This window comes from Pseudomonas sp. GW821-FHT03C07, assembly GCF_059420925.1.
This window is the reverse complement of the sequence record NZ_JBWKUQ010000001.1, coordinates 1-57,671: the sequence shown is the minus strand read 5'-3', so window position 1 is coordinate 57,671 and position 57,671 is coordinate 1. Positions and strand designations below refer to the sequence as shown.

Annotated in this window: 44 protein-coding genes and 3 pseudogenes (1 of these 47 running past the window's edge); 20 read left to right on the top strand and 27 right to left on the bottom strand. The window is 55.6% G+C overall.

The window, feature by feature from the left end; genetic code table 11:
- The 6 genes from AC07VG_RS00235 to AC07VG_RS00210 form a co-directional block, all read right to left on the bottom strand.
- On the bottom strand, positions 1-1,754 hold the 5' portion of the coding sequence (locus AC07VG_RS00235; RefSeq protein ID WP_495020239.1) for a peptidase U32 family protein. 247 nt of this gene lie to the left of the window's left edge; only the first 1,754 of its 2,001 coding nucleotides appear in the window; it begins with the start codon at positions 1,752-1,754; its stop codon lies off the left edge, out of view.
- A 121-nt stretch (positions 1,755-1,875) separates the two neighbouring features.
- Complete coding sequence (locus AC07VG_RS00230) at positions 1,876-2,256, bottom strand: RidA family protein (protein WP_495000831.1); 381 nt, start codon at positions 2,254-2,256, stop codon at positions 1,876-1,878.
- 72 nt (positions 2,257-2,328) lie between these two features.
- The gene (locus AC07VG_RS00225; protein ID WP_495000830.1) at positions 2,329-3,384 is read right to left on the bottom strand and encodes a sulfotransferase family protein; all 1,056 of its coding nucleotides are present in this window, start codon (positions 3,382-3,384) and stop codon (positions 2,329-2,331) included.
- A gap of 71 nt (positions 3,385-3,455) precedes the next feature.
- Positions 3,456-5,132: a bifunctional sulfate adenylyltransferase/adenylylsulfate kinase gene (locus tag AC07VG_RS00220; RefSeq protein ID WP_495000829.1), complete on the bottom strand. Its 1,677-nt coding sequence runs from the start codon at positions 5,130-5,132 to the stop codon at positions 3,456-3,458.
- Between the two features lie 312 nt (positions 5,133-5,444).
- Entirely contained in the window at positions 5,445-6,722 is a 1,278-nt protein-coding gene (locus AC07VG_RS00215; RefSeq protein WP_495000828.1) for an MFS transporter, read from the bottom strand.
- 104 nt (positions 6,723-6,826) lie between these two features.
- Positions 6,827-7,981: an acyl-CoA dehydrogenase family protein gene (locus AC07VG_RS00210; RefSeq protein ID WP_495020238.1), complete on the bottom strand. Its 1,155-nt coding sequence runs from the start codon at positions 7,979-7,981 to the stop codon at positions 6,827-6,829.
- 337 nt (positions 7,982-8,318) lie between these two features.
- Between AC07VG_RS00210 and AC07VG_RS00205 the strand changes: the two genes are divergently transcribed.
- The 7 genes and pseudogenes from AC07VG_RS00205 (at position 8,319) to AC07VG_RS00175 (ending at position 15,936) form a co-directional block, all read left to right on the top strand.
- Entirely contained in the window at positions 8,319-9,104 is a 786-nt protein-coding gene (locus tag AC07VG_RS00205) for an enoyl-CoA hydratase (protein WP_495000826.1), read from the top strand.
- Positions 9,105-9,106: 2 nt separating this feature from the next.
- On the top strand, positions 9,107-10,636 hold the full coding sequence (locus AC07VG_RS00200) for a 3-hydroxyacyl-CoA dehydrogenase (RefSeq protein WP_495000825.1): 1,530 nt from the start codon (positions 9,107-9,109) through the stop codon (positions 10,634-10,636).
- A gap of 33 nt (positions 10,637-10,669) precedes the next feature.
- Positions 10,670-11,935, top strand: coding sequence for a CaiB/BaiF CoA transferase family protein (locus AC07VG_RS00195; protein WP_495000824.1), 1,266 nt, complete (start codon positions 10,670-10,672; stop codon positions 11,933-11,935).
- Positions 11,936-11,994: 59 nt separating this feature from the next.
- On the top strand, positions 11,995-12,843 hold the full coding sequence (locus AC07VG_RS00190; protein ID WP_495000823.1) for an IclR family transcriptional regulator: 849 nt from the start codon (positions 11,995-11,997) through the stop codon (positions 12,841-12,843).
- A 169-nt stretch (positions 12,844-13,012) separates the two neighbouring features.
- Positions 13,013-14,140, top strand: a pseudogene (locus AC07VG_RS00185) (HAMP domain-containing protein); the annotation flags it as partial.
- A gap of 144 nt (positions 14,141-14,284) precedes the next feature.
- Positions 14,285-14,998, top strand: coding sequence for a methyl-accepting chemotaxis protein (locus AC07VG_RS00180; RefSeq protein WP_495020454.1), 714 nt, complete (start codon positions 14,285-14,287; stop codon positions 14,996-14,998).
- 17 nt (positions 14,999-15,015) lie between these two features.
- Positions 15,016-15,936: a substrate-binding domain-containing protein gene (locus tag AC07VG_RS00175; protein WP_495000821.1), complete on the top strand. Its 921-nt coding sequence runs from the start codon at positions 15,016-15,018 to the stop codon at positions 15,934-15,936.
- A 177-nt stretch (positions 15,937-16,113) separates the two neighbouring features.
- Here the strand turns inward: AC07VG_RS00175 and AC07VG_RS00170 are convergent, their stop codons facing one another.
- From AC07VG_RS00170 to AC07VG_RS00125, 10 genes and pseudogenes are all read right to left on the bottom strand, one after another.
- The gene (locus AC07VG_RS00170) at positions 16,114-17,301 is read right to left on the bottom strand and encodes an acyl-CoA dehydrogenase family protein (RefSeq protein ID WP_495000820.1); all 1,188 of its coding nucleotides are present in this window, start codon (positions 17,299-17,301) and stop codon (positions 16,114-16,116) included.
- A 13-nt stretch (positions 17,302-17,314) separates the two neighbouring features.
- Positions 17,315-17,785: a YbaK/EbsC family protein gene (locus AC07VG_RS00165; RefSeq protein WP_495000819.1), complete on the bottom strand. Its 471-nt coding sequence runs from the start codon at positions 17,783-17,785 to the stop codon at positions 17,315-17,317.
- Positions 17,772-19,367, bottom strand: a complete 1,596-nt coding sequence (locus AC07VG_RS00160) for an amino acid adenylation domain-containing protein (protein ID WP_495020237.1) — start codon at positions 19,365-19,367, stop codon at positions 17,772-17,774. The genes AC07VG_RS00165 and AC07VG_RS00160 overlap by 14 nt, the downstream gene beginning before the upstream one ends.
- Complete coding sequence (locus tag AC07VG_RS00155) at positions 19,354-20,121, bottom strand: thioesterase II family protein (RefSeq protein ID WP_495000817.1); 768 nt, start codon at positions 20,119-20,121, stop codon at positions 19,354-19,356. Before AC07VG_RS00155 ends, AC07VG_RS00160 begins: the two co-directional genes overlap by 14 nt.
- A gap of 4 nt (positions 20,122-20,125) precedes the next feature.
- Positions 20,126-20,395, bottom strand: a complete 270-nt coding sequence (locus AC07VG_RS00150) for a phosphopantetheine-binding protein (RefSeq protein WP_495000816.1) — start codon at positions 20,393-20,395, stop codon at positions 20,126-20,128.
- Between the two features lie 24 nt (positions 20,396-20,419).
- On the bottom strand, positions 20,420-21,379 hold the full coding sequence (locus AC07VG_RS00145; RefSeq protein WP_495000815.1) for a chlorinating enzyme: 960 nt from the start codon (positions 21,377-21,379) through the stop codon (positions 20,420-20,422).
- Positions 21,380-21,512: 133 nt separating this feature from the next.
- Complete coding sequence (locus AC07VG_RS00140) at positions 21,513-22,799, bottom strand: cation:proton antiporter (RefSeq protein ID WP_495020236.1); 1,287 nt, start codon at positions 22,797-22,799, stop codon at positions 21,513-21,515.
- A 415-nt stretch (positions 22,800-23,214) separates the two neighbouring features.
- Positions 23,215-24,111 carry an HTH-type transcriptional regulator ArgP gene (argP, locus tag AC07VG_RS00135; protein ID WP_495000813.1) on the bottom strand — a complete coding sequence of 299 codons (897 nt, stop codon included), beginning with the start codon at positions 24,109-24,111 and terminating at the stop codon, positions 23,215-23,217.
- 723 nt (positions 24,112-24,834) lie between these two features.
- Positions 24,835-25,911 (bottom strand): DNA/RNA non-specific endonuclease, encoded by a 1,077-nt coding sequence (locus AC07VG_RS00130; protein ID WP_495000812.1) that lies wholly within the window; start codon positions 25,909-25,911, stop codon positions 24,835-24,837.
- Positions 25,912-26,172: 261 nt separating this feature from the next.
- Positions 26,173-26,352, bottom strand: a pseudogene (locus tag AC07VG_RS00125) (IS21 family transposase); the annotation flags it as partial.
- A 451-nt stretch (positions 26,353-26,803) separates the two neighbouring features.
- Here AC07VG_RS00125 and AC07VG_RS00120 point away from each other — a divergent pair.
- Both AC07VG_RS00120 and AC07VG_RS00115 read left to right on the top strand, forming a co-directional pair.
- The gene (locus AC07VG_RS00120) at positions 26,804-28,168 is read left to right on the top strand and encodes a pentapeptide repeat-containing protein (protein WP_495020235.1); all 1,365 of its coding nucleotides are present in this window, start codon (positions 26,804-26,806) and stop codon (positions 28,166-28,168) included.
- 174 nt (positions 28,169-28,342) lie between these two features.
- Positions 28,343-28,471, top strand: a pseudogene (locus tag AC07VG_RS00115) (hypothetical protein); the annotation flags it as partial.
- A 173-nt stretch (positions 28,472-28,644) separates the two neighbouring features.
- Here AC07VG_RS00115 and AC07VG_RS00110 read toward each other — a convergent pair.
- From AC07VG_RS00110 to AC07VG_RS00090, 5 genes are all read right to left on the bottom strand, one after another.
- Positions 28,645-28,989: a hypothetical protein gene (locus AC07VG_RS00110; protein WP_495020234.1), complete on the bottom strand. Its 345-nt coding sequence runs from the start codon at positions 28,987-28,989 to the stop codon at positions 28,645-28,647.
- A 289-nt stretch (positions 28,990-29,278) separates the two neighbouring features.
- Positions 29,279-30,649 carry a hypothetical protein gene (locus AC07VG_RS00105; protein WP_495020233.1) on the bottom strand — a complete coding sequence of 457 codons (1,371 nt, stop codon included), beginning with the start codon at positions 30,647-30,649 and terminating at the stop codon, positions 29,279-29,281.
- A 782-nt stretch (positions 30,650-31,431) separates the two neighbouring features.
- Positions 31,432-34,440 (bottom strand): AAA family ATPase, encoded by a 3,009-nt coding sequence (locus tag AC07VG_RS00100; protein WP_495020232.1) that lies wholly within the window; start codon positions 34,438-34,440, stop codon positions 31,432-31,434.
- On the bottom strand, positions 34,437-35,036 hold the full coding sequence (locus AC07VG_RS00095; protein ID WP_495020231.1) for an ABC-three component system middle component 1: 600 nt from the start codon (positions 35,034-35,036) through the stop codon (positions 34,437-34,439). The genes AC07VG_RS00100 and AC07VG_RS00095 overlap by 4 nt, the downstream gene beginning before the upstream one ends.
- Before the next feature lies 1 nt (position 35,037).
- A complete protein-coding gene (locus AC07VG_RS00090; protein WP_495020230.1) occupies positions 35,038-36,948 on the bottom strand; it encodes an ABC-three component system protein in 1,911 nt (636 codons plus the stop codon).
- Positions 36,949-37,532: 584 nt separating this feature from the next.
- On the opposite strand from AC07VG_RS00090, the gene AC07VG_RS00085 reads away from it, so the two are divergent.
- The 4 genes from AC07VG_RS00085 (at position 37,533) to AC07VG_RS00070 (ending at position 40,674) form a co-directional block, all read left to right on the top strand.
- A complete protein-coding gene (locus AC07VG_RS00085; RefSeq protein WP_495020229.1) occupies positions 37,533-37,922 on the top strand; it encodes a TauD/TfdA family dioxygenase in 390 nt (129 codons plus the stop codon).
- Entirely contained in the window at positions 37,915-38,892 is a 978-nt protein-coding gene (locus tag AC07VG_RS00080) for a hypothetical protein (RefSeq protein WP_495020228.1), read from the top strand. Before AC07VG_RS00085 ends, AC07VG_RS00080 begins: the two co-directional genes overlap by 8 nt.
- A 180-nt stretch (positions 38,893-39,072) precedes the next feature.
- A complete protein-coding gene (locus tag AC07VG_RS00075; RefSeq protein ID WP_495020227.1) occupies positions 39,073-40,041 on the top strand; it encodes a hypothetical protein in 969 nt (322 codons plus the stop codon).
- Between the two features lie 258 nt (positions 40,042-40,299).
- On the top strand, positions 40,300-40,674 hold the full coding sequence (locus AC07VG_RS00070) for a helix-turn-helix domain-containing protein (protein ID WP_495020226.1): 375 nt from the start codon (positions 40,300-40,302) through the stop codon (positions 40,672-40,674).
- Between the two features lie 441 nt (positions 40,675-41,115).
- Here AC07VG_RS00070 and AC07VG_RS00065 read toward each other — a convergent pair whose 3' ends face one another.
- The 5 genes from AC07VG_RS00065 to AC07VG_RS00045 all read right to left on the bottom strand — a co-directional run bounded on the left by AC07VG_RS00065 (position 41,116) and on the right by AC07VG_RS00045 (position 47,114).
- Positions 41,116-43,230 carry a hypothetical protein gene (locus tag AC07VG_RS00065; protein ID WP_495020225.1) on the bottom strand — a complete coding sequence of 705 codons (2,115 nt, stop codon included), beginning with the start codon at positions 43,228-43,230 and terminating at the stop codon, positions 41,116-41,118.
- Positions 43,217-44,734, bottom strand: a complete 1,518-nt coding sequence (locus AC07VG_RS00060; RefSeq protein WP_495020224.1) for a tyrosine-type recombinase/integrase — start codon at positions 44,732-44,734, stop codon at positions 43,217-43,219. The genes AC07VG_RS00065 and AC07VG_RS00060 overlap by 14 nt, the downstream gene beginning before the upstream one ends.
- Before the next feature lie 11 nt (positions 44,735-44,745).
- Positions 44,746-45,999: a tyrosine-type recombinase/integrase gene (locus AC07VG_RS00055; protein WP_495020223.1), complete on the bottom strand. Its 1,254-nt coding sequence runs from the start codon at positions 45,997-45,999 to the stop codon at positions 44,746-44,748.
- A gap of 394 nt (positions 46,000-46,393) precedes the next feature.
- On the bottom strand, positions 46,394-46,753 hold the full coding sequence (locus AC07VG_RS00050) for a hypothetical protein (protein ID WP_495020222.1): 360 nt from the start codon (positions 46,751-46,753) through the stop codon (positions 46,394-46,396).
- A 133-nt stretch (positions 46,754-46,886) separates the two neighbouring features.
- Positions 46,887-47,114: a phage/plasmid replication domain-containing protein gene (locus AC07VG_RS00045; RefSeq protein ID WP_495020221.1), complete on the bottom strand. Its 228-nt coding sequence runs from the start codon at positions 47,112-47,114 to the stop codon at positions 46,887-46,889.
- Between the two features lie 1,954 nt (positions 47,115-49,068).
- Between AC07VG_RS00045 and AC07VG_RS00040 the strand changes: the two genes are divergently transcribed.
- The 7 genes from AC07VG_RS00040 (at position 49,069) to AC07VG_RS00010 (ending at position 57,188) form a co-directional block, all read left to right on the top strand.
- Positions 49,069-50,139: an alkene reductase gene (locus AC07VG_RS00040; protein ID WP_495020220.1), complete on the top strand. Its 1,071-nt coding sequence runs from the start codon at positions 49,069-49,071 to the stop codon at positions 50,137-50,139.
- 11 nt (positions 50,140-50,150) lie between these two features.
- Positions 50,151-50,987, top strand: coding sequence for a pirin family protein (locus AC07VG_RS00035; RefSeq protein WP_495020219.1), 837 nt, complete (start codon positions 50,151-50,153; stop codon positions 50,985-50,987).
- Positions 50,988-51,050: 63 nt separating this feature from the next.
- On the top strand, positions 51,051-51,635 hold the full coding sequence (locus tag AC07VG_RS00030) for an isochorismatase family protein (RefSeq protein WP_495020218.1): 585 nt from the start codon (positions 51,051-51,053) through the stop codon (positions 51,633-51,635).
- A 159-nt stretch (positions 51,636-51,794) separates the two neighbouring features.
- Positions 51,795-53,300, top strand: a complete 1,506-nt coding sequence (locus AC07VG_RS00025; protein ID WP_495020217.1) for an efflux transporter outer membrane subunit — start codon at positions 51,795-51,797, stop codon at positions 53,298-53,300.
- Between the two features lie 4 nt (positions 53,301-53,304).
- Positions 53,305-54,492, top strand: coding sequence for an HlyD family secretion protein (locus AC07VG_RS00020; protein ID WP_495020216.1), 1,188 nt, complete (start codon positions 53,305-53,307; stop codon positions 54,490-54,492).
- A 10-nt stretch (positions 54,493-54,502) separates the two neighbouring features.
- Complete coding sequence (locus tag AC07VG_RS00015) at positions 54,503-56,023, top strand: MFS transporter (RefSeq protein ID WP_495020215.1); 1,521 nt, start codon at positions 54,503-54,505, stop codon at positions 56,021-56,023.
- Positions 56,024-56,069: 46 nt separating this feature from the next.
- Positions 56,070-57,188 (top strand): FAD-dependent monooxygenase, encoded by a 1,119-nt coding sequence (locus AC07VG_RS00010; protein ID WP_495020214.1) that lies wholly within the window; start codon positions 56,070-56,072, stop codon positions 57,186-57,188.
- A 63-nt stretch (positions 57,189-57,251) separates the two neighbouring features.
- Here AC07VG_RS00010 and AC07VG_RS00005 read toward each other — a convergent pair.
- On the bottom strand, positions 57,252-57,671 hold a 420-nt coding region (locus AC07VG_RS00005), incomplete at its 5' end, for an isochorismatase family protein (protein ID WP_495020213.1).

The following is a 57,671-nucleotide window of genomic DNA, read 5'->3' as shown; positions in this document are numbered from 1 at the left end:
AAGGAGAAGCGCAGGCAGTGCTTGGTGATCATCACCGGCACTTCGCCGGTCTCCTCGTGCGCCTCGAAGGCCGCATCGATCAGCTTGACGCCATGGCGGTGATAAAAGTCGCGGGCCTTCTGGTTGTAGACGTTGGCCAGGAACGACAGGTGCGAGTCCGGGTACACCGGCGGCGGCGTGGTCTCGGCCTTGCGGCCGCCGCGTGGGTGCGCGGCAATACGAGCCACGGTCAGCGCTTCGATCACTTCGCGGCGCAAGGTCTTGAGCTGCGAATTAGGGATGAAATACGCCTGCGGCGCATCCAGCTTGACACTCGTGGCGTGGTACTGAGTGGTGCCCAGTTGACCGAGCAGATCCTGCAGTTGCTCCAGGGCCTGTTCCGGTTTGTTGGCCAGGCCGAACGGACCGTCCAGGGCGACGCTGGCACTGATGCCTTCTTCGCTGCTAGCGGTCAGTTCCAGGCAATCCTCGCGCAGACGGGCGACCCAGGAAAGACCAATCCGGCGCTCAGCGGAGGTCTTGAGCAGGGCCTGTTGCCAGTTGTGGTCCAGGTTACGGTTCAGCGGGTGGTTCGGCCGCAGGCTGTGCAACCCTGCGGGCATTTCATTGGGCTCGACGCGGTAGCGGTAGCGTTTCTCGCCGTCGACCTCAAACTCGCCCTTGGCCTCGGCGATATTGGCGCGGAAGCCCACCACCTCGCGTTTGACCTGCACATTGAGCCCGTCGCCATTGGACAGCGGCTCATGGGTCAGCACCAGCATATCGCGCTTGCCGACTTTCTCTACCGTACCCACCGGCAAGCCGGTGAAGGTTGGCGTGTCGAAGGCGCCAATATCGATCTTGCGGTCGCTGACAAAGTAGTCGGTGCTGCCGCGATGGAAGGTTTTTTCCGGATCGGGGAGGAAGAAGTGCGCGGTACGGCCGCTGGAAGCACGAGCCAGGTCCGGGCGGTCTTCGAGGACATCGTCCAGGCGTTGGCGGTAGTAGGCCGTGATGTTCTTCACATAGCCCATGTCCTTGTAGCGCCCCTCGATCTTGAACGAGCGTACGCCGGCCTCCACCAGGGCGCGAATATTGGCGCTCTGGTTGTTGTCTTTCATCGACAGCAGGTGTTTTTCAAAGGCAACCACACGGCCCTGATCATCTTTCAGGGTGTAGGGCAGGCGGCACGCCTGGGAACAGTCGCCACGGTTGGCGCTACGGCCATTCTGCGCGTGGGAGATATTGCACTGGCCGGAGAACGCCACGCATAGCGCGCCGTGGATAAAGAACTCGATTGCCGCATCGGTCTCATCGGCGATGGCGCGGATCTCTTGCAGGTTCAGCTCACGGGCCAGTACCAGTTGCGAGAAGCCGGCCTGGTCAAGGAACTTCGCCCGCGCCAGGGTACGGATATCGGTCTGGGTGCTGGCATGCAGCTCGATCGGCGGGATATCCAGCTCCATCACGCCCAGGTCCTGGACGATCAGCGCGTCGACGCCGGCATCGTAGAGCTGATGGATCAGCTTGCGCGCCGGCTCCAGCTCGTTGTCGTGCAGGATCGTATTGAGGGTGGTGAACACCCGCGCATGGTAACGCCGGGCGAACTCCACCAATTCGGCGATATCGCTCACCTCGTTGCAGGCGTTGTGGCGCGCGCCGAAGCTTGGGCCACCGATATACACCGCATCCGCACCATGCAGGATGGCTTCGCGGGCAATGGCCACGTCGCGGGCGGGGCTGAGCAATTCCAGGTGATGCTTGGGTAGGGACATGTTTTTTAGTCAGGCTTCACGGTCAAGGCGTGCATTGTAGCGGCGAAATGCCTGACCGGCACTCGTATACTGCCGATCGGCGACCGCGCGCGGAGCGGGATCGCCAGCCAGGGCCGCGGACTCAGCCCTTGGCGGCCATCGCGGTGACTTCCACGCGCATGCCTTCAACCGCCAGGGCGGCCACGCCTACGGCGGCGCGCACTGGCCAGGGCTTGGCGAAGAAGCGTTTGTAGACTTCGTTGAAAGCAGGGCGGTCGGCGATATCGGTGAGGTAGATGGTCAGGTGCAGAACCCGGTCCATGGAACTGCCGGCGCGCTCCAGCGCCACCTTGAGCGCCTGCAGGGTGCATTCGCTCTGCAGGGTGATGTCGCCCAGCTCCAGGCTGCCGTCGGCGTGGGTGGGGATCTGAGTGGAGACCAGCAGGCCGCCGAAACCGGCAACGTCGGAGGAGATGGAGTCCGCGTCGGGATCGGGGAGGAAGGCGATGTCGTGATTGGCCATGAAGATCTCTTGCTTGAGGTGGGATAGGCGGATTATGCCGACTTGCTCGGCCACTCCGCCATCCGCCTGGCGTTATCGACTTCGTTCAAGCCGGCTGCGCACCGAGGTCAGGTAGTCCACACGGTATTGGCGCAAAATGTAGTCTTGGAAATTCTCCTGTTCCAAGTCTTTCCAGGCAAATTTCTTGGCGTCACCCGAGCGTTCGGTGGCGTCCACCAACATGTGCGTGTCAAAGGCGAAATTGGCCTCGGTCATGGGTTCATAGCCATATCGCAACATGAACTCCTTCGCCAGGGTCTCGATAATTTCGATCTCCCGGGTTTTCAGTTGCCCTTTGAATTTATCAATATTTGTGGTGATCGGCGAAAAGCAGTTGGATGACCAAAGCGCCGACATTTTTGAAATCTGCCTGGCCTCCTGCGACTCGGAGATATCGAGCATTTTATCGAGAAATTCAATGTCGAAAAAATTGCAGATCTGCCTGAGCGTAGTTTCTTCATCCAGCAGAAAGTCTTCATAGCGGATGGTCAATACGCGCTCTGGGTAGCGCTCGATCAAGGATTGCGCCGCGCGATGCGCCGCCACCCATGTTTGTGCATTGATCAAGGTATCAAAGTCATGAATGATCGCGCGATTCATCGAGGCGACCTGAGCCCGCGGGTCTCGTACAACATTGAGCAGCAGCATCTGCGGGAAAAGCTCCATGAGCTCATGGGCGTAGTGCACATCGTCGAGAGATTTGTCCATCACCACGCTGGCTTCATGCTGTTCAGCGGCGCATAGCAGCAGCTCCCAGGCAATTCGATGCACGCTGCGCGGCTCGTGGCGGACTCTCTCGAAAATATCGACCGGATCGAAGGCGCTACCCGGCCATTTGACAACGCTTGCTGCCTGCAGGCCGACAACATCGACCACCATGCGAAAATAAGCATTGTCATCGGCAATATCACCGTACAGGGGGACAATCGGCATGAAGTCAGCGAGGTGCAGTGGATAAGGTGAATAGAACTGTGGATTAAGATTGAGCCGTAGCCGCAATGCGTGACTGCCGCAGCGCCGCAACGGGATCATCAATACGGGCCGCGGACGCGCGTTACCTTGGGTCACAGGTTTTTGAGTGACGTTCACATGGTTCTCCTTTGAACACGGCAAGCTCAACAGACGGGGAAGGTATTGAACTGACACAACACTTTTGCGGTTCAGGATTCATGAAGGAGAGAGGCGGGGACATAGCCTAGCTCGACCAAGGTGGAAATGATCAACTCCACTGCCTGGGCCGCACTGAAGCAGGCGGTATCAATACGTAAGTCAGGACACAGTGGTGCTTCGTAGGGCGCGTCAATACCGGTCATTCCCGGTAGCTTCCCGGCCCGCGCTTTGGCATACAACCCCTTTCGGTCACGCTTCTCACAGACGTCCAAATCCGCAGCTATGTAGATCTCGAAAAAGGCCGTCTTGTGTGACATGGCCAACTCTCGACAGACCTGGCGTGTGCTCGCATAGGGGGAAATACACGCGCATATTGCAACACCACCGGCTCGGGCGATTTCGGTCGCCACAAAACCAATGCGCTCGATATTGGCCTCACGGTCCTCTTTTGAAAATCCGAGTCCCCTGGAAAGGCTATGCCGGACAACATCGCCATCCAGCAAGCTGATGGTTCGTCTACCGTCTTCGCGCAAGCGCACGGCAACGCCATTGGCAATCGTCGATTTGCCGGCGCCAGACAGTCCTGTAAAGAACAGCACAAAACCTTGTTGTTGTTTCGGACGATATGACTGACGCAGTTCGGCGACGATATCGGGGGTACTGAACCAGTCGGGAATTTCGGCGCCGCTGGCCAGTTTTTCTCTCACGGCGGTTCCCGACAAGCTCAGCACGGTGGCGCCCGCTGGCACCTCTGAGGCAGCGACATAACGCCGCTCCTCTTTGAGATATAACATTTCCTCAAAGGCAAGAATGTTCAGGCCGATTTCTTGCGCATGGGCCAACGCCAGCTCCTGGGCCGCATAAGGGGAGTAAAACGCGTTGCCGTGCTTGTCGTTGCCGGGGCCGGCGTGATCACGCCCAACGATAAAATGCGTCGCACCGAAGTTCTTGCGAATCAGGGCGTGCCAAACGGCTTCGCGGGGACCGCCCATGCGCATGGCCAGCGGCAGTAATGACAGCAAGACGGCATCGGCGGCATAAGACTTCAAGGCATGTTTGTAACACCTGACACGGGTGTAATAATCGATGTCATCCGGTTTGGTCAGCCCTACCACCGGCTGTAGCAACAACGCCGCATTGGCCTGTTTCATGGCGCGAAGGGTCAATTCGACATGGGCACAATGCATCGGATTACGTGTTTGAAAGGCAACGACTGCCTCCCAGCCACGACGAGCTATTTCATGTTTGACTTGCTTGGGGGACAAGCGCAAATCAGCAAAATCGTAATGCGTCACCGATTCAATTTTTTTAATGACGCCGCCGACATTAAACGCATGTTGACGATACAAGGCTGCCACACCGGGATGGCCCTGGTCCTGGGTGCCGAAAACCTGCAGCGCCTCGATGTGATGGTCCGGTTGATAGATTGAGTCAATGGCCAGCACGGCCAATGTGACGCCTTCCGGATCACGTAGCGCCAGCTCTCCACCGGGTGCTAGCTGATCAGCCAATGCTTGCGGGATGTCCAAGGTGATGGGCATTGGCCAAAGGGCACCCGAGCTCAGTCTCATGTGGTGAACAACGCTGAGATAATCTTCTACGCCGAGGAAACCCGTCAGTGGCGAAAAGGCCTCGTTAGCCAGCAGCTCCAGGTCACAGAGTTGTCTTGCGGATAGCACCCAGAAAGGCAGGGAGGACACGTTATGTTTTTCTGTGTAGTTCTCCACAATAAAGCGCCCCTCTGTATTCGATTCGACCCAGTTTAGAGCGCACCAAAATCAGGATGCGCGCACAATAAAATCAAAGAGTTGAATGCGAATTAACGGCGCTTTTCGAAAAATTCTTGGGGGTGAGCAAGCTCGATTGCTTCAGCGTCCTTGCGCATGCTTTCATTTCCTTATATGGATATAGCGTTATGTATGCCGAAGTAAAGAATGATATCAAAGCGCTGTCAATGCCGGGTATAGAACAAAACGGACTTGATGTTTTTTATTCTGGGTATTAACACCGGCTGGACGCGACTGACTGATCGCCGGCCCTCACTCATTCTGTGGATCGAACAGCTTGTCCTTGATAAGCAGGGCGGGAATCACTCCGCAGATAAAATACGCGGCGCCCATCACCAGGAAGCCCATCCCGATGGATACCTGAGTCGCCAGGAAACCGATCGCCGCCGGGGCGATGGCCGCGCCGATCCGGCCAATATTGTAGGCACCGCCTACGGCGCTTCCACGGTACTTCGCTTCAAAACTCTCAGTCATGTAGGTGGCGTTGACGCCGTAGGGAATGCCATACAGGAAGCCAAAGACAACCAGCATCCAGAGGATCTGATCGGGGCTGTGATAGATAACGATCACCGGAAGGAAGACCGCGGTTCCCAGTGCACCGAATGAAAATACGCAGCGCCGGCCCAACCAGTCGGAGGCCACGCCGGCAAGGACTTTACCGAAAATCATGGCCGCGTATGTCCCGACCAGGTAAGCGGTCATGGCTTTGAAGTTCAGGCCCATTTCCGTTTCGAGGTAGGAGGGCAGCCAGTTGTTGACGCCGTAGTAGCCAAATTGCAGGAAACCCGCCGTCAGTGCCCAGAGTGTGAACATCCTGCGCGCCTTGGCGTCGGCAAGGATTTGCTTGAAGACACCTTGCGCCGGGACACGTTTACCGGGGCCGGATACGCCATGATCGCGGCTCGACTTACTGGCCCTGGCCGCAACCCACGCCGCCGGTTCAGGGACCAGCCGCTGCATCAGGATCGCCAGGATCACTGGAACGATTGCCACGTAGAACAGGCATCTCCAGCCATAGTCAGGTAACAGCCATCCAGCCAACAAGGTCGCAACGATGTAGCCCACCGACCAACCGGCTTGCAGCGTTCCCAGCACGGTGGTGCGATAACGTGTGGGAACGTATTCGGCCATCAGCGTATTACACGCGACGTACAGCGCGCCCAGCCCAAGGGAGGCGACAAATCGGGCAATGGCGAATTGCGCATAGCTGTGGGTGAGCCCCAGCAGCGCCGTACCCAGCGAGAACAGGGTGATGGTCCAGACCACCGTACGCACACGTCCGAACTTGTCACAGGCCCAGCCGCCGTAAATACCGCCCAATGCCATGCCCGCCAGTGTCACGCTACCCAGGCTGCCGGCCTGGACGTTGGTCAGGCCGAACTCGGCTTTCAGACTGGTCAGGCTATAGGACAGCAGCATCAGGTCGGCGCCATCGATCAGCAGGCCGAGAAAACAGAATACGAAAACGATGATCCAGGTATTACTACGCTCAAGCGCTGCCGCACGCGCCGGGTATGCCGTGTTGTCCATTCGGGGTGACCTATTGTAGTTATTTGAAAGGCACTCTCGCGGCCTGGACCAGGCGAGAGCTAAACGAATGAGTGTGCTCGGTGCCTATCCTTGACTCGCTCGGGTCAGGAAGATGCCTCGCGGATCATGTTGCGGGCGATGACGATCTGCTGGATTTGCGTGGTGCCTTCATAGATGCGGAACAAGCGTACATCCCGGTAGAAACGCTCGATCGCGTACTCACTGACATACCCCGCGCCGCCATGGATTTGCACGCAGCGGTCGGCGACCCGGCCGCACATTTCAGTGGCAAACATCTTCGAACAGGAAGCCTCGGTGCTGACGTTAAGGCCTTCGTCACGCTTGCGAGCGGCATCAAGCACCATGCATTTCGCCGCGTAAATCTCCGCCTTGCTGTCGGCCAGCATCGCCTGAATCAACTGGAACTCAGCGATGGGTTGACCAAACTGTTTGCGCTCAAGGGCGTATTGCAGCGCATCGGCGAGCATTCGTTCCGCGGCGCCAACGCTTAAAGCCGCAATATGAAGCCGCCCCTTATCCAAGACCTTCATGGCGGTCTTGAAGCCGACGCCCTCTACACCACCTATCAGTTGGCTGGCTGGAACCCGCACATCTTCGAAGATCACATCGCAGGTATGGGCGCCTTTCTGGCCCATCTTGTGATCGGGTTTACCCAACGACAGCCCCGCTGTTTCCCGCTCGACAATAAAGGCGCTGATACCGCCGGCGCCTTTGATTTCCGCGCTGGTCCTGGCCATCACCGTGTAGATACCGGCTTCCGGGGCATTGGTGATAAAACGCTTGGTGCCACGGATCACGTAATGATCGCCGTCGCGTACCGCGAAGGTCTTCAGCGAAGCGGCATCCGATCCTGCATCCGGCTCAGTGAGACAGAAGGAGGAAAGCAGTTCACCGCTGGCAAGCCTTGGCAGATAGTCATTTTTCTGCTCGTCGGTACCGTCGAGCAGAATGCCAATCGAGCCAATCCCATTGTTGGTTCCGATGTAGGAACGAAATGCTGGAGAGGTGCGTCCCAGCTCGAAGGCAATGGAGACTTCTTCCTCCATGGTTACTCCCAGGCCACCGTACTCCTCAGGAATGGTCAGGCCGAAAAGCCCCATCTCACGCATCTGATCGACGATATCGGCCGGTATGGAATCCGTTTCTTCAACCTCGGTTTCTCGTGGAATCAACTCCCCGCTGACAAAAGCGCTGATCGAGTCCAGCAGGATTTGAAGGGTTTCCGCATCGCGGATCATATGCACTCCTCGGGCTCTGGGGCCCGCTTGCCCAACCATTGTGGTTTTGTCCAGAAATGACCCGCGTAACCGCAGTGCCAACCATTGGCCCCGGCTCGCGTCGCTCACCTGTTGCTCAAAAGGTTAAGGCTGAAGCGCGAAGAAAATCAACATAATAAAATTAGATTCCGCACAGCGGTATTTTACAATCATGTAAACGCTCCGGCACGGACGCTGTTCGTTGCTTCGACGCGGCCGTTTTTCCAGTTCCAGGTTTACACGATGGAGTTTTTCGCCCTATTATTTTATCAATCAGTATTAAATACCGCACTGCGAAATAAATTCAATAGGAGCAGGCATGAACACACCAGAGGACGCTCTCGTCCAGGTTGAACGGACACAAAACGGCGTCGCCGTTGTGCGGATCCATCGGCCGGAGTCAAAAAATGCGCTGAATGGGGCGGTTCGCGAGCAGTTGGCGTTGCACTTCAGCGAGTTGGGGCGCGATACCGAGGTTCGCGTCATTGTCCTCACCGGAAGCCCCAGCTGTTTCGTTGCCGGGGCGGATATTCGGGAGTTTGCATCGGCGGGCCCGATCGACATGTATCTGCGCCACACGGAGCGTTTGTGGGAAGCCATCAGCCGTTGTCCCAAGCCTGTGATCGCCGCGGTGAACGGCTTTGCGCTTGGCGGCGGATGTGAGCTTGCCATGCACTGCGACATCATCGTCGCCGGTGAGTCCGCCAGTTTTGCCCAGCCAGAGGTAAAACTCGGCTTGATGCCCGGGGCGGGTGGTACGCAGCGCTTGATTCGCGCCGTTGGAAAATTCCAGGCCATGCGCATCGCCTTGACCGGTTGCCTGGTGAAGGCACCTGAGGCCTTGGCCATGGGCCTGATCAGCGAGCTGGTGAGCGACGAACAAACGCTTCCTCGGGCGATGGAACTGGCGACACAGATCGCCGCGCTGCCACCGTTGGCGGTGGCTCAAATCAAGGAAGTCATGTTGGCCGGCGCCGACCTGTCCCTGGAGAGCGCGCTGACCCTGGAGCGCAAGGCCTTTCAATTGCTGTTTGCGTCCAGGGATCAAAAAGAAGGCGCCTCGGCGTTCCTGGAAAAACGCAAAGCTGAGTTTGTTGGAGCATGAGCATGACGCAAACCCTTCAATCAATGGCCGTCGTCGGCACCGGCGTGATGGGGGCGGGGATTGCCCAGATCGCCGTGCAAGCCGGCCTGCAAGTCGCGCTCTTCGATGCTCGCTCCGGTGCGGCCGCTGCCGCACGCGTGCAACTGGGTGAAACCTTTGAGCAGTTGGTCGGCAAGGGCAAGATCAGTCAGGCGGATGCGACTGCGGCAATGAGCCGGCTGCGTGTCGAGACGGAACTGGTCGCACTCGCCGACTGCGACCTGGTGATTGAAGCCATTATCGAGAAGCTCGACGCCAAGCAAAATCTGCTCAGAGAGCTGGAGACGGTCGTGACGGCAAAGTGCATCCTCGCGACCAACACCTCGTCGTTATCGGTCACCCGTATTGCCAGTGCCTGCCAGCATCCGGAGCGGGTGGCTGGCTTCCACTTCTTCAATCCGGTCCCCTTGATGAAAGTGGTCGAGGTCATCGACGGCCTGGCAACCGACCCGCATATCGGCGACAGGTTGCAGGCACTGGCCACACAGATGGGGCATCGCGGCATTCGTGCCAAGGACACACCTGGCTTCATCATCAACCATGCCGGTCGTGCGTACGGTACCGAGGCGTTGCAGATGCTGAAGGAGGGTGTCGCGGCGCCCGCTGATATCGATCGCATCCTGCGCGAGGGCATGGGCTTTCGAATGGGGCCGTTCGAGCTGTTCGACCTGACCGCCCTGGATGTGTCCCACCCGGTCATTGAGTCGATCTACGGCCAGTTTTATGAGGATCCTCGCTATCGTCCTTCGGCGCAGATGCAGCGGATGCTCGAGGCTGGCTTTGTCGGACGAAAAGTCGGCCGTGGCTTCTATCGTTATGCAAACGGCCAGCTTGCCCAGCCGCGGCCCCGTCAAGAGGTTCCCGCCGTACAGACCATCCCGCCCATTTGGCTGGGGACAGAAACAGAAGAGGACAGAGTCGCGTTGGTGAGCCTGCTGAATCAGCTGGGCGCCGAGGTTGAGTTCGCGGTTCGGCCGTCAGCCCATGCGCTCTGCCTGCTCGCGCCTTACGGTATTGATGCGGCCCAGGCTTCGCTGCAGTTCGATACCGATCCCACTCGCACGTTATGCATCGACCTGTTGGTCGACCTGAAACGACACAGGACGCTGATGCCAACGACCGCAACGGCACCCAGCGTCCTGGCCGCCGGGCACTCATTGTTGGCCAGAGACGGGGTAGGGGTGACAGTCATTCAAGACAGTGTCGGCTTCGTGGCACAGCGGGTCATGGCCATGATCGTCAACCTGGCGGGGGAAATTGTTCAACAGCAAATCACCACGGTCGACGACCTGGAGGAGGGTGTTCGTCGCGGTCTGGGCTATCCACTGGGCCCTTTGACCTGGGGTGATGAGCTGGGCGCCAAGCGAGTGCTACATATCCTCAAGCGGATGGCCGATCTCACCGCGGACCCGCGTTACCGCCCAGGGCTCTGGCTGCGTCGACGAGCCGGGCTTGGTCTGTCTTTGCGGACTCCCGAGCCATCGGTTGGTTGATACTCGATTAAAAATAATTAAAGGGTGAGTGAAATGGGTGCTTTGACGGGTTATCGGGTTCTAGATTTAAGCCGGGTCCTGGCCGGCCCCTGGTGCGGCCAGGTCCTGGCTGATCTGGGCGCCGAGGTCATCAAGATAGAACGGCCGAGGGTCGGCGACGACACCAGAGGCTGGGGACCGCCCTGGATGCCGGATGAAGCGGGGGAGTCGACCCAGGAGTCGTCCTATTATCAATCGACCAACCGCGGCAAGCTTTCAGTGGCCCTCGACCTGTCTTCCGCTGAAGGGCAGGCATTGATTCGAGCGCTGGTCACTGACTGCGATGTGTTGATCGAGAACTACAAGGCCGGCTCGCTGGCCAAATACGGGCTTGATTACCAGACCTTGTCCGAGATCAATCCGCGCCTTGTCTACTGTTCGGTCACCGGTTTTGGCCAGACCGGGCCGCGGGCCAGCGAGCCGGGCTATGACTTCATTATCCAGGGGCTGGGTGGGCTGATGAGTATCACCGGCGAACGTGATGACCTGCCGGGTGGCGGGGCCCAAAAGGTTGGCGTGGCCTTTTCCGATCTGATGACCGGGCTTTACTCCACTGTCGCCATCCAGGCTGCCCTGTTGAGCCGGCATCAAACCGGGCTGGGCCAGTACATCGACATGGCGTTGCTGGACGTGCAGATCGCCACGCTGTGCAATCAAAGCCAGAACTACCTGGCCTCGGGCAAACCGCCAGGCCGGTACGGCAATGCCCACGCCAATATCGTTCCGTACCAGGTCTTCAAGGCCAGCGATGGCGACTTCATCATCGCCTGCGGTAATGACACCCAGTTCGTTGACCTGTGCAACGCCATTGGCTTGCCGGAGTTGCCCGAGGATCCTCGGTTTACCCGCAATTCAAGCCGCGTAAACAACCGACAGGCCATCGTTGGCATGCTTTCCGAGCACTTCCTGCAAGGCACGGCACAAGGCTGGGTGACCCGGATTCACGCCAAGGGGGTGCCCGTCGGGGCAATCAACGACATTGCAACGGCGTTGGCCGAACCACAGGTCAAGGCCCGCGATATGCTGGTGACCATCCCTCATCCGCGCAAGGCCGATTTCGTTACCGTGGGCAGCCCCATGAAGTTCTCCCGCACACCGGTTGAATACCTGCGCCCGGCGCCGATGCTCGGCGAGCACACGGACAGTGTCTTGAGCCAGCGCTTGGGGTTGAGCGCCGCGCAGCTCGCGGAACTCAAGGGCCTCGGCGTTATCGAGCAGTTAAGCGGCCAGGGCATTGAAGAGTTGACGGCCTCGTGCTGACATTGCTTATTTCCGCACTGCGGAATATATTTTCGCAATATTATTTAAGGCGTTAGTCCATGAAAAAGCCCTCGGAATCGGTCGATCAAATTGATCGTCAGCGCACAAACGAGGCCAGCCATGGCGTCTCGCTCGATTTCGTCGAGGAGGAGGGCAAGGATCGTAATTTCATTACCGCGTTGGCCCGAGGCATTGAGGTCCTACGCTGTTTTGGCCCGGGCGCGCATGTGCTGGGCAACCAGGACCTGGCGGCTCGAACAGGGCTGCCCAAACCCACTGTGACGCGGCTGACCCACACCCTGTGCAAGCTGGGCTGCCTGAAGCCGGTTCCCCACTCGACGAAATTCCAGCTGGATATTGGCGTCCTGGCGCTGGGCTATGGAATGTTGTCGAACCTGTCTATCCGGGCAGTGGCTCATCCTTTGATGCAGAGCCTGGCCAATTATGCGGGTGCCGCCGTGGCAATGGCAGCTCGTGACCGGATGCAGATGGTTTACCTGGACGTGGTGCAGGGCGAAGCCAACCTGACCATGCGCCGGCAAATCGGTAGTTACCTTCCACTGCATTTGAGCTCGGCGGGGAGGGCATGCCTGGCGGCCATGCCGGACAGCGAACGTGACTTCATCCTCGATCATATTCGTGAACGCAACAGCGCCGAATGGCTGACGATCCGCCGTGGCCTGGAGCAATGCTTCAAGGATTACGCCGATTACGGCTACTGCCTGTCACTGGGTGAGTGGACAAAGGATGTCAACTCCGTCGCCGTGCCGCTGATACATAGCGAGTACGGCATCCTGGCGTTCAACTGTGGCGGCCCGAGCTTTATTTTGCCGCGGGACAAGCTGGAGGATGATATTGGGCCTAGGCTCAAGCACATGGTCAGTAATATCCAGGCTGCGACTCTCTAAGCCTGGCAGGGTGCCGCCGTACTTCCTGTTGCCGTACTCAGCGTCAACAGGCGGAGCCTAAAGTTGACCATTGCCACGCCGATAAGATTTCAGGTCACCAAGAAACCGCCAAGATTCGTGCTCTCCGCCACTCGTGCTTGAGTCCGTACTAAAAATAAAGAGGATAGCCATGACCATTCTTCAGCGAGTGATTGGCGGATTCGCCCTGTTGTTGGTGGTGTTGCTCACCATGGTAGGCATCAGCTATCAAAGTACCCATTCGATCAGCGAACGCTTGACTATCATCACCGGCCAATCCGCGCCGTTGAGCCGGGCGGCCAGCGAGCTTTACGTTCATATCCTCAGGGCCAATCAGGCACTGTTGGCGATTCTTATCAGCAACGACCCCAAGCAGATCAACGACGGCAGGCAGCCGTTCAACGACAGCCTGGTGCGCTTTACTCAATTGCTCGAGAGTATTCCGACCTACATCGGCGATCACCCGCGGCTACGCGACAACCTTGCTCAACAACGCCAACTCAGTTCGGCTTATGTCGAACAGGCACAGAACCTGATGGAGACCCATCGCCAATATGTGGCGCAAGTTGCCCAGACCCACGAGTTGCAAGGTTACAGCAGCAGCCAGGGAGTCCAACTGACCAGCTATCTGCGCGATTATATCGCCCGTGAGCGCAGTGCCGGTGCCGATGAACACCTGGCCGCAGCGGAGAAGCTGTTGCTGGAAGTCAACAAATCCTACGACAGTCTGGCCGCCCACGCCGCCAAGCCGGATATCGTGTCGTTGCAGCGTCTGCTTAACCTGCAAGACGAGGTTATTAACTCGCGGGTTCAGGCGTTTTTGGACGTTGACCCTCGGGTAGGGCGCATCGTCGCGGTCATGGTCAATCGTTTGCTCAACGACCTGACCGGCAGTGATGGGCTGTACCGTGCCTTTCAGCAGGAAGCCACCCTGGCCGACCATGTTCTCGAACAACGCCAGGCGACGGAAACCCGTCTGCAGGCCACTCTGGATAAGATCGGCGAATTCGGTAGCCAGTCTCTTGACGTGGCCAGCGCGGCGAAGAGTGATGCCGACGCCACCATCAGCAATAGCCTCAGCCTGCTGTTGATCGTCTGCGTGCTGGCGGTGTTGGCTGCTTTGGTGATCGGTACGTGGGTGGCCTTCAGCTTGCGTCGACCGTTGGCAGCCTTTCGCGAGGTGTTGAAGCAGCTTACCCGGGGTGACATGCGGGTGCGCTTCGATGTCAGCCGCAAAGATGAATTCGGTGAACTCGGCGGTTACCTCAACGAACTGACTCAGTCCTTGCAGACCACCTTCCGTGAGCTGATTGGCTCCGCCGATAGCCTGGCCCAGTCCGCGAGCGATAACGCGGTGGTCAGTGAGCAGACCACGCGGGTAGTGGATGAACAGAAAGATCGTCTGCATTCCGCCGCTTCGGCGATGACCGAGATGGAGAGTACCGTCGAAGAAGTCGCCCGGCGGGCACAGGACACACGTAGCGCGGTGGACGACACCAGCGAACTGACTCACAAGGTGCAGCAGCGAGTGGCCGAGACGATCATCAACATTCGCCAGCAGGCCGAGCAGGTGAACAAGGCTTCGGCGGTCACCGACGAACTGCAGAAATATGGCCAGAACATCGACAGTATCGTCGATGCGATTCGCACCATTGCCGAGCAGACCAACCTGTTGGCGCTCAACGCCGCCATTGAAGCGGCCCGTGCCGGAGAGCAAGGCAGGGGCTTTGCGGTGGTGGCTGACGAAGTGCGTTCACTGGCCAGCCGCACCCAGGCTTCGACCAGCGAAATCCAGGAAATGATCGGTCAGATGCAGGGCAAGATTCATTCCGCCGTGCAAGTGATGAACGAAAGCCAGGTGCAATCCAACAACTGCGTAACGTTGGCCTCTGGCGCCGATGAGTTGCTGGTGGCGATGGGCGAGGCGGTGGGCACCATCCGTGACATGAACATTCAGATCGCTGCCGCCACCGAGGAACAGAGCGCCACGGTGCAAGAAACCAGCCGCATGGTCACCCAGATCAACGACTCCGCCCAACAGGCCGCCGAGGGGGCCGAGCGTACGGCAAGCAGCAGCCAGGGCCTGTCGGACATGGCCAAGGTGCAGCGTGAACTGCTCCATCATTTCAGCGTATGACGCCGGGGAGACCGAACATGAAACAGTGGTTGACGCTTGCCTTGGGTATCAGTTTCCTTACTGCCGGTTTGGCCCAGGCCGCTACGCCGCTGTTGGGCGTGGCCATGGCCAAATACGATGACAACTTCCAGACCATCCTGCGCAATGGCGTGCAGAAACACGCCGCCGTTCTGGATACCGATATCTTCATGGAGGATGGTCATGACAGTGCCGAGTTGCAGATGCGCCAGTTTCGTAATCTGGTCAATTCCAAGGTGGACGCCATAGTGGTCGCGATGGTCAATGCCAAGAGCGCCCCTGAAATGCTGCGTTTGGCCAGTGCGGCGAAAATCCCGCTGGTGTTCGTAAACCGCAACCCGGCCCCCGATAAGTGGCCGGCACAGACGGCATTCGTCGGATCCGATGAGCTGGAGTCGGGCACACTGCAAATGGAAGAGTTGGCCCGCCGCGCCAACTACAAGGGCAATGTGGTGATCCTGGTGGGGGACCCAAGCAACAAATCCTCGTTGATGCGCACCGAAGACGTGGAAAAGGTCGTCGCCAAATACCCGAACATGAAAGTGGTGCAGAAGAAGGTCGGTAACTGGGAGCGTAGCCAGGCGGCCGCCATTGTCATCGATTGGGTCAAGGCGGGCGTAGACTTTTCGATCATCGCTGCCAATAACGATGAGATGGCCATTGGCGCGATCATGGGTCTGGAAAAGGCCGGCAAAAATGCCAAAGACTATTGGGTCGGTGGCATTGATGGCACTCCTGATGGCTTGAAACTGATGGCTGACGGCAAGATGGCCGTGAGCGTGTTCCAGGACGCCATCGGCCAGGCTAATGGCGCGGTGGAGGTTGCATTGCGCCTGGCTCGGGGCGAGCCCCTGGACTCACCGCTGATCTGGGTGCCATTCAAACTGATCACCCCGGAAAATCGCCAGCAGTTTGAATAAGCCCGGTGCATCAGGATGGGATAGGGGCGGCGACCCCTCCTGTGACACTGATCCGCAAGGCTTGGCCAATAGCCTAGGCGCGACTAATTGCGCGGGTATCCTGAGCGCCTTGCTTTTGAAAACTCTCCGGACGGGGTTGATTGCGCGGCCCGGATGGCAAGCCCGGTTTTGACCTGTTTATCGCAGGGTTGCATGCCCGCTCGTTGAGCGTGAGTCCTGGTGACAACTGCTCGATCCGTATGCTGGAGTACTGTCGAAGATCATGTCGCGCATCAACTCGCTGGCGCCGGCGGCGATGGTGCCGGCCATGGCATCGCGGTACAGGCGCGCCACCTCTGAATCAAGCTGATAACCCCGTGCTCCGTGCAACTGCGCACACGCCTGAGCCGCGTTTAGCGCGAGTTCGCTGGCACGCAACTTGAGAATGCACGCGGAGCGCGTATCGAGTTGGCCTTGGCTGTACTGCCATGCTATTTGATAGGCGTAGTGTCGGAGCATCTGTTGCTCGCCGATCAGGTCTGCCAACCGGTGCCTGACGCTCTGCTTGTCGCTCAAGGGGGCACCTTGCAGCTGATGCTGACGCACGAAGCGTTCGAGCAGCGAGATACTGTGGTTGGCGCCGCCCAGTGCCAACAGTCCGGCAACCAGGCGCTCGAAGTCCAGGCCCTGCATGAGGTAGATCAAGGCCTTGCCGGCTTTGCCCAGAAGTTGTCGCGTGGGCACCTTGAGTTGCTGGAAATCCAGGTCGCAAATATCGGCGCTGCGCCAGCCCAGCATCGGCAGTGCTTGTCTGTTCAGCCCTGGGCTGGTGCCGTCGATCAACAGCAGGCTGCTGCTGCCCAAGGCATGGCGGCCCTCACCACTGCGCACCAGGGTGACGATCAGTGACGCCTGCGAACCATTGGCGATGTAGCGTTTGGCTCCGTCGACGATGAACCCCTTTGCCGTTGACAGGGCTTGGCAGCGCAACTGGCTGAGATCGCTGCCGGCCTGCTCTTCGGTGATCGCCAGGGCGGTGATGATGCGTCCTTGGCGAATCCCTGGCAGGTATCGCTGGCGCTGTTCATCGTTGCCGAACAGTTCCAGGTATGCACTGGCCATGTAGGCCTGGACGCCCACGGCAGCACGAATGCCGGCATAACCCAGCGCCCCAAGTTCCTCGAGGAATACGGCACTTCGCATAAAACCTTCGCCTTGCTGCGGCAGGCCGAGCAAACCATGTTCTGCGAGAGTTTGCCAGGCTTGGGGGCAGAGGTGCCCGCGCTCCTCGGCGGCCGGTACCAGCGGCAGGAGTTGGTCCACCAGGATCTGCCGCACATACAAGGCGAAATCTCGTTGCTCGTCGTTCAGATAGGGGCTGTGCATGTTTGGCTTATCTTCATTTCACCGATATCACTCGGTGGGTGGGCAGGATGTCCGTCAAGCGACCGGAGATTTTGAAGACCGCGTTCGGGGTGCCGGCGGCGGCCCAGACTTCATCGAAGGTAAGCAGGTCTTCATCGACGAACAGGGTGATCTCTTGCTTGTGTCCGAGCGGTGGAACGCCGCCGATGACGTACCCGGTCACCTCCTTGACAAAGTCGGCATCGGCTTTGGAAATCTTGTCGCCGAGCAGTCGCGAAATAGCTTTTTCGTTCACCCGGTTGGGGCCGCTGGCAAGCACCAGTACGGGGGCGTTGGCCGCTGTGCGAAAGACCAGCGACTTGACTATCTGGGCTTTTTCACAGCCAAGGGCAAGGGCCGCATCGTCGGCGGTGTGGGTCGATTCGGGCAGCTCCTGAACGGTCAGGGCGTGGCCCCGTTGATGGAGGATGTCCTGAAATTGCTGGGCGCGTTTACTGATGCTCATAAGCGGGTGCTCCTGATGACTGAAGTGTGGCTAGCAGCCGCTGGCGATCGACTTTGCCGGTCGCCGAGAGCGGCAGGCTGTGGCACAGTTGGATGCGGCTCGGGACAATGTAGGTCGGGAGTTGGGTGGCCAACTCCTGGCGCAGGCGTAGCGGGTTGCAGTCTTCGCTGGCGGCGATGACAAAGGCGACCAAGGATTTTTCCCCCTGTGCCGACTCGCTGACGGTGACAAAGCTCTGGCGCACCTGCGGGTGGTTGTTGAGATGATAGGCGACTTCCCCCAGCTCGATGCGAAAGCCATTGATCTTCACTTGGTCATCCTGACGCCCTTGAAATACCAGCGTACCGTCGTCGCGCAAGTAACCGCGGTCACCGGTGCGGTAGAGACGCTCCTGCCGATCGCCGATGCGACATTCAAAAAAACGTTCGCGACTGATTTCCGGCAACCCCAGGTAGCCTGGTGACAGGCCTGGCCCGGCGAGGCAGACCTCGCCGCTTTCTCCACTGTCGCAGAGGCGGCCTTGATCGATCAGGTACACCCGGGTGTTCTGGATCGGCAGACCGATGGGCAGCGCGTTGTCTTCGCTGTGCAGTTCGCGGACCGGGTAGAAGGTAGCAAAGGTGGTGCTTTCGGTTGGCCCATAGACGCTGACAATCTTTTGTGGTCCATACAGCGCCACTGCCTTGGCCATATGCCTTAGGGAGTGGGCTTCGCCGCCGGTGAGCACAGTGCTGACGTTGGCCAGTGCCTGGGGGGCTTCGTCGATCAGGGTGTTGAACAACGCGGTGGTGAGGAACAGCACACTGATGCGCTGTGCCTGCAGCAGCCGTTGCAGGCTCGAAACGCGAATGAAGGCTTCCGGGTACAACACGCAAGTAGCGCCGAGCAGCAGCGCGCCCCAGATTTCGAAGGTGGCGGCATCAAAGGTGACGGGCGCCAGCTGTAGCAGGCGGCTTTGTTCATTCAGCGAGACGTATCGAGCGTTGTACACCAGCCGGGTGATACCGCGGTGAAGAGTCGGTACGCCCTTGGGCTTGCCAGTGGAACCTGAGGTGAAGTTGATGTAGGCGACGCTGTCGGCATTCGTCGTCGTAGGTGGGTTTGCGCTGGCCTCGGCTGCACCTTGCAGCGCCTCGAGGATGATCACCTGATAACCTGCGAAGCGCGGGTCGTGCCTGGCGTCAGCGTTGCCCAAGAGGCAAGTGCAGTGCGCCTGGCTGAACAGTTCATGGATGCGCGCTTGCGGCCAGACCGGATCCAGCGGCAGGTAGGTCGCGCCGGCCTTGAGAATCGCCAGTAGAGAGATGATAAGGTCCAGGCTGCGAGGCAGGCTCACCGCTATCACGCTGCCGGGCTGGACACCCTCGGCGATCAGGTGCCAGGCGAGCAGGTTGGCTTGCGCGTTCAACTGCTGGTAGCTCAGTTCACGCTCCTGGCAGATCAGCGCCACAGCCTGGGGCGAGCGTGCGGCGACGGCGGCGAACAGTTCGCCGACGCTGGCGCTATCGGGGTAGGGCTCCTGTGTCTGGTTGATGTGAGTGTGCAGGGTTAGTGCCGAAGTACTGTATTCAAGCGTTTCCATGCTGGTCCCTCATCCGTGCGGTTATGCTTTTCAGCAGTTGCTGGCGATGGCTGTCGAGGAAGAAATGTCCACCCTCGATCTCAATCAGCTCGAAGGCGCGGGAGCTATGTTTGGCCCAACCGATCATGCTGGCGTGCCGGTCGATGGGATCCAGGCTGCCAAAGTAGGCATGGATAGGGATCTCCAGCGGGGCAGGGTGCCAGTCGCTCCAGATCTCCGAGAGCTGCATGTCGCTGCGCAGTACCGGCAGCATCAGGCGCATGAGCATCTCGCTTTGCAGGACCGCCGGCGGCGTACCGCCCATGGTCTGCAAGGCGTGGTGAAAGTCCTCTGGACTGAGTTGATGCAGATAGGGCTGCGCTTGCGGGCTGGCCGGGCTGCGGCAGCCGCTGATAAACAACAATTGGGTCTGGCCGGGATAGAGGTGTCGGGTCTGTTGGCTGAGTTCGTAGGCCAAGCGTGCGCCAAAGCTGTGCCCATAGAACGCATGCGGCGAATCCAGGTACGGCGCCAGTGCCCGCAGACAGTCTTCGAGCAGTGATGACCAGTTCTGGTAGGGCGGCTCTTTTATCCGGCAACCGCGTCCGGGCAGACGTACGGCGAGCAATTCCACATCGGCATCCAGATCTTCCACCCAGCTACGAAACAGATCCGGATTGCCACCCGCGTAGGGAAAGCAAATCAGGCGCAGGCGTGGATGGGCGAGTGGCTTGGGAACCAGCAGCCAGCGCTCGTCGTACGAAGGCCCGGACATAACCTCAACTCTCCGTCAATGCATTGAGGTGCATGCTGTTGCGCTGGATACAGGCGGCAATGTCCTGTATCCGGCCTTGGGCGAAGAGGTCTTCGGGGGGCAGGGTGTCCTCGCCGAAATGCTCCTCTGCCTTGGCAATCAGCTTGATGGCACTGAGAGAAGTCCCGCCGACCTCGAAGAAGTCACTCCCGGCGTCTACTATGCGTAGCCCCAACTCACGACAGGTGCTGATCAACCAAAGCTCAATTTTGCCGATTTCTGCGACGTTGCTCATGGTTCGTTCTCCTCTGATAGGGGCTCAGCGCCGTGGAAACTGAAAGTCGTTGCAGGTGCGGTCAACAAAACGGTTGTGATGGAAAGTGTCTTCGCCCGATACCAACACACAACCGAATTTCTCCAGGCTGGTCTGGCCGCCGAATTCTTCGAGGGTGTCGGAGTGAGGATAGACACGGACCGAAGTGGGTAGGTAGCGGGCGGCGAAACCCAGGCGCATCTGTTCAGTCAAACCGCTGTGGGGATGGGAGGCATGCATCAGGGTGGACCAAAAGATGATGAACTGGCCTTGACGCATGACCATCGATTGAGCTTTAGCTTCGTCAGGTCTCCAGTTAGGGTCCTTCTGCAACTGTCGATAGTCGTAACCAAAGAAGCCGCGGCGCACGCCACCCTTTTCCAGTTTGTTGATCGCATCGGCGTCGTATTCCATGGTCTTCGATTCGTCGTAGTTCATGGTCCGGTGGGTCCCCGGGATGAACTGCAAACAACCGTTTTCCACGCTGGCCTCGGTGAGTGCGGCCCAGACTGTGATGGTGCCGCCGAATTGGGCATCTTCCGGCCAGATGATTTGCGGATGCTTGGAACCGGCCACGTTGGAAAAGTTGTCGGCCTGGTGCCAATCGGTGCCTTCGTCACCGGGATACTTGGGGAAAAACTCGGTGCGCCAGCAGAGCGTATCGCGACCTAGGATACTCGCGACCCGATCAACGATCTCCGCTCGGGTGATGTGCTCGGCGAGGAAGTCGACGTCCAGGTGACGATCATAGTTAGCCAGGTTGGTAGCCCCGGAGACTGCCTTGTCTTGGCTGTAAATGGCTTTCTTGGTATTGATCAGCTTGGGCCGGAGGGCTTGCAGCTTCTTCTCCATTTCGTCCTTTTGATAAAGGTCGAAAGGCCCTATGTAACCGTCGCGGTGAAATTTTTCCAATTCTTCCTGGCTGAGACTGAAATCAAGATTGCGGCAACGCGCTTGCTCTTCCATGTAAAACCTCAGTTAGTTGGGTGGGTGAAACGGTTAATCATTCATGCTTCTATCTAGGTAGTTCTTTATGTTGTTAGAAACCTGCGGCAGGTGTTTTTGCAGCGCTGAGGCGACCGCCTTGCTGTTTCTGGTTTCAGCCAGCGAGACCCGCACCTTGTGATCGTCCAGGGCCTCTTTCTGCCTGCCCCAGGGCGGCAGTAGGTTCGTGGGGCTCGGTGAGATTCTGGCTGACTTGCGGCGTCAGTCCGCGCGTCAGCGGCATCGCCAACGCGGTACAGACCAATGCCATTAGCAGAAGCGCCGTTAGGCAGCTTTGCGAAATGATTCCTGCGTCGTAAAGAGCGCGAAGCACCACGATCTCCATCAGCCCCTTGCTTTGCATCAGCGCCCCCAGCTGCAACGCTTCGCGCCAACTCCAGCCCCAGGCGCGTACGGGGAGCGCTGTGCTTATGATTTTCAACCCGCTCCCCACCAGTACGCTGAGCGTAAAAAACATCCAGGGTGGGGTCGCTGTCACATCAAGGCTGAGTCCCGCCGAAACAAAGAAAAATGGCAGCAGCACCGCATTGCTGAACGGGGCGGTCAGCTTTGTGAAGTACCGACGAAGAGCTCGGGGCAGGAGCATCCCAAAAATGAAAGAGCCAATCACCGCATGCAAACCGAGCATTTCACTGAGGCTGGCGGATAAGAACAGGCCCACGAGCACAATGCTTAACGCACTCGTCGATAGCTCCGTTGCCTGAGTCAGGCGGTCCAGCCACTTGCGCAGCCACGGACGAAGCATGAACCCGATTGCCACCAGTACTGGGCATAGCAACCAGATCCAACGGCTGTGTGAGGTGCTTGGTTGTGAGGTTGCAAGCATCAGAATAGTCAGGCAGCTCCACAGCAGCAGGTCATTGATGGCGGCCAAACTCAGCGACATTCGGCCGAGCCGACTGCTGGACAGGTTCATCTCGTGCAGGATGGCCGCCAGGACGGGCAGGGCCGTTACGCCGAAACAGATCGAACCTGCGACGGCGAAGACGAATAGCGTTGTGTGCCCGCCCATCAACTCTGGCCACTGGCCCCCGGCCCACCAGGCAAACACACCGCCCCCCAGGGCAGGAATGAGGTAACTCAAGAAACCGACGCGCAGTACCTGACGAGCCTGGTGCTTGAGTTCATCGAGCTCCAGTTCCAATCCGGCGATAAAACCAATGCAGACAATCGCCAACGCCGAGAGACTTGATAAGGCGACTGCTGTGTTGGGTGGAAATACCGCGCTATAGAGCTCCGGGGCCAGGCGGCCGAAAAGGCTCGGGCCGATTAACATCCCACATAGGATCTGTATCAGTACCAACGGCAAGAAGCGACGCAGCGGTAACCAAAACAAAAAAGGTAGGCTGAAGATTAACGACGCCTGAATCAGGAAGTTCATAACAAGTATCCTGTGGATGAGGCGATATATCTGACAGTTCAGATGCGAAATATGCCAGACATAAGTCTGGCCTTACTGGACTCCAATTAATTTTTTAAAACAATAAAACACTACTTGGCCTGTGCACCTTGAATGGCTCGGCGACACAATCCACAAGGCTGAAAAATTTTGTGCAAGGACTCGCTTCCATGCGTCGTTATCCAGGGTTATCAATCAGCTAATTCAACAGTGCATCGTGCGACATGAGGGGGCGTGTTATGCATGTTGTGTAGCATTTTTTACAATACCGTGATCCTCACTCCACGTGTCTCGATTTCACTTATTCTACGCACAAACATTTAAGCAAAACCGAGCGTTAGATTTTTTAAGGGGATGCGAGTAACGCTTAACGGACTTGACGTTGTTGAAGATTTGCTTAACAGGACGTGGAGTGAAGGGATTTGCTAGCAGTATCAATGATCCGTTGCCCCACCAGATCATTGACGAGCGAGTGGTTCATCCAGCTATGCCAGTAAAGGGGTTCTCTATAACTGCTTTGCGGCATCAGGTTGACCAGCTGTCCGTCCTCGAGAAACGGCGCAGCGATATCCGCTGGCATCAGCGTGTAGCCAAGCCCCGCCAGGACAGCGTCCTGAACCATGGGTAATGACGGCAGATAATGACAAGGAAATCGCTCGATCGTGACACCGAGCAATATGCGCAGAAAAGCGCTATGGCGCGTGTCGTTGCGCCCTCGGGTGATTGCCGGCGCGTCCAGCAGGGAATGCACCCCCATGCCTTGGGCCAGGTAGCGGCGCATATAGTCAGGTGTACTGACGCAGTAATACTCCATTGCCCCCAACGGCTGGACCTCAAAACCATCGAGCGTATCGGCAACGACCGAGACACAGCCTTGCACGTCACCGCGCTTGAGAATATTCAGGCTATGGCAACGATCATCGGAGATAATTTCTACGCAAACCTGTTCCGTGCGCATCAACTCGATCAAGAGCGGTGCGAACCATGTATTGAGTGAATCGGGATGCACGCCAATGGCAATTTTTGAGCTTGCGTGGTTTTTCCGCGAAAGCAACCTCAGAACATCATGTTCAAGCGAACGCAGCGCCGAGACGTGCTGCAATAAGGCCTGGCCGGCTGAGGTAGGATGGATAGGGCGCTCTCGAATAATCAAGATGGTTGAAAGGGAATTCTCCAGAGACTTAATACGCTGTGAAATGGCGCCGCCGGTGATATTAAGAGCCGATGCTGCGCGTTCAAAGCTCTTATGTTCTATGACGCAGGCAAATGCCTCTAGCTGTTGGCGATCCAGCATGTCAACCTCCCTGTAAGCCATTAAGCATTAATAAAATTAATAACGCATAGTCGTGAATGCTCGCAGGGTCATGGCAATACGCCATCAACCTGCATTTCACACTGGCAATAATCCGAAAATCGAATTGCTTGAATAAGGAGAACTATCGAGGGCACCGCACCGGGCGGATCAAAATCGCGAGCATGCCAAATCCAGTTGGCTATCGAAGCTGTATTGTTTTCGATACAGGTCGCGCTATCTGCCCTTACGCCGTTATAGTTCTAACGACTATATTTTTATTCGGCACAGAATAGCTCCTTTGCCCCTCGCCAAACAAGCCCCCAAATCTGCCGAATTCCAGTTTCACCATCCGCAGCGTGGGGGGGCGTGGAGCGACGGAAAAGGTGCCGTCGCAGCTATGCCGATTCGGGCAACCAGATTATCGGCGTGACGACTGCTTTGGAGCCAGACGGCGTAACCATCGACACGATTCATGATTTAACAAGTGGGCGATGTCAGATGTTCATAAGTAGCTCACAGGCCCGAAATTGCTGGCTCAATGTTCTCGGAATTAACTCGCCTGTTCATCGATTGATGTTCATAGACCTAGTTTCCCCGACATCCCTAGCCTTGCCACCCCGACCTCTCACGGTCCCAGTCCAGCGGCTGATGGATGCTAGTTCAAAAAAAGAGGAGGGCAGGCACTGATGCTTGCCTGCAGCTATCGAGTCTTCGAAATCAAGTTCAGTAAGGCTTATATCTTTTGACTCTGCCGGTACCGCGAACAATGCTGCTCAAAGCATTGCTGTCTGCGAACGCCAATCGTGCGCGCTTGTCGCTGTTGTGCTTGGCGCTGATCAACATGGCATTGCTGTAAACGGCCGCTCCGCTGGCAGACTTGGCAATAATGTGATCGACCTGAGGTGTGAGATCATGACCACCTTCGACCAGTAGACCAACCCGCTGGCCTGGAATGCGGTACTTGTCGGTGTACACAGGGTCAACGATGGCGTCGCTTATAAGATACCCATCGTTGAGAACGCGGTTGACTGCGCGGATAGTTTCGATCTGCGTGCTTGAGAATTCGGCTGCCTGCGACAGTATTACGCGGTCATTCCAATGCGCAAGCTGCTTGGGGTCATCCTTGACGGACTTCCACTCGGCATAATCGAGGAACGCGTAAGGCCTTGCCGCGGCAGGAAAAACGGGGAGCCGTCGGTAAGAGGGAAACCCTACAGTATTCAACTGGTCCTGGATGTCCCAGCCTGCGTTTGTCATTTCGTCGATGAGTGCGAGGTATTCGGCCTTCTTCGTCGGGTCGGCACCGCCGATGATAGGCGCTGGCTTTGGATGCAGAATAGGCCACGTGCGTGTGCGATTGACGTGCAGGCCGGCCAGGACTTTCGTGATAATCGTGAACCGCGTGGGCACACGCTGTTCTTCGGAAATTTCGGTAGCGTAATCGCAGGTGATGGCCACTTCGCAATTACCTCCTGCGGTATCCACCCAGCTCTCAAGCTCACGCTCGAATTGGCGCCATATACCTCCCGAGTTGAATGAGCCATACATCGGAACCAGGTTGCTCGAGGACTCGGGCCCACCAAACTCCAGAGCAATGAGGTGTCCTCGGTGGCAGTCTTCGTGCCGGGTGTCAGCCACTCCACCTTCATACATCGAAAGAGGCAGGACCGTGTTGTTTCGTGGAGTTGGCGTGTGAGGCTTCACCCCCGGTGACATCTCGGCAACGAGCCGTTTCACACGCTGGCGGGCTCCACCCTTGAAATTTTCAGGAGGATTGCTGAGGAACTGTACGAAGCGCATGGTCCTTCCTTGGAATGAGTGGATAGCCAAACAAACTGGGGAAATCGTACAGGGAGTGTGAACAGCGAAGCAAGGTGTGTGGCGCAGGTGCGCCGCAGCAGTAACATTCGAAACATATCACTAATTTAACTTATGGGCGATGTTGGATGTTCATGAGTCGTCTCTGGTACCGCTAGTGTTAGTACAATGCTCCTTTAATGAACGCGGCTGTTCATCGTTTATTGTTCATGGCACTCGATTTCCTGACGAATAACCGCCAAATTTTTTCCATTCGGCGTAGACATATGGATGCTCCGGCAGCGGTTGCAGTGCGGGTTGGTCGATGCTTTCGAAGGCTGACCAGCGTGAGCCGGGCAGCTTTTTGAAAGGCTTGTCATTGAGGCGATTCAGCAATAGCCCGGTGGCTATGTTGAGTTCGCCCAGAAAAAAATCAGTCGAATTCGATGTGGGATTATCGTGGCAGCGAGCCCTTGACCAAGCTCCTGTCACCGATGGTTCATCAGTCTGGTGTCTCAGATGATGACTGAGTTTTGCTCGAACGAGTGAGTCGCTCGAAGCTTTGGTCACTAAGCCTAGGGTAGGATCAGTAGCCAATAGCAACCGATCCATCTAAGATCGTGGCGACCCGAGCTTGGAGGAGGGATACAGCTATGACAGTAAACCTCAGAGCTTTAGGTTCAAAGTTGTCGCGGCACCGTATTTAGCTCGCGCTGACCGTGGAGGGGGAATGCGGCCAGTCGTATTTCATTACCAGCCGTGCACTGCGGATGCCGGTTCCTGACGTGACCAAGCCGCAACTACATACTAGTCGACGACGGCTACGTCAAGCAGCGAGACGTTCAGGCTGGATAGCCGTCTGCTCAAATAAATCCACTCTTATTAGATCAACAGCATGCAAGAAAGTCAGGAATATATTGATATCAGAACAGAAATCGATGGAGTTGATGAAAACATCAAAGAGCGATTGGCAGTTTTCTTTGAAAACAAAGAGCACGGCACACCAGATCGCATCAGCAAAGCAGGTTGCATGGCGCTTGCCAAGATGGGAGCTGGCATATGGAATGCTTGGCGAGAAAAATTCCCAACGGAGCTATACGGCCACTTTGACTATGTAAATATTGCCGATTTCTCGGGCACTGATTTCTGCGGCCTACAGTGGGATTTCGGCGGGGAAATATATTTCGATGATTTCAACTTCGGGCCGGGCGCAAGTTTTAAAAATGCAAAATTCCCACGCCATACATCTTTTGATCGGGCAATCTTTGGCAAGTCATCTGACTTTTCTGGTGTCACAATTGATGCTCGCTCGAGTTTCAAGAGCACGAAATTCTCAAGATATACACGCCTAAATTCAATCTATCTTGAGGACTGGATTGATTTTGACTACGCTGAGTTTGAAGGAGATAATGATTTTTCAGGGTCTTCATTTGGACACTGCACTCGATTCAATGGGGTAAAATTCGGTCCTGATATCAGCTTTGACGATTGCACATTCAGACAAGCCGTATGCTTCGAATCTATCCAGGACAATACAAAAGAATCGGTCGACTGGACACCCTACGACCCCACCAGCAAGACATTCAATCGAATATCGTTTAAAAGATGCACATTCAAAGGTTCCGTGAGTTTCAAAAATCGGGAGTTTCGAGATACCGCTCTGTTTGACAGCGCAACCTTCAAAGAACCGCCAGTTTTCTTTGGCTGCACACTGCATCAGGACATGTCGTTTAAGTATGTAACGTTTCCTCCAGCAACGGGAAAGGACTTCTATATCAGAACCTACCGAAATCTGCGGATTTCCTTCAGCCAGCTACAGGCGCCTCAAGAGGAGCAGCAGTTCTTCCAGTTGGAAATGGCAGAAATTGCCCATAGCCTCACAGGAGCAAAACGCTGGCTTTTTTACATCTACGAAAAGCTTTCAAACTACGGTTCCAGCATCTCGAGGCCCTTGATTGCGTATCTCATATCATTCGTCTTTTTTTCGTGCGCATATGCAGCACTATCGTGGGCAACACACTGCCTGCCCGATAGCCAGAAATGTAGTTTTAACATGGCTGGCATTGAGTTTTTCTTTCTGCAAGCTATCCCGATACCGGGACTTGAGAAAATGGCAGATCCGATCAGATCTGCGATCATTGCTAATAGTGGACTTATCAGCCTTGCGGCAACAATACTCATAATCTTTCACAAAATCGTTTCCCTGCTGCTTATTTTCCTCATCGGCCTCGCACTCAGGAATACATTCAGGATCAAGTGATTAATCAGGGAGCCTCTCCTACTAGGCTTCTACTTTGCGGGCAAAGAGAGCGTCCTTGCATTACTGCCCTGACCAAGCCACTTCGGAATCAGAGTTTTGACGAGCACGCGGGATGTAACGGGTGACACACCAGGAGAGGTATTGCTTCAGTAATCGCAGGTACTGTTCACGGGGATCTACGAGTTCGAGGTTCGTGATATGCCCACGACAGTCGCTGTTAGCTCACAGGGTGAATCAGTGCATGTCACGGGCCCCGCCACTTGGCAGCAGAAAATTACTTTGATGAATGAGGGCGCCGACTAACCCGATCGGCGAACTTCAGCGCGTCCTAGCAGCGGTTTGAATGCGAACTGTGGTTAGAAGAAACGCAGGGCGGTCTACGTTGAATTACAAACGCTGCCCGGGGTAGGCTTCTGACAACGGTGGGGCGCTCACCAACCACTCACCCACAGCCAATCTCGTGAAGCCACGACACCTTACTTCAATTCTTCGAGCTTGAAGTAACGGTCCCCAATCTTGAGTGCGGGGAAGACCTCGCATTCAGCGTAGGGGTCACTGTAGCGCGTCATGGGGGGCTGAATATTGAACGTCATCATTGGCAAGCCACGCCCCCAGTTCGACTCCAGCTTAAGCGGGCCCAGAGTTCCTGGACGCTCTCCATTCTCTTCGGCAATTTCGATAACAGCCTGCCTAACCGACTCGGCTTTCTCATCATCCACCTCTCGGATGACGGTTACTTGCTTCTGACTGTCGCCAAAGCCTCCGCCTTGAGCAGAGCCAATGCGTTTGAGGTGTGCGCGTACGACTGTGACGAGTTCCATAGACATGCTCCTGAGGCTTCGGTTGTGAGGGCTATCCTATATGCCTTATAGGTGGAAAGTCTTTGAAAACTGTGGCTCAGCACGAATGTAGAACATGGTCTCGCTGCTTTGCGGGCGCGCTGCTGTATACGGGAGCTGGAAACCGAAGACTGTCGAGAGCTTACCTTGCTCGCATGGGTGACGATGCTTGTAGTGGCCGTTATTTGACAGCAGCGCTAGGCAGGCTCATTTGATTCGAAAAATAGCGGAGCCGACCGGTCTACCGGTCGGCTTGATCACCTAAAACGCGTCACTCATCATCATCTACGTCTTCGGGAGCTGGACGCTCCCAGCCGTCGGTAACGAAAAGCTCCAGCACATCGACATAGTTGGCTTCGGCTCTCTTGCGACGGACTAGCTGATAGAAACGATTTTTCGCATCGTTGGTAGGCAAATTGCGGGGCCCAGCATCGCGCAGCAAGCTGAGCAAGAATCCTGGAGTGGCTCCAGCATCCCAGCACTGGGAGTTCGTCATGAGCTTATCCAGGAGTAGATTGAGCTGCTCACTGGTGAGGTGTCCGGAGAACGGCGCGAGCAGCGTTCGAAACCTGCCTTCTGATCCTCGAAAACTGCCCGAGTCTCCATAGGATTCAACTGCTGGTCTCCACAAATCAGGAAGTGGTGATACAGCGATAGCTTGCACCAGCTGGGTTTCATCCATGTTAGCGATAACGTCCAGCAATGCCTCCCGAAACGTGGGCACAGACACGCCCGCCAAAATCCGAAAATCCGGCGTGTTGACCGAATCAAAATTTACGGCGGTTTCCTGCAGCGCAGTTCGGGTAGCGGGTTGCAGTTGATGCCAGAACGCCGGTAGCGCCGCCAGGAAAGATATTGCCCGGGGCCGGGTGAGCGGCTCCGAGTTATCGATGAGCCTCAAGATTGTCGTAGACAGATCAGGCCATGCATCGGGAGCCCGGTCACGCAGGGCGATCAGGGAGTGACAGATCTTTTTCTGATGTGCCTCCCATTCTGGCGGGGTACCCTTAAGCAACGATTTAGCCAACACTGTTCCGAGATTCTGAACATTCTGGGTTTTGATTCGCTTCAGATAACGCTGGTCTACGTAGTTGTGGATACGGTCGGGGTCTGCAGGAAATCCCGCAGACTGGACATCCAGGCTGAAGACTTCGTAGATCGCTTTGCCTTGACGAGGCTCCCGCGACAGTACGCAATCAATGACGTTGACGAGATGAAGTCTTACTAATTCTGGCGAGGGTTCGAAAAGCTCAGCCTCCGCGGAAAATGCTGGATGGGCGCAAAGGTGCCGATCTTGTCGTAGGCGCCCTAAATGCCTCTTGGCGATACCATCGATTACCTGGGTGGTGTCCACGGCGTGATCAAGAATCTCAGCCTCGAGACTCAGTAATTTCGGAATATTGTCCGCCGCTGTCGCGGCATCCCATTGCCTGATGAATTCGGCTGCTGCCGCGTCGCCCTCGGCACTGATTTCGCGATATTTGGCTATCAGATCGTAAGCCAATGCGACCCACAACGAGGTAAGTGACCCACGAAGCGCTCCGGCCTTATAGGCTTTCACAGCATCCAGGAAGTATCGTTTCGAGGCAGCATTCCGGATTTGGGTTACCAAGATGTCCAAATCAACAAAGCCAATGTCCATATGTGTCCATTTCCTAACGGTGAGAAAAACACTGGCCACGAAAGTCTGCTCCGTGCCTTGTTCGTTCGAAACTCAGGGGATACAAATCATCACAGCAGCTGGGCCTTACTCAGATGCTAGGGCCCGCTGGTCACAGATTGCCGAGGTCGGCCAGCGTATTGACGTAAATCAAGTCTCCTAAAGCAGCACGCCAATCTTGGAGAAAGGGATTGATCGATCCCAGCGTAGTTGTCTTGGCGCTTGCAGGATCAATGTAGGATGTTCGCACGCTTACCCAAGGCTATTTCAGTCGGTTGATCAACACCATCGTCGATCACATACTTCGTTGCGTACATGTACGTCCGGCTTTGCTCGTCGTGTATGAGTTCGATCGTACACCAAGGGCATCCCAATGATGAGCTGCCTCAGTTGAGATGAACGATCCTTCGTTCACGGATTCAGGTTTGCGCACAAGATTATGCTCCAGTGGTTCCGTGACTGTCACTCCACGGTGCAGTGGGTGAGCGACATACGCGATCGGTGCGATCAAAGGCTGTGGGGTGAGTTCGGCTCGTCCATGGCCATCGGTACGTGCTTTGAATGTCTTCCCATTACCATTGACCAAGCACACCTCAGCCGCTGCCGCCGGCCGACCATCGCTATCGATCACCTCAAACACGTAGCTGCGGGCTTGGGGCGCTGATACAGACTGCGCCGTCGAGATGGTAAAAGCCTGATCCAACGCATTCTGTAGTGCATCGGCGGTCTCTAGCTGCGATTGCTGGAGCAATAGCGACTCTTCGCTACTCACTCACCATCACATTGCTTCTGCCTGGCCATGGGGCCTCCGACGCGGTCACTCCATCAGGGGTTGGAACAAGTGACCATATGCGCGCCTCGATCCCGTCGTTCTGCAGTTTACGCATAAAGTATCGGGCCTGAAGAGCGTCATGGGTTGCAATCACGACTTGGAAACCATGATCGACGATGTAATCACGAAGGACATCGAATACCGACGCTGCATGTACCAGATCATGATGCTGGGTTGGGTCGTCTAGAAGCAGACCGCGCCAAGAAGACCACTGATGATCCAGGGCCATTGACAGCAGGAACGTCAGCTGCAAATCCGTTAGCTGAGCTTCACTGGCTATCGCCGGTACCGGGACTAATTCCCCGTGGAGCGGCACCGACACTTCAGCACGCTCCTTTCTATAGAGGCTACGAAAATCCAGATTCGTCCCGGTGAAACGCTGCTCTCTAACCACTCGCCTCAAGAGCGCCTGCCACCGCGGTACTACGGCGAGTACGTGTTTTTGAACATTAGCGATTTCGGAGGATAGGTACTGATTGAGCTTGTCCATCGCATCGGATAGCAGTGACAGACGCTTCTGGCTCGATTGTTCTTTCTCCACTCGCTGACGAAGATTGGCGGTGAACTCATCCTCCGACAACTCGCCGCGTCGGCGGTCCAGGAGACCCTGGGCCAGGCGCGCCTGCTCCAATTTGCTCCAGGCACCAATCTCGATTTTGATCGTTTGTAGCGTTTCTGAGTGTCGAGCCAGCTCAGTGACGGAGGACTGCAACTGAGCCTCACGACTGCTAGCAACCTCGGCAGTTGGATCGCCGGGAAACGATAACTGGCGCCAGGAAGCTCGGACAGTCGCGAGTCGAGATTGGGCATCGGACAGCTGGGTTTCCAGGTCAGATACACTATTCGTCACGTCGGTCAGTTGAATCTGCTGCCGATTCAATGCGGATTGCTCGGCCGTCACCTTGGCGCTTAGGTCTGCGATCTGATTCGCATTTTGGTTTTGCGCCAAGGACAGCTCTTCCAGCGTTTGTGCTGGCGGAGCGTCTGCGGTGATTGCCGCCAATGCCGCGATAGCCTGCTCAAGCCTGCTGCCGGCCTCTGATCGGCCCTGCCGCGCGGTGTCCAATGCACGAACAGCCGAATCGTAGGCGTTTCTGGTCTGATCAAAGGCCTCGGGGGCTAGCGGGGGCGCAAGATTGCGCTGCTTCTCGTCGAGCTGAAGCTTGGCGGAAGCATTTGCATCTTCGCGACGTCGGATCGACTCTTTCGCGAGGGGTACCGTATCGCCGCCGAGCAGAACGTTGGTTCTGAGATCGTCTACGTCCGCCAGCAGGCTGGCCTGCTGGTATTCCAGCTCAACAATCCTACCCTTGCATGCTCTCAATTCTGCTTCGGCGTGTGCTACCGCCTCGGTACATTCACGTAAAGCATCGGTGGCCTTCTTGACGCGTCGTTCGGCGTCGACGACATTGGGGTCGATAGCCTCCAAAGCCTTGGCGACACGTGCATGAAGGATTACTGCGCCGTGCTCTTCGCCACATAGGGGGCAGTCACCGCGATCGCTGGGCAGGTGGGCGGCGATGGACGCAACGGCTTGCCGTATTGAATCAGCGGCCGAGGTCAAGGTCTCGTGATGGCTCTTCGCGGCCAGCTCCTCACCTTCAGCGGCCACCCTTGCCGAAACAGCGATTCGCAGCTGTTCTTGAAGGACATCCTCTTGTGCCTCTTCACCGCTGATGGAGCCCGTAACCTCCGCAACGTGCTGAAGCGTCTGCTCCCAGCGCTCCAGGAGTTGATGAGCGGTGAGAAGGTCAGCGTCTATCTGTAGCAACGCCTTGCGTTGCCTATTGATGAGGTCATGTTGGACGCCGAGTTGCTCATTGCCTTCATGCTCGCTACGCAAGGTGGAGGCCAAGGATTCAGCGCTGGTCAGAGTCTTGTCAGCGGTCTCCAGTACCTGCTTGCGTTGATCGACCGCCTCTTTGGCCTGGCTCTCATTCACGTGCCGATTGAGCTGCTGACCGATAGCATCACGCTCACCTTCTGCAGCGACCAACTCCTGCTGGAGTCGCTCATGATTGGCAGCGACTAGGGCGCGATCTTGCTTCTTCTGTGCAAGCTCCTGCGTAACAGTGATGAGATCGTTACCAAGCTGCTCTGAACGTGCTTGCTCAGACACGAACCGGCCTATGAGCCCGTCAACCTCAGCCAGCGCCGTGATCTGATCACGAAGTCGGTCTAGCTTGGTTTGTACCAATTGCTCCAACGCATCATGCACCGTTTCCAAGCCATCCTGGCCCAGCGGCGGAACCAGTAGGCCTGCGGGCAACTGCTCGAAGCTCTGCGCCTGGCGCGCGATATCCGAAATGGATTCAGCGATGTTTTCTTTGCTACGAAGTGCGCCTTGAGACTGAGAAGCTGCCAGATCCCGGTCAAGGGTCAAGCTTTGCCATTCACCAAATTCTGTTTCGAGTGTTTCGAGTGCGCTCTTGGCTTGTTTCAGTTGCTCAGTGAGCGCGCGGCGAATGCCGCCAAGGGCAGAGCTCACCTGGGTGCCATCTTTGCCAATCGGCAACCGGGCCAACTGAGAGCCTGCAACTTTGGCATCTGCCTTTACCAGCCATTCCCCTTCGCGCTGATCAAGCAGATGGGTAAGCCTCAGCAGAAACGGAATGTCCTCAGGGTTTGTATCTGGAAAAAGAGGGCTAAGGTCGCCCGTTCTTTCAACGTCACCAATTTTGCTCACCTGAGCAGAGGCTTGCACATCACCGAAATCCAGGCTCACTCGAGCCATGGCTTGAGTGTCTCGAATGATTGGGGAAAGATTTTCGCCGAGTCGGGAGATCTTGCCGGTGAGACCGAACTCTATGGCTTCGAAGATCGCCGTCTTTCCGGTGCCATTGGGCGCAAGGAGAATGGTTGCACCGCGGCTAAGCTCAATCGTGGTGTCGGCGCCAAACCTGCGGATGTTGGAAAGCGTAATGGACTTCAGCTGTTTCATTGGGAGTCCTCTTCACCAAACGCTGCAACCTTCAGGGCTTCAGCGATATCACCGCCTGATTTTCCAGACAACAGTAATTCTCGCCACGTTTCGAGATGCGGCACCACCCAGGAATGCGCCAGGCCCAGTGAGCCCAGGGACGCTAGCAGTGGATCACTGATGTTGTCTGAGCTACCGGCGGGCGAAAGGGTCGCCAAGAAACTACGGTCTAGAAAGGAGCCGACGTCTTCCTGCTCTCTGACCACTATCTTTCTGCAGAAGCGATCGTCCGTCTCGAGGCGAGCTGCATCTTCTGACGCAATGCCTTCGATGAGCATGAACATGTAGAGGTCGGCTGTTTGCGGCTCCGCAAGCATGTCACGGACATCCGCTGCCCACCGAAATGCGCTTTGGATTTTTGCCGAATCGAAGGGAAAGGCTGCGATCAACACAGTCCGCCAGCCCGCACCTTCCTGATTGACCCGTTTGAGCTGCACTGTAGTAGAGTCGATCTCGATCGACGGCGAAGCCAGTTCAAACGTATCGGACGAGAAAACTTCATAGCGACCTTCGGCACGCTTTGAGATGGCTGCAACCATCTCCGGGATTGTTAGCATTTCAGAGTCCTTTCGCGTTTGTCTCGATGGCTGACTCGCGGGCGAGCAGTCGATCTTGCCATTGCTTAGTGAAGTGTTGTCGCACAGAGGCCAGGTTCCCCCTACGCAGATGATTAAACGCCCCAGACCGGGTGACGAGCAGGTGCGGCTGGCGCTCTGCCGCCATGCTGGTAGCTGCCTCGGCGTCGTCAGCCATCCCTATGTTCAACAGCTCTGAGGGGGAGGCGCTCACGCCTGACAGGATTACGACCGGAGCAGGAGAAGGGCCGATAACCGTCATCAAAGGATCGTCAGACAGCTCACGGACTTCTGGAGCGCTGCCTGCGGGGCCAGACCAGTACTTAAGCGCGATGCTCAGCACCTGCCCACAATCCGGGAAGGACGCCCAGCCGGTGCCGCTTCCACCGACCCCAACCGCAACCAGCAACAGAATTTCAACGGCGGTGACCAGCAGGTCTAAGGTGCGGGGGCCGAGGCGAAGCGCGTGCTTCGCGTTTTTCCCTTCCGTTTCCGGGTACAGAAGCTGTTCCAGAAATTTTCGGCGGTTCTCGGGATTCTTGGCGAATCCGTCCAACCATTCCAGCCAAACCGCTTCCATGGCGTCAGCGAGGGCCGGATCAGTAATGGCCGTGAGCTTTTCAGAGACACCTTGGATGAGGCGTTGCCACACCAAGTCGTCCATGGCGTTTGCGAGCGCTTCAGCTTCCGCTCGGACAGCGCCTTGTGTCTTGAATTCATGATCCAGCGCGCACGCAAGACGCTCAGGGTTTTCGAGCCACGGGAGGTTGCTCAGGTCGCTCTCCGCGCAACCGAACGTGTGCCCGATTTCATGGCCGACGTTACCGCGCCACGTCGGTACGCCTAGCATTAGACTCTGACTGCCATTGGGCAGGTGCAAAGCCATGCGCAGTATTGCTGATGGAAGAGTGAGATTTGCTCCGATGGAGGGCGTGTATGGAGCGTATATCCTGAGCTTCCGGTTCCCAGGTTCAGTGCTCCACATGTGCTCCACAACCCCCTGCGCAGATCGGGGAGCCACCCCACTAAGATCATGGGTACCAGCGAACGACCATGACCTGCCGGCAGGCAGAACTTCGTCGCCTAACAGATACTGTGCCCAGGTTTCGATATCTGGGCGAAGCTCGTCCTTGAGCTCTCGGACTACCGCATGGCATCCCAAAGCCGACACGTCAGATGTCTCGCCAGTGATGTACGTTATCAGCCGTTCAAGCGTCCGTTTCGGATCGGTAAAGTGCCGGCCAAGAGATTCAGCGGAGCGTTGCTCCAAGGTTGCATCGTTGCCAACGCAGACGATGGTTACTCGACGCAGGGTATCCCTGATCTGAGCCCAATCCTGGAACCCGCACCAGGTCGTGAGCCAAAGATAGGTTCGTTCGGTGGGGCCATCCTTGCGATTGGCAAGTTCGTCCAGATCAAGTCCGTCCAGGCGACACAGTTTGCACAACGCATCCAAATGGTCGACGGTGAGGTCTTTTTTGATCTTCAGATGTGCACCCACGAGGGTCAGCTGAAACTGACGGTCGGGGAGGGAACCGAAAGTGCCCAAGCCAGCGTGCTTAGCGAGGCTGGCGAATGCCGAGTCTATGACTGAGTCCGCTATGGGCTCAGTGCCGGCAGATGCACCTTTGGACGGCTTGGCCGGGTGTTTTGTCTTATCTGGATTCTTGGTGCAGAAATCACTGGCCTGGCGTTTGACCTGCAGATGCTCAAAGGAATCTGGGGAGTGGAGGATCACCACGTCATCCCACTCTTCGATACCGCCCTGTTCCGCTCCGATCGCGAGTGGAGCGCGCCTCCCATCAAGGAACTTCTCAAGCATGTCCGACAAACGTTGAGCAATGACCAGCCTCTCGTAATGAGACTTTTGCTCCAGCCGGAACCTTCTGATCATACCGACATCCCTTCACTTCATTGTTGTCCCGACCAGCTCCGCTGGCAGTGTGCCACATGCTACCATTCGAGATGACTTAGTGGCGTGCACCTTTGGATAGGATCGCCAAGCCAAGCGTGTCCGCATTTACCACTGTAGAGGCTTGCACGATATCCTGCGCTGAGCCGTTACTGCCGCAAATCATTTGGTATAGCGATGTCAGCAGATTCGCCATGCGAGCTGGTCTGTCACGGTTAAGTGGATGCTGACTTAAGGTGGATAATGTCCACCGTAAGGACACCGTTCAAGGATGTTAAGTGCTTGATCTAATAGAAGATGCCATATCGAGTTTGAGTTCGTGCGGTTGGGCCAGCTTCCACCTTCCACGCGCTAGACTCGAGGCGATGGAGAAAGCTGCGCTGACCATCGGCTATAGCCTCGGGCAGCCCTGCGCTTCGCGACGGCGCGGCCCATTAATTGACCATTTGGTTCCGACCAATAGACGAGCTGCTAACCCTCGCTCTCTCAGTGCCCGCTACGGTCTGAGCCATTTCCCCTGGCACACCGACGGAGCACACTGGAGTACGCCGCCGCGGTATCTAATCATGGGCTGCTTGGAGGCGAATCAGCAGACCGCTAACACACTCATCTGCGAAGGTCGCTCCTTCACCTCTTTGAACTCGGCGACAGCTCGCTCGTCGGTGTTCAGGATTACCAATGGCGGCAGTAGTTTCTACGCCGCGGCCCGGGCCGCCTCCGATCGCTACTACAGGTATGACCCCGGCTGTATGGCGCCTATGGATGTTGGTGCTCGGGAGATCATGCGCGCCTTACAACAAGAGAAGCCCGACGGCGAGCACAAGATTGATTGGTTTACCGGGAGGTTTTTGCTTCTTGATAACTGGCGCTTTCTACATCGCCGAACAGCTACAGTTGAAAACACGGAACGCAAGCTTCTAAGGCTGACGGTCATGGAGAGCTTTAACAATGCATAACGCAGGAAGCGGCGCGAAAAAATTACACAATGAAGTACCTCCAGCTATCTCAGCCGAGGCATTGTTGGGTAAGTCCCGGCTCTATGCATCACGGGCCCTACAGGCTAAAGGGTCAAAGGATTCTGAGGTCTACCAGATCTGGGCTGCGTTGGCACTAGAGCTTCTCGGGAAGGCGCAGTTAGCAGGCATTCACCCGTGCTTAGTAGTCGAAACAGAAAATACGAACAGCCTACTCGAGGCATGCGGCGTCGAGACTGATACTAAGGTCAAGACAATCAGCGCCCATGTGGTATTCGCTCGTTTAAAGCATACGGTCGAGAAATTCGGAACCCCGCATGCGGAGGCATGCAAGATAATTTCGTCTCGCAGGAACGCCGAGCTCCATTCCGGTCAGGCGGCATTCGCCGGTATGGGGGATAAAGACTGGGAGGGTCAGTTCTGGTCTACGGTCCAACTCATCCTGGCCTCAATGGATCTAGAGCTTGAAGACTGGGTCGGGAGCGACTCTAAAATCCCAGCCACCTTGGCTGACGACTTCCACACGATCAAGGTAGAGGCTGCGAAACAACGCATTGCGAATGCGCGCGCTGCCTTTGCAGCTCCTGAAGACAAGAAACGCAGCAAAAAAGATCTTGAGGAGCTTCGAGAGAGATCTCAAGCGTTCTACTGGTATACCTATCGGGATGCCTTCCGGTACCTTCTGGATAACTATTGGGATATCCCGTGCCCAGCCTGTAAGTGCAAAGGATTTCTGGGGGGAGATCGTGTCCACGAAGAAGTCATCGATCAAGATCACGAGAGCGGGTACGAAACCGTAGAGAGGTACTTCACTCCCGTGGAATTTTACTGTCCGTCCTGTGATTTGCGTTTGGATGGTGCCGAAGAAATGAAAGCAGCAGAATTCGAGGAAGAGTACATAGATCAGGACGAGCGAGAAATAGAGTACGAGCCCGACTACGGGAACGACTAGTGGCGTGGCCTGCTGGACAGACGTTAGATCTCGACCAACGTAACGAGCCTGATGAATTTGACTGATCAAGTTATAAGGCGCTGGAATTGTTACATATCTTTCAATACATCAGTACCTGGCCGATGAGCACTGTATTCTTGCAGTGCAAAGATCGATTTCATTAGAATTGGTGATGGCGACATGAGTAAAGAAATAGAAGCGCGACTTGAAGGCATTCATCACGAGCTAAGTGGTTCTGAAAGCGATATGTCCTACAATCGCCAAAAGTCTTTGAAATACCACGTACGTGGTATTAACCAAGGTTTGAACGAGTGGTTAAGAGCGCAAAGTCGCCAACAGGAGCAACGCAGCCAAAACTTGAAGATAGCCTTGGGCCTGCTCGGTTTCATCGGCCTCATGCTAGCTATCACTCGCGCCGCTGGCAGCGATATCGAGTGGGTAAGGGAACACACTCTGGCTTTTCGGTTGTGGGGCGTAGCCCTGTGCACAATGTTTGTTGGTGTATCCCTAGAGCGCTCCGCAATTGTGAAGTCGCTCTGGGGCTTTACTGTCACCAAACTTCTCGTATCTATAGTGCTGTCTTGCGTAGTTATTTACGCGAGAGGCAAAGCGGCCGGCTATATCAATGGTGTATTTCATGTAGATGCGTCAGCACTGCCCATAACGCTGGTTTATATAACAGGGCTGATGGTATTTAAGCTGTTGCTTCCATTTGTGTTTGCGATAACCATAACCCTTTTTATTGTTCATCTCTTTACCGCAATCGGCTGGCTAAAGGATAAGCTCACTGGCAAGCAAGATGAACTGCCGCCGCTGTACTCATTGCTGTCCGTTTTTGTATCTGGGGTTATTCTTTTTTATGGATGGAATTGGTCCAGCGGACAGCTGAGCGACTCCCGCGTGCCCGAGAAGGTATACTTGATGGCGCACGCCTTAGACTTTAATCAGTCACACGAATGCGCCAACATAGACGCCAATAAACCAGTAGTTTTCCTCGGAAACGCTCAAGAGTCAGTGTTGGTAGCGCCGTATAAGCTGGAAAATATAGACTTTGCCACCGTCTTTGAAGGGTCTGTAATTGTGCCCAAAAACTTCACTCGACAAAAGTGCTACTACGGTATCGGGAGTAATACAAAATTCACCGAATAATAGCGATAAGCCAGCATCTTTTGTGCAGCCATAAGCTTACAAGGCGCTACTCGCTTGGAATGGTAGACGGCAAATAACGGCAGCATTTAAAGGCCGTTAAGATTATGCCATGGTAAGTATTTGTAAGTACTGGCTTTGAGCAGAACCATAAGAAATGACGGCTTAAATAGTGATGAGGGTTATAATTTTTCAAATTCGAACCCGAGCATTAGGTCTGCTGATGCCGGGGTTCGACTTAACAATGAGGATACTAGTGCCATGACAATGAAGCGTGACAGTACAGAGGTGGCAGGGGTTAAAGGTGAGTCTGCTAAAGAATGCATGAGTGACACACTCAAGATTGAAAATTCCTATGAAAGTATTTGGGATGCGATCGAATCTAATGCAGGAGAGGCTGCAATTATGAGAGTCCGTTCGACGCTCCTCATGACCCTCGTAATCCATGTGCGAAATTGGAATATTACCCCTTCGCAAGCAGCGAAAAGGCTAAATATTACTACCACCCTAATGAAAGAAATTTTGCAGGGAAATATCAATGCATTTACAACTGAAAATTTGGTTGCGCTATGTGATACTGCTGGTTTTGTAGTAAGTGTAGATGTATCGGTTAAACCTACGGTTTCTACCGGATAAACACACCAATATAATTATATTGCTAGCAAGGCTTATCTTCTCTGTTACGCAAGGGGGCTAGTACATCCTCTACATCCAGCCCTTTGAGAAGACAGTTGTTTACAATTACGGACAGCGCTTCATATAGGTTATCTCGTTGCCTAATCAACGAAGCGTTCTCTACTTGTAATTTAGAAATACGTTCTTCGAGGCTCCTGCGACGGCGCGCACCGTCTAGATCTCTTCCACTTTCTTTCAATTGTACTATACGGGCAGACTCGATTCGCCTCCCGCGATCACCTACTAGGGTGGCGCGGCTCGTCAGGCCCAGTCGACGCTGCACTTCTGTGCGTGAAATAGGCGCGAACTGCAACCCTAAACTAATCATTTGAGCGAGTAGGGCGTCGATCGCCTCATCCAAGCTGCGCCCCCTCAAGGTCTGTAGTTGCGCCATGGTCGCCTCTAATCATCCGAAACTGAACTGTGCCGTTTGTCTGTGTCCGCAACAGTCATTGGATGACCATTTGGAAACACGCGCTGCACACGTACACTGGTATCGCGTGCGAGGACGTTTTTTAGATTGTTGAGCTTGTCCTCCTGGTCTGCTAGCCAAACATCGCTGCCTGCCTCTCCGGCGCCGACATCGCGCATGACGGCAATTGCCTTCGTCAAATGCTCAGCCTGACTCTCAAGGTTGGCCCGCTCCGATGGAGTTCCCATCAGATGCAGGTGCGAGCAGCCATTCCAGCACTGAAGATGTTTAGGGCAGGGCGCTTGCGAGAAATCATGAATGCAACCACCAAAGGGGGTCACATGTAGCGCCGTTGCATGTACGGTAAGAAACGCCTCCGCAGTGACTATGCCTTTCTCTAACAAGAGCGAATGATAGCTATTGGTCAAAGCGCCTTGAATGCGTTTTTCTCTTATGCCTGTATGTAAGAAATCAATCCGCTCGTAGTAACTACTGAAAGCTAAGAAGTCTTGATGAGTAGCGGTGTTTTCTTCTATGGTCGAGTGTTGGTAATAAACGTTCTGGTCGAGGCGTTTTCGCCCCAACGCTAATGCTTGCTGAACATCGCTCATTCCGGTCAGATGGTAGATAGTGTTCCGCCAGTGTCGCGGTTGGTGGCTAGTTAGTCGAATCGGAGCCCCGTTGGACTCGGTTAATGACCTGCGCGAAAAAATGGATGAGCGCGAGTCATCGTGGCCTAATGCGTTATTGATATCCATCAGGGTAACTCGACGCGGGACCGCACGAAATACATTTGCTTCACGTCCGCCGAATCGAAATTGGCCATCGAAAGCAATTGCCAGCGTTTCGCTGGTTCTAAGTAGTGTACGAGATGCTCCCCCGATATTTTCAGTTAGCACTATGTGGCCACGGAGCTTGGGAGCTATCAATCGTTCAATCTCACCCGCGACGTAGCGTCGGCTTATCGGTTTTCCTCGCCTTTTACTTGACTCATCGTCGTATGGATGAATTCCGTTGCGTTTTAGGAAGAGGTATAGGTTTCCGTATTTGCTGATTTTTCCATTAAATCCTAGCCACTCTAAAACTAATGCCTCGGAGATCACTGATTCAGGGGGATAATTCCAGACCCGCCCCAGGTGGTTTTCTTGCCATTTCGCAATTTCTCGTTGTTCTATAGTCAGCTCCTTCAGTCGTTGAACTGCCCGCCTAGCTAATGGGGTATCACTCTCAGCAAACCAGTGGACACGAGATTGAAATTGTTTTTCTGCGAAGTATCTGATTCCGCATTCAACAAGAGGATTACCGTGTGTATCGTAAACAATTTCGCCCGCTGCCCCTTTGATCGGCCTTTCAACCCAACAATCATAGGGGATCAGTGCAACTTCATTACCTCGTTGCCCAGTTGCGATCAGTAGATCGATCACTCGTAACAGGATTTCCTCTCCGTCAGTAATCGGGTTATTCGAACATAGGGCATACGCATCCATCGCCTCACGAGAGGGCAATTTATCATCAAATGTACGCTGTTTTACTGTACGATCTGTATCGTGTAGCGAGACATAGTTATGTCGGGATTTCTCTGGTTTCGCATCGCTCTCAAAATGGATAGCAAGCTCGGTTAATTCAAGCTTATCAATAGTATCTGAGATCACCCTTAGATGAGAGGTCGCGTCATAGACGTTTTTGTAGCCGCTCTCACGGAGAAACCCTACGACGCGTTCAAAGTCACCGCGCGTTAATAGTGTAGGGTCCGTTATACCCCGCTCAAATAAAGGGTTGTACAGGCGCCGGGCGGCGGTATTGTAAGCGGTCACCATCGAAAATTTCAGATTCCGGGTGCGCTGTAAATATACGACTAGAGCTTTACAAAAGTTCTGAAAGTCTAGGGGGAGGGCAGCTTTAGGGGGAGCAGGATAACCGTTCTGCTCAAGCGATTGTCGGTGCGTTTCAAAGGTTATTGCTTGTTGGTTTTGGCGATGCGGTAACCAGCGTTCGACCGACCATTGTGATGACTTCCAGGGCATAGAAATTGGTAGCGACTCAAAAAGCGCTTGCTCTTGCTTAATGAAGCTTTCAAGGCTCTGCCTTGCCCTAGACGGCGTCATCAGCGTGCTCCTCCGTGTACTGCCTGCAACGCTCGATGGTAGCACTCACAGCCTGTATGGTTGCCTGATGCTGGCTCAAGGGTCGATTGTGACTGAGGTCACCCGTTTGCTCTGCTACGTCAATAAACCGTTGAACCTCCCTCTGCAGAGCCTCTTTTACCTGCTCATGACGACCGTTAGCAAACGGGTGAAATTTTCTGCAGGTATAGCAGGCATAAACAGGATTGTAGGGACAGTGGGTATCTATCGGGAGCGCGCAGGCGCCAATATCTCCAATGTACTGCGTGTCAATCACTCCACGGATTGCTCTTTCGGACGCCGTGTTATCACGTTGCACAACTTCTCCAGTCAGAAGACTAAGCATAATTTTTTGATACGTAGAACTCTTACCGAGTGCTTTTTCTTTGATTCGGGCAATATTGGGAGTGGCTGTTATATACGCACGTGCTGCAACTGTGCTGTTGTGCCCGAGTAGTTCGGCGATCAGTTCTGCTGGTGTTCCTTGATCCGCCAACCCCTGTCCTAAGTGATGGCGCAGCAACATGGACACTTGATTCGGCTTGTCTATTCCAGCTTTCTGCAACTCATCTTTAAGGTACGAACCGATTTCAGGCACTGATAGACGCCTACCGGTTGTATTGACAAACAGTGGAACTCCGTTATTAAAGCGTCGCTGAATCTCAGAAATATGCCTTGCGATTTTAGCCCCTAACTGAGCCGTTATTTTACGGGGGCGTCGCTCAGGGCGACGTTGGCCGATTTTTTTAGCCATGGGCAACCAAATGGTAAAGTAGCTCTCATGCTTAGCACTCTCGATGAGTTCGAAATTCGCAATATCGAGAGAGTGCAATTGAATTGAGCGCGGCCCTAATTCAAAACTCAGGTGAAGCATAATGTTGGCCTGGAGCTCGGCCCAGTCATCCGACTGGACATCGCGTTCAATACGTTTAAGTAGCCGAATTTCCTCATCAAGCTCTAAGCCAGACTGCGAGAGAAAAATCCGAGCATACGGGTCAACCCGCTCTGATTTTACATCCTTGATTTTGAGATAGGTCCTTGAATCAAAACCTTTAATTCCTCTATCAACTGCCCAGCGATAAAATCTGCGGAATCCGATTAGATTTTGCCTAGACCGTTTGAATCCATTTAATTCAACGATTAAATCTTGATAATCCCAAGGAAAGTAACGGGCTAGATTTGTGCTTGACAAATAAGCAAGAGACCTTACAAGCATGGATGCTGTCTGGGGAGCATATTTTTCTAACGCATACGCCATAAAGCCTTTGGCGATATCATTGAGCTCTGGAATCAAGTCAAGCGCGGCCCAGTCAATTTTCAGTGCGACTCCACCGTCGTACCACGTCCAAACCGTCAGCCGGGTATCGACATATCGCGGCTGATCATTAGTACGTGTTCGAATAGAAACCTGAGCGGGTCCTTTGAACATATAACGCTCAGAAGAGGAGGAGGGTGAAGCGTGTTCTTGATCGGCCGATTTGGTCACCGTGAACCTCCTTAACTGTCGAGTCGGCCCCAGGCTGCCGAGGCGCGCTTGGCATTGTGAAGATTGGCCGACTCAGCTAGGTAACGACCTGCATAACGGAGTGGCATCGTCGAGGTTTCAGACCAGCCGCAGACTCGTCGGAGTTCGTCCGTTGCCCGCTCCAAATCATGCCCACGCTTCTCGACCAGGTAAGCCAAAAAACGATCGGCAAACGTGTGGCGAAAGTCATGCGCGGAAAGTGTAGACAATAATCCTGGATGAGCTAGCTCAATGGTCAGAAAAAGCCGATCAAGGACGTTAGACAATGCGCGGATCGACAGCGGGCGACCCCGGTCAGAGATGAACAAATAGCGGTACAGTAACTTCATGGGTTTGCCGCCACGCAGAGGACGCCGTTCGCTCTGGATATAGCGCTCGTAGACCTCATACAATTGTGCAGAGATACCTATCGTCCGTCCGTGTGATTTCAGCGCAGGCTCTTCAGCGCGCGGGTCGCCTGGGTCATGTTCGCGATCATTGATGCTGACATAGGCATGCTGAGAACCCTGATTGATATCCGTGGTGTAGAGCTTCAGGAGCTCTCCGCGACGGATACCCGTCTCTAGCAGCAACTCAATCATTAGCCAATTGCGCAACTGCAGTCGTTCAGGAAACGGATTCTCCGGGGCGCCTGGACAAATTAGTGTGCGAATGATCTGGAGTTGCGTATCTGTCAGGCTGCGGTAACGAGTGCGGTCGGGACGAGCATTGATGATATGACTCTCAAAGCGCCGTTCAATGACGTCGGCGACATCTGCAAATACAACCTCAATGTTAGCTAGGATGGTCGAGTTCTGACGGGCGCGCGGGATATAACGGGTGACGCACCAGGACAGATACTGCTTCAGCAACCGTAGGTACTGGTCACGGGTACGCGGATCGATCTGCGGAAAAGGTGCCGTTGTAGCTTTGCCGATTCGGGCGACCAGATTATCGGCTTGACGGCCGCTTTGGAGCCAGATGGCGTAACCGTCTAGTAAAGCCAGAACCGCCTCAAAGTGGCATGCCAAGATTTCCTCATCGATATCCAGATCTCGGCTTTTGGCATAGGCGTAGAAAGCCTGGATCGCGCGCAGATGGGCCGCAGCCGTGTTGTAAGCGCGGTACCTCAGTTTGAGCTGGACGTAGATGAACGGAACGAGCTTGGGCAATGGTGCCGCCTGACCATCCTCCACAAGTAGCGGCACGCGCTGACCGGAAGAGAAACGGCTCTGAACCAGCTTCACAGGAAGGTCCTCATTCAAAGGCTTGCCATGAACATTTAGTACATGGCCCGTTGAGAGAGTGGACGTCAGAAGCGGTTTTGTCGAATCAGCGGCTTAGGCAGCTCATGAACAGAACTGACATAGCACCTTGTTTAACATAATATACATTATGCGAAGCCTCTCATGCAGGCTTGTGAGCGCTGCCTCGCAGAATTCGACCCTACGTTACGGTACGCAGACCTCTACAGCACGATGACAGCCTATGACGGTTCCGCGCTCTGAACCGAGCCGCTTGTCACCGTCATAGGCATCAAACACCCAGCAGCATCGAGCGACGGTCTGAGCAAGCTCAGAAGCGTTCGCTCGATGCTTCTCAGAGGGAACGACAAACGCCAAATAACAGAAAACAAGTTGCTCATGACAGGACCTCAAGAACCGTCAGATTAGTAATATCCATGTAGTAAGGATGGCCGCCATCAGCATCTTGCAAAAGCAGACTGGTTTCTATTGCGTGCTCAATACTACCCAGGGTAACCGCCAAAACCGTGGATTCAACAATGGACGACCCTAGAACGAGCGAGTCATCACCAGCGTTAAAACCATGGACAATCTGAGCGTTACGGATGCGCTTACCCATTAAAGCCAAGGGATGAAGGCCACCTTCACCTCTAAACGAACATGATATTTTTTCAAGTTCAGGTATGGTGAACAGGCCCAAATGGAAAGCAGCAGGACCTGCTACAGCATGATTTTCAGTAGAATTGAACATAGCCATTTGCGATCTCCTAATTAGATCGTTTTTGGTGGCTGCGCTGGAGAGCGGCAACTCTTCAGCGCAGCATCTAACCCCTAATGGGTTGGATTAGTTAAATTCGAGGCATGTGGCAAAATGCCAATAAATTCAATATTCAAGCTTTGCCAGGAAAGATAATCTCTCCGGTAAAGGGTTTGGCAATATCAATACCAAGCTTACGTAAACGAGCACGATTTACCTTTACAGCACTTTTTTGCAAATCAAAGACCTGCCCTTCCATCCACTTAACGACGTAAATCAGCGCCGCATTTGCAGATGCATCACTAGTCACAATACCCTCAGAAAGAAGGCGAGCATGGATGTCAAGAAGCTTTATTGGCATAAGAAAAATCGCTTAAATTCGGTATGACATGCCGTACTATCCATAAGAAAAACCAGGCTGTCAACAAGCCCGGAAAAATCCTTCAAAAAACAGCAAAAAGGGTGCTCCTCCATACCAAAGTGGGGGTGTAACAGCACCCCCACCCGCTTCGCTCCAAAATCGCAGGAGGCGACATGCTCGCAAAATGGGTTTTCATCCTGTTAATCGACGGGAAGGTCTCAGAGACGCAAATGCTGCCATCTGAGGGGCAATGCCAGATCGAGCTGGTAAAAGTCGTCCCACGCCTCAGAGCGCAAGGTATAAACGCCCTGGGAGCGTGCTACATCAGGACGACGGGCTAAGAAACCGGACCTACCGGGACCTGACCTACGATGTCGCTATACGTCACGGGACCGAGTTGCTGAGCAGCAGATCCGCGGCGTGGAAAAAGCGGTTTGACCAGCACGCGGGCTGATTGCCCAGGGATACAAACGGCGCGCACGCAAAAGAAACGCTCGGTGATCCGGCGATCGCTGGGGGTTTTTCGTTTGGCGGGCTACCGGCCGGCGTTGCCGAGTATCGGCGCGGATGTTAATTGGCCTGGCTGACGAACGAGTGGCGCCTAATGCCCTGCGGGCAGGTCGAGGTATGACTACAAATGGTGCAAAAAAATAGCATCGCATAATGCACGTTATGGCTAAATTCAGCGGCATGAGCTACGCGATTATCATGCCACTAAATTCGGCGATTACGCCGCTAAAGTACCATAACGTTCGTCGAATTATGCGAAGCCTAGGATGCAGACTTGTGAGCGCTGCTGTCGTTATCACTTCAAAAACAGAAAAATCATCTTAAAAAAATAATCTCGTAAAATCATAGGCCTAGAGCTCTCGGAAGTAATCGTGTAAAAAAATTGGAAGTAATCGTGTAAATCAAGCTTTTCGCCTCACGTTCACGGAATTGCTTACAGATCACTTGGCCGACAATCATCAGCGCGCTACAGGCTCTGGCGCAGCCTTTGTAGCCGTCATCGTGGGTGATTTTACGTCATGAGCGGCGAATCCAGAAATGTCGCCCTTGATGAGCGCGATCGCGCACCGTATGCGGATTCGCCTATTCGTTTGATTAAAGGAGTTTTTTGGGACCAGCTCGCTCGTTTACGGCATTACTTACGCGGCAGGTCCATCCGAAAGCACGTCGCTGTGTGAAATCTGCAGCGCTCAGCATGGAAGTTTGTGCACAGATTTCACGGATCGCTATACACAGAACAGCCCAACACCCGCTAATTTACGTGCAGATGGAGTTTTACTACCATCCGATACCCTGGTAGCTCGTCAGAGTTAGGCTGGATGAAAGCTTAGTAAAAAGCCTGTCCGGCACCGTTGTTAACCACAATTTTGACTTGTTAACTACGGTAGTTAACAAGTCAAAAAACAAGTTTACAAAGTGGTACTGAACCTGCGTGTTAACCTTGGTTTGTCTAGCTCGTCTGGGAATTCAAAAGTCCGTATCGCTATTCGAACTGTGTGGTTTGCCGGTTGAAATGGTTGCCCCTATTATCACTCGTATGACGCGGATTTCAGCCGACCTGGCGTTACCTTGGAGCCCCGGATAGATCTTTAGCCCCCTTGATTCCAAATCAGCCACCGCAGCACCCGTTTCTCTTACCCACCCCATTCAATATGACTCTAATCAGCGCGTTCAATTACCGTTGTAGTTAATAGACCATTCTATGACCTTACATAAGCATGCACCTGCGATGCATTCAGTAAGGCTACCTATCCCAACCCGCCCTCCTCCTATTTTCTTACTTCATCCTCCCATCCTGAAGGTTCAACTTAATTTGACTGAACGTAATCATGGAGTCCGTTAGAGATATTACTCCATCAGTGGATCAGTCATTTCAATTTTACCCGGTTTATCCCGGATCCGGATTGATCAATGATGGCTCCAATCACCACTGAGGAGCCCCGCAATGAATTCTCTCTTTTCCCAAGTCAAAATCAGTCGCTATTCCCTGTCCAACCGCATGGTCATGGCCCCGATGACGCGTTCGCGTTCCGACGATGACGGCGTGCCAAGCGAGCTGGTTGCGATTTACTACGCCCAGCGTGCCAGCGCCGGCCTGATCATCAGTGAAGGTGTGTTCCCCGTTGCGATGGGTAAGGGCTATGTCCGCACCCCAGGCATCGAAACCGCCGAGCAGGTCGCTGCCTGGAAGCAGGTCACCGAGGCCGTGCATGCCCGCGGCGGGCGAATTTTCATGCAGTTGATGCACAGCGGACGTATTTCGCACCCTTCGCTGCTGCCGAATGGTGCCCTGCCACACGCCCCCTCCGCGATCAAACCCGCCGGCCAAACCTGGACCGCGATGGGCCTTCAGGATTTCGTCACCCCCCATGCGCTGAGCGTGGTTGAGATTGCCGCGGTTATCGAGGGCTACCGGCAGGCGGCGCGGCTGGCCATCGAGGCCGGTTTCGACGGTGTCGAGTTGCATGCCGCGTCGGGCTACCTGCCTGAACAGTTTCTCTCGACGGGCAGCAATCAGCGCACGGATGAGTACGGAGGATCGGTTGAAAACCGTGTGCGTTTTGTACTGGATGTGCTGGCCGCTATCTCGACGGAAATCGGTGGCGACCGGGTGGGTCTCAAGATCTCCCCTGAAATGAATTTCAACGACATCGTCGATGCCAACCCGCAACAAACCTACACCTACCTGGTCGAGCAACTGCGCGGGCTGAATCTCGCTTATCTGCACGTTGCCCTGTTCGGAGCCAGCATCGACTACCACGCCGTGTTGCGTCCACTGTTCGACGGCAGCTATTTGATCGGTGGCGGACTCGATCAACGCTCCGCCGAATCCCTGATCGCTGAGGGTCAAGCAGACGCGGCGGTGTTTGGCAGCGCCTTCCTCGCCAACCCCGATCTGCCCGAGCGCTTTCGTACAGGCGCCGAGCTGAATGTTCCGAACAAGGACACGTTCTACGCACCGGGCGCGCAAGGCTATATCGACTACCCTGCCTTGCCCGCAGCGCAACGCGTCTGAGGAGCACAGCCATGTTACCCATCGTCCGTTTGCAGCGCATGAATCACGGCAGTCAGTTCCGGGCCTTCAGCCTGCGTGGCAATCAGTTCGACAAGCCTATCGACCCCTTCCTCGCGGTCGATCATGCCTGGATGAGTGGGCCGACGTTTCCGCCCCACCCGCATGCAGGGTTTTCGGCGGTGTCCTACCTGTTTCTTGATTCCGAGACCGGGATTGATAACCGGGACGCGCTGGGCAACCGCAACCTGATTCAACCCGGTGGGCTGCATTGGACGGCGGCGGGTAAAGGTGTCGTGCACGAGGAGGTGCCGGCCGAGCCGGGCAAGACGGTGCACATGCTGCAGATTTTTATCAACCTGCCGCAGGAACGCCAGGCAGACGCTCCGTTTGCGCTCAGTCTCGAAGCCCAGGATGTGCCTGTGGTGCGGTTGCCCGGGATCAAGGTGCGCGTACCACTGGGCAGCTTCGCCCAGGTGTCGTCGCCCTTGTCGGTGCCCACCGAAGTGAGCGTGCTGGACATCTCACTTGAGGACGGTGCTGAAGTCAGCGTCCCGATCCCCGAAGGCCATGTTGCGTTCGTAATGCCGATTGACGGCGAAGTGTTGATCGATGGCCACCCCTTCAACCTTGTCGAACCCGCACTGCCGGTGAATCTGCCGCAGAGCGAGGAGCGCATCGTCACGTTGCGTGCGAACAAGGGCAACGCCAAGGCCGCGCTGTTTTCGGGTGTCCCGCTGAATCAACCAGTGTATTGGCAAGGGCCGCTGGCGCTTGCCTCTTCAGAGGCGCTGGCCGAAGCGATTGACGGCTACCAACATGGTGCGTTCGGAAAGCTGCAACCGCGTTGAATGATCGAAACAGTCCCAACCCCGGGGCATCAGTGCCCCAACCTTAGAGCCAGGAGAATCATCATGACGTACGAAAAATTCAGTGCCGAGAATGCCGCCCTGCTGTTGATCGATCACCAAGTCGGCACCATGAGCTGGGTGAAATCCATTCCCTTCGAAGAACTCAAACGCAACGCGCTGATGCTCGCCAAAGCGGCCAGCATTCTGAAGCTTCCAGTGGTTCTGACCTCCAGCATGGAGCAGTACGCGCAGGGGCCGCTGCTGAGTGAACTAGAGCAGATCCTCCCTGCCGAATTCGCTGACCGCATCCAACGCCTGGGCATCGTCAACGCCATGGACGACGAACACTTCGCCGCCGCCGTTAAAGCGACTGGCCGTAAAAAACTGATCATTGCCGGTGTCACCAATGACGTCTGCACGGTCTACCCGGCCCTGAGCCTGGTGCGCGACGGCTATGAAGTTCAGGTGGTGGCCGATGGCGGCGGCTCACCGACCGTGATGGCCGATGACATCGCCCTGCGCCGGATGGACAAGGGCGGCGTGACGCTGACCACCACCAACCAGTTGATTGCAGAACTTGCCGGCAGCTGGGCGACGCCAGAAGGCGGGCAGTTGGTGCAGGTGCTGATGGAAGCGCTGCAAGGTTAAGGATGTTGCTGGCTGGCAGGACTCAATTTCCGGCTCTTCCAGCCAGCGACGCCGGATCAAATTGGCACCCAACCACACATATCCAGGAGATGGGTCGCTACGTTCAGTGTCATGGCAAATATCACGTAGCCCGCTTATCCGAGCCAGAGAATATCGTTCATGAACAGTCCCAAATCACAGGGAACAACGGATGTGCAATCCACCTATCGGCTCGCTCTGCGAGCGTCATTGGCGATGATACTGGCCCTGCTCGCCGGATGTTCCTTCAGCGACCTGAAGCCGAAGTCGCATCTGCTCGCGCCCACTGATGTCAGCGAGACACTGGCCGACAGTGCAGTCACGCTGTCCCCGGCGGTCTGGCCCACTGAAAACTGGTGGACCAGCTTCAAAGACCCGCAACTCGATGCTCTGATCAAGGAGGCCTTGGCAGGCAACCCTACCCTGCGATCAGCGGCGGCGCGAGTGCGTCAGGCCAGCGCTCTAGAAGCTATCGAAGGGGCCCAGTTACTGCCTCATGTCGATGCAACAATGAGCACGACCCGCGAGCGATTCAGCTCCAACGGCACGACACCTGCGCCGGCGAAGGGCACTTGGCAGAACGTCGATCAGGCCACCTTGAATGTGGGTTATGAGCTGGACTTTTGGGGCAAAAACCGCTCGGCCATTGAAGCGGCCGTAGGCCGTCGACATGCACTTGAAGTCGATGAGCGTGCGGCGGCACTTATGCTGTCTGCATCGATTGTGCAGGCCTACATTGCATTGCAGAACAGCTACGAGCAACAGGATGTGGCCCAAACGCTGTTGGCTCAGCAAGAGCAAATCGAGAAACTGACCCAGCAGCGATTTGCGGCTGAATTGGATACTCAGATCGATATCAAGCAGTCCCAAGCCGCCCTGCCCGCCAATCGAGCCAATATTGCCGCGCTGAAGGAATCGATCGAGCTCAACCAAAACAAACTGGCTTCCTTGCTGGGCAAGGGACCTGACCGGGGACGGACGATCACAAGACCCCATCTTCAGTCCAGCGATACCGTGGCACTGCCGACCAACCTCCCAGCCGAGCTGATTGGTCATCGCCCAGACGTCGTTGCGCAACGTTGGCGCGTCGAAGCCTCGGGCCATGAAATTGAGGTAGCAAAAGCTCGCTTCTATCCCGACGTTAACCTGACGTCCTTCATCGGTATGCAAAGTCTTGGCTTTGACACCTTCAGCGAACGCAGCAGCCGCATAGTGGGATTCGCACCTGCGATAAGCCTGCCGATCTTCGAGGGTGGTCGATTGCGCGGGAACCTGGACGCCCAGGACGCCGTTTACGATCTGGCCGTCGAAAACTACAACCAGACGGTTATCGATGCCTTACGCGATATCGCTGACCAGTTGTCCTCCCTGCGTTGGTTAAAAGAACGCCTGGCCCAGCAGAATGAAGCGGTAGCCACTGCACAGGCCGCCGCCGACCTGGTGAACAAACGGTACGCAGCGGGACTGGCAACCTATCTGCAGGTACTGGCGACTGAAAATTCAACGTTGGCCGAAAAACGCCAACTGGTATATCTGAAATCGAGAGCACTTTCCCTTCAGGCGAACCTGAGCCGGGCTTTGGGGGGCGGCTACTCGCCCGAAATCCCGGAGTCCGACAACGCCACTCCCTCCTTGGCAGCTAAATGACGTTATGACTACTACGCCCTCCCCAGCCGCCACCACTCAGCCGCGAGCCTTGTATCGCCCCACATTGCTTCTGACCCTGGCCATAGTCCTTCTGGTCGTTGCCTTGTGTGCTGGCTACCTGCTGAGACTGAATTCCGAATCCACCGATGATGCCTATGTCGACGGCAACGTTGTTCAGGTGACCTCACAAGTCAGCGGTACCGTGACGGCAATCAGCGGCGACAATACCGATCATGTCGATACCAACTCGCCATTGGTGACATTGAACGCCGTGGATGCCGAAATCCAGTATGAGCGCGCTAAGTCGAACCTGGCCCGTGCGGTTCGTCAGGCACGCACCCAGTATTATCAGGTCCAGCAACTTCAGGCTGAAGTGGACCAGCGTCAAAACGACGTGCGCAAGGCGCAGGACGATGTGCGTCGACGCAGCCAACTTGCTGCCAGTGGTGCAGTTTCTCGTGAAGAGATCAGTCACACCGCAGACATACTCAAAAATGCAATCGCTGGGCTTGAAGGCACCAAACACGCCCTCGCCGTTCGGCTCGCGATGGTCGACGACACCACTCTTCGTACTCACCCGGATGTGCTGGTGGCAGCAAGCAACCTGCGTGATGCTTACATCGCTTTGCATCGGACCCAAATCTATTCACCGGTTGCAGGCGTAATCACCAAACGCACTGTGCAGGTCGGACAAAAAATCAATCCGGGCGTCGCGCTGATGTCGGTAGTGCCTGGTGATCAAGTCTGGGTCAATGCCAATTTCAAGGAATCGCAGATTGAAGACTTGCGCATTGGCCAACCCGTTGAGCTGCGTGCGGATGCCTACAGCCGCAGCGTCATATTCCACGGGACCATTATCGGCCTGGATGCCGGTACTGGCAGTGCTTTCTCCTTGCTACCGGCCCAGAACGCTACTGGAAACTGGATCAAGGTGACCCAACGGGTGCCGGTAAGGATCGCTTTACGGCCGCAGGAAGTAGCACAAAACCCCTTGCGCCTGGGTTTGTCCATGCGGGTTTCGGTCGACACCGCCGATCGTAATGGCCCCCTCCTGAACAAGACCGTTGCACAGCAACCGGTTTACAGCACCGAGATTTTCAAGAATGAACTTCAGGACGCCAATGAAGTTGTGGAGCGCGTGATCAGTGCCAATGAGGGTAGTGACCATGACCCCAAAAACCTGAAATTTTGACGGGGGGATCATGTACAGAAAACACGCCGCTCTGTTGTTCACTGTAGGCTTGCTCTGTGCGCTGGAGTATTTGCAGGCTGGCATGATTGCTTTTGCCTCTGCACCGATTCGCGGCGAAATCGAGGCCAGCCCCGAAGAATTCAGTCTGGTTGCCGCCCTGTATGCCTGTATCGCTGTGGTGGTGATTTCGAAACAGCACTGGTTGACGGAGCGTCTGGGCTGGCGCAATTTCATGCTCGGCTCAATCAGCACTTTCGTGATGGGCGCTTTCGTGTGTGGTGTGAGCGTTGATTTGACCAGTTTCACCGTAGGCCGAGTCGTCATGGCCCTGGGTGGGGCCTCGTTCATGACTTCGGCACGCCTCATGATCAACCTGCTTCCCCCTGGCCCAGGCCGGTTTACGGGAATCAAAGTATTTGCCACCGGGCTCGCTGGTGGGACGGCGGCGGCGCCTTTTATCTCGTCGTTGGTGGTTGCCGAAAATACCTGGCATGCAATCTTCTGGATACTGATCGCCGGCGCTCTGGTTGCAGCAGCACTTTGCGTGCGTTTTCTGCCCACGAGCCCTACCCCTGAGGAGGACCGAACCCCCTCAAGCCTGGCAAACATTCTCTTGTTGTCGGTCAGTAGTTTCTTTCTGCTCTACATTTTACAGCGGTCCTACTACGACTTTTATAACGACACCTTCATCCTCGTCGGTTGCGCACTCTTGGCAGCACTGGGCGTGTACAGCTTCTTCCACGCCGAACACAACAAGGCAAAGCCCTTCCTGAAGGTCAGAGACTTGATGCAGCCTCGTTACCTCCAGGGCGTGGCGCTGTTTTGCTACGCCTACGTTGTACTGGGCGCCAATAACTACATCTTGCCGTACTTCCTGCAAACAGGACTGGGCTACTCCTGGGATACCATCGGTACATTCCAGGCCATCGGACTGACTGGCACTCTTGCCACCTGGGTCATCATGTCCACTCTCCTTCCAAAGTACCCTGCCCCGAAGAAGTTCTTCATTCTGGGATTCATTGCACTGGGTGGCTTTGGCTGGCTGCTGTCCTCGCTGACGCCCAGCGCCAATATGTGGTCGAACATTCTGCCGGCATTGATTCTCAATGGCTGCTTTGTGATGTTGGTCATGTCGACGGCCGCGATGCAAACCTTTCGGGATGTGATGCAAGAGGAGAAGCTCTTCGCGCATGCCTACCAGATCAAAAACATGATGGGACAGATAGCCATGGCGATTGGCACCACGGCCGCCACACTGTTTCTGCAATGGCGCACTACCACGCAATACAACAACCTCAACGTGCATTTCAGCGCCAGCGACCCTCTCTATGTGGAGCAGACTCAACAGCTGGCGCAAGCACTGTCATCCGAAGTAGGTGCCACGACAGCGAATCAAATCTCGGTGGCAATGCACGCACAAATGCTGCAGCAGCAATCGACCTTGGTCGCCAGCGTGGAATACTTTTGGGTCGTGATCGGCGTGGCGATGATCGCGCTCATCATTTCAGTCACGCAGAAGACTTTTAGATGAACCGGAATATTTTCACGAATGTTGACGCTATGAGTGCTTACTCGCGATGAACGCCACCTCCCCGGAAATCATTATTGTCGGCGGATCCCTTGCCGGCCTCACGCTGGCGCTCGCCTGCGCGGCCAGGGGCGTGCCCGTTCGTGTCGTTGAGCGGTCTGTTGGTCGCGTGCACGGTGGAGACAGCCTGAGTATCGATCTGGAGCTGGTCGCGACGACGGTTGGCCATGATCCACGTGCTGCGCCCATTTTGCCCGTGGTCCCCGCTTATCGCGAACTGACGACCTGGCCCGCGCTTTACAACTGGCTACGGGAGCGGGTTGTCGCAACACCAGGCATCGTCCTCGAAGAAGGCAAAACCGTCACCTCGGTCGCAGACCTTGGCGATCAGGCAAAACTCTCCTTTACCGACGGAACGCAGCGGGTTGCCGCGGCAGTGATCGGTGCGGACGGCTATCGCAGCATCGTTCGCCAGGTGGTCACGCCAGATGCACCGCTTGCCCGCTACGCCGGTTATCTCGTGTGGCGTGGACTGGTCGAGGAGCGAATGCTCACGCGTCCCGTCTCTTGGCCGTCGGATGGAGGCCTATGGATTGAGTTCGTGGACGGATATCGTCTGGTTGCAGCAGTACTTCCTGGTCGCGACGGCTCGATGGAGCCAGGTCAGCGGCAAATCACATTCGCCTGGTTCGATGTGCATCAGGAAGCTTTGCTCCGTCGCACCAGCTGCCTGACTGCCGATGGCCACATCGTGGGCACACTTGGACGTGGGACGATCGATGAAGACGTCAGGTCTGGCTTGGTCGCCCTGGTCCCACAGGTCTGGCCTGCGACATGGGCGGAGGCGGTGACCGTCGGCGTGCGCTCAGTGAATGTATTGAGCGGGGCTCCGATTGCGGAGTACAAACCACAGCGGTTGGCGCGAGGTGCACTGGCCATCATCGGGGACGCTGCCCACGTCGTTTCACCGATGACCGGGCGAGGCTTCCTGACCGGCGTGGAAGATGCGGCGGTGCTGGCTCGAATGCTCGCAGATCGAGGCGCAGACGAACCCGTTGCCGCCGTGCTGGCCCGCTATGAGGAAACACGATTACCCTTCGTCCGCGGGCTGGTCAGCCATTCAAACCGGATCAGCGCCGAATATCTTCGCTATGCGGCAGCTTACTGATCTGGGAACCGTCGCGTTGCCCGAAGAGCCATGCACTTCGAGCAGCGCGACAGGATCGCAGTTTTACTGGATGCCGGCACCCAGGGCCGGGAATACGTCGGTGAACAACAAGCCAATCAGTTGCTGTCCGTTAGGTGTGGACCAATCCTGGCCGATTTCTGCCATGAGCGTATTGGTGGCGGTAAGCACGACGCCGGCATCGTGCATTCGTTGACGGGCGAACTCTTCGGAAAGATCGCTGGGCGAGCCCGAAGCATCCAGCACAGCCTGGACGGCAAAGCCTTCGAGCGCAGCATCGATTGCCGGAAAGATAAGACAAACATCGGTGGTCACACCGGCCATGATCAGATGCTTGCGCCCAGTGGCCAGCACCGCATTGCGGAAGTCGGCGTATTCCCAGGCATTAACCACACCGGGACGCTTGATCCGTGCCGCGTGCGCTTCCGGAAGCACCTTGGCGATTTCCGGGAGAATCGGGCCTTG

Excerpts from the sequence above, each read along its gene's own strand:
- AC07VG_RS00020 (WP_495020216.1), top strand. The coding sequence starts at position 53,305 with ATGACTACTACGCCCTCCCCAGCCGCCACCACTCAGCCGCGAGCCTTG.
- AC07VG_RS00120 (WP_495020235.1), top strand. The coding sequence starts at position 26,804 with ATGCAAGAAAGTCAGGAATATATTGATATCAGAACAGAAATCGATGGA.
- AC07VG_RS00070 (WP_495020226.1), top strand. The coding sequence starts at position 40,300 with ATGACAATGAAGCGTGACAGTACAGAGGTGGCAGGGGTTAAAGGTGAG.
- AC07VG_RS00215 (WP_495000828.1), bottom strand. The coding sequence starts at position 6,722 with ATGGACAACACGGCATACCCGGCGCGTGCGGCAGCGCTTGAGCGTAGT.
- AC07VG_RS00150 (WP_495000816.1), bottom strand. The coding sequence starts at position 20,395 with ATGAGCAACGTCGCAGAAATCGGCAAAATTGAGCTTTGGTTGATCAGC.
- AC07VG_RS00160 (WP_495020237.1), bottom strand. The coding sequence starts at position 19,367 with ATGGAAACGCTTGAATACAGTACTTCGGCACTAACCCTGCACACTCAC.
- AC07VG_RS00030 (WP_495020218.1), top strand. The coding sequence starts at position 51,051 with ATGACGTACGAAAAATTCAGTGCCGAGAATGCCGCCCTGCTGTTGATC.
- AC07VG_RS00145 (WP_495000815.1), bottom strand. The coding sequence starts at position 21,379 with ATGGAAGAGCAAGCGCGTTGCCGCAATCTTGATTTCAGTCTCAGCCAG.
- AC07VG_RS00080 (WP_495020228.1), top strand. The coding sequence starts at position 37,915 with ATGCATAACGCAGGAAGCGGCGCGAAAAAATTACACAATGAAGTACCT.
- AC07VG_RS00210 (WP_495020238.1), bottom strand. The coding sequence starts at position 7,981 with ATGATCCGCGATGCGGAAACCCTTCAAATCCTGCTGGACTCGATCAGC.
- AC07VG_RS00025 (WP_495020217.1), top strand. The coding sequence starts at position 51,795 with ATGAACAGTCCCAAATCACAGGGAACAACGGATGTGCAATCCACCTAT.
- AC07VG_RS00015 (WP_495020215.1), top strand. The coding sequence starts at position 54,503 with ATGTACAGAAAACACGCCGCTCTGTTGTTCACTGTAGGCTTGCTCTGT.
- AC07VG_RS00090 (WP_495020230.1), bottom strand. The coding sequence starts at position 36,948 with ATGATCAGAAGGTTCCGGCTGGAGCAAAAGTCTCATTACGAGAGGCTG.
- AC07VG_RS00175 (WP_495000821.1), top strand. The coding sequence starts at position 15,016 with ATGAAACAGTGGTTGACGCTTGCCTTGGGTATCAGTTTCCTTACTGCC.
- AC07VG_RS00045 (WP_495020221.1), bottom strand. The coding sequence starts at position 47,114 with ATGCCAATAAAGCTTCTTGACATCCATGCTCGCCTTCTTTCTGAGGGT.
- AC07VG_RS00100 (WP_495020232.1), bottom strand. The coding sequence starts at position 34,440 with ATGAAACAGCTGAAGTCCATTACGCTTTCCAACATCCGCAGGTTTGGC.
- AC07VG_RS00130 (WP_495000812.1), bottom strand. The coding sequence starts at position 25,911 with ATGCGCTTCGTACAGTTCCTCAGCAATCCTCCTGAAAATTTCAAGGGT.
- AC07VG_RS00180 (WP_495020454.1), top strand. The coding sequence starts at position 14,285 with ATGACCGAGATGGAGAGTACCGTCGAAGAAGTCGCCCGGCGGGCACAG.
- AC07VG_RS00065 (WP_495020225.1), bottom strand. The coding sequence starts at position 43,230 with ATGACGCCGTCTAGGGCAAGGCAGAGCCTTGAAAGCTTCATTAAGCAA.
- AC07VG_RS00105 (WP_495020233.1), bottom strand. The coding sequence starts at position 30,649 with ATGGACATTGGCTTTGTTGATTTGGACATCTTGGTAACCCAAATCCGG.
- AC07VG_RS00195 (WP_495000824.1), top strand. The coding sequence starts at position 10,670 with ATGGGTGCTTTGACGGGTTATCGGGTTCTAGATTTAAGCCGGGTCCTG.
- AC07VG_RS00205 (WP_495000826.1), top strand. The coding sequence starts at position 8,319 with ATGAACACACCAGAGGACGCTCTCGTCCAGGTTGAACGGACACAAAAC.
- AC07VG_RS00010 (WP_495020214.1), top strand. The coding sequence starts at position 56,070 with ATGAACGCCACCTCCCCGGAAATCATTATTGTCGGCGGATCCCTTGCC.
- AC07VG_RS00110 (WP_495020234.1), bottom strand. The coding sequence starts at position 28,989 with ATGGAACTCGTCACAGTCGTACGCGCACACCTCAAACGCATTGGCTCT.
- AC07VG_RS00230 (WP_495000831.1), bottom strand. The coding sequence starts at position 2,256 with ATGGCCAATCACGACATCGCCTTCCTCCCCGATCCCGACGCGGACTCC.
- AC07VG_RS00035 (WP_495020219.1), top strand. The coding sequence starts at position 50,151 with ATGTTACCCATCGTCCGTTTGCAGCGCATGAATCACGGCAGTCAGTTC.
- AC07VG_RS00050 (WP_495020222.1), bottom strand. The coding sequence starts at position 46,753 with ATGGCTATGTTCAATTCTACTGAAAATCATGCTGTAGCAGGTCCTGCT.
- AC07VG_RS00170 (WP_495000820.1), bottom strand. The coding sequence starts at position 17,301 with ATGCACAGCCCCTATCTGAACGACGAGCAACGAGATTTCGCCTTGTAT.
- AC07VG_RS00155 (WP_495000817.1), bottom strand. The coding sequence starts at position 20,121 with ATGTCCGGGCCTTCGTACGACGAGCGCTGGCTGCTGGTTCCCAAGCCA.
- AC07VG_RS00095 (WP_495020231.1), bottom strand. The coding sequence starts at position 35,036 with ATGCTAACAATCCCGGAGATGGTTGCAGCCATCTCAAAGCGTGCCGAA.
- AC07VG_RS00165 (WP_495000819.1), bottom strand. The coding sequence starts at position 17,785 with ATGAGCATCAGTAAACGCGCCCAGCAATTTCAGGACATCCTCCATCAA.
- AC07VG_RS00190 (WP_495000823.1), top strand. The coding sequence starts at position 11,995 with ATGAAAAAGCCCTCGGAATCGGTCGATCAAATTGATCGTCAGCGCACA.
- AC07VG_RS00140 (WP_495020236.1), bottom strand. The coding sequence starts at position 22,799 with ATGAACTTCCTGATTCAGGCGTCGTTAATCTTCAGCCTACCTTTTTTG.
- argP (WP_495000813.1), bottom strand. The coding sequence starts at position 24,111 with ATGCTGGATCGCCAACAGCTAGAGGCATTTGCCTGCGTCATAGAACAT.
- AC07VG_RS00200 (WP_495000825.1), top strand. The coding sequence starts at position 9,107 with ATGACGCAAACCCTTCAATCAATGGCCGTCGTCGGCACCGGCGTGATG.
- AC07VG_RS00040 (WP_495020220.1), top strand. The coding sequence starts at position 49,069 with ATGAATTCTCTCTTTTCCCAAGTCAAAATCAGTCGCTATTCCCTGTCC.
- AC07VG_RS00085 (WP_495020229.1), top strand. The coding sequence starts at position 37,533 with ATGGGCTGCTTGGAGGCGAATCAGCAGACCGCTAACACACTCATCTGC.
- AC07VG_RS00075 (WP_495020227.1), top strand. The coding sequence starts at position 39,073 with ATGAGTAAAGAAATAGAAGCGCGACTTGAAGGCATTCATCACGAGCTA.